The following is a 55,656-nucleotide window of genomic DNA, read 5'->3' as shown; positions in this document are numbered from 1 at the left end:
CATGAGCGGGCTTTGGCTGTTCTCGGCCGTCGCCGTGCTGGCTCACCTGGCAGTGTACATCTGGCGCCCGTGGCTCTGAGAAGAGGACCTGAGAAATGGCTAAATTCTACAAGATCTGGATGATCTTCGACCCCCGTCGCGTGCTCGTTGCGCAGGGCGTCTTCCTGTTCCTGCTGGCTGTGATGATTCACCTCGTCCTGCTGAGCACGGACTACTTCAACTGGCTGACCATCGCCGCCGAGAAAGCCGCAGGCGCGTAAGCGTCCCCGTGGCTTCCGGATGTGAGCAGTCGGAAGTGACACCAAATGCTGCGGGCGGGAGCCCCGATCTCCCGCCCGCGGCAATCTCGAAGAACAAGGACGGCTGAGGCCCGGACGGACACGGCCGCCATTTGCGGAGACAGACGATGGCACTGCTCAGTTTTGAGAGAAAGTATCGCGTCCGTGGAGGGACGCTCATCGGTGGCGATCTGTTCGACTTTTGGGTGGGGCCTTTCTTTGTGGGCTTCTTCGGAGTGACGACGATCTTCTTCGCCACCCTCGGAACCGCCATGATCTTCTGGGGCGCCGCGCTTCAGGGGACATTCAACCCGCTGAAGATCCACATCGCGCCGCCGGATCTCAGCTATGGGCTCAGCATCGCGCCGCTCGCCGAGGGCGGGCTTTGGCAATTCATCACGCTCTGCGCTATCGGTGCGTTCGTGAGCTGGGCTCTGCGCGAAGTGGAGATCTGCCGCAAGCTTGGCATCGGGTATCATATTCCGATCGCCTTCAGCGTGGCGATCTTCGCCTATGTGACGCTGCAAGTGTTCCGCCCGATGCTGATGGGCGCCTGGGGGCACGCGTTCCCCTATGGCATCTTCACCCATCTCGACTGGGTGTCGAACACCGGCTACCACTATCTGCACTTCCACTATAACCCGTTCCACATGCTGGGCGTGTCGCTGTTCTTCGCCACCTGTCTGGCGCTCGCGCTGCATGGCGGTCTGATCCTGTCGGCCTGCAATCCGGAAAAGGGTGAAGAGGCGAAGACGCCGGATCACGAAGACAGCTTCTTCCGCGACCTTATCGGGTATTCGATCGGGACGCTCGGGATTCACCGCGCCGGCTGGCTTCTGGCCATCAATGCGGTCTTCTTCTCGGCGGTCTGCATCATCATCTCCGGTCCGCTCTGGACCGAGGGCTGGCCCGAATGGTGGACCTGGTGGAGCAACCTGCCGATCTGGCCTGAAGCCATTCCGGCTGTCCAGGGGAGCATGTAACCATGGCTGAATATCAGAACATCTTCACCCAGGTGCAGGTCCAGGGGCCCGGCGACTGGGGCATGGACAACGAGAACAACATGATGGAAGAGCGGGCCGCAGGCATCGGCCACTTCTCCATCCTCGGTTGGCTCGGCAACGCCCAGCTCGGCCCGATCTATCTGGGCTATACCGGCGTGATCTCGCTGATCGCGGGCGCCTTCGCGTTCCTCATCATCGGGCTCAACATGCTGGCCCAGGTCGACTGGTCGCTGGTGCAGCTGCTGCGGCAGGGCTTCTGGCTCGCGCTCGAACCGCCCTCGCCGGAATACGGCCTGCGCATTCCGCCGCTGAAGGATGGCGGCTGGTACATGATCGCCAGCTTCTTCCTGCTGATCTCGGTCTGGGCCTGGTGGGCACGTACCTACATGCTCGCCGTCGAGCACAAGATGGGCAAGCACATTGCCTGGGCGTTCCTGTCGGCGATCTGGCTGTTCATGGTGCTGGGCTTCTTCCGCCCGATCCTGATGGGCTCCTGGTCGGAAATGGTGCCCTACGGCATCTTCCCGCACCTCGACTGGACCACCGCCTTCTCGATCCGGTACGGCAACCTTTACTACAACCCGTTCCACGCGCTCTCGATCGCGTTCCTCTATGGCTCTGCCCTGCTGTTCGCGATGCATGGCGGCACCATCCTCGCCGTGACCCGCTTCGGCGGCGACCGCGAGCTGGAGCAGATCTACGACCGCGGGACCGCGTCCGAGCGTGCCGCCCTGTTCTGGCGCTGGACCATGGGCTTCAATGCCACCATGGAAGGCATTCACCGCTGGGCCTGGTGGTTCGCGGTTCTGACCCCGCTGACCGGCGGGATCGGCATCCTGCTCACGGGCACTGTCGTCGACAACTGGTATATCTGGGCCCAGGAGCACAACTTCGTCACGGAGTACACTCAGCCCTACGGCGTTGACGCCTATGTCGGGCAAGGAGGCTGATCATGATGCTTAAGTTCCCGAAATGGTTCTTCAAATGGAGTGAGGAGAACCCGACCGACCTGATGGGTCCGGCGATCCTCGTGGGGACTGTGGGCGGTGCAGTGGCGGTGGCTGCGATCATCGTGGCCTTCGGCAACCCCAATGCCACCATCGACCAGCAGACCGGCCCCCGCGGCATCGGGATGGCGGTGTCCAAATTCGTCAAGGACAACCCCCAATTCGATGTCTACGAGGCCGAGTATCAGGTCTTCGACCGGGTCGAGGCGCCGGAAGGCACCCCGACCGCGGCCGAGGCCTATGGCGACAGCGTCATCGCCTTCGGCGACATGGACCAGGCCAATTTCGACCAGCTCACCAAGGCGATGAGTGCCTGGGTCGGCACGGATGTGGTGCTTTATGACAATGGCGAGGTCGACGAGACCACGCTGGCGATCACCGAGAACTGCATCGAGGCGACCCAGTATCTCAACGACTCCTGGGACACGCACAACCTCGCCACCGAAGGCAAGGGCGTGAACTGCTACACCTGCCACCGGGGTCAGCCGACCCCTCCCGGCTCGTGGATGAAATCCGGCTACGTCAACAGTGCCATGGAAGGCTGGTCCGGCGTTCAGAACCGCCTGATCGTGGGCCGCAAATATACCGACAGCCAGTACACGTCGCTGCCGGTGGATGCGCTGGAAAAACTGCTGCTTGACGGCGAGACCATCAAGGTCACCGATACCGAAAGCCGCGTCGACCAGCAGAAGGGCGACCCGACCTGGCAGAATGCCGAACGCACCTTCAGCCTGATGAACCATCAGGCCAATGCGCTCAATGTCGGCTGCGTCTACTGCCACAACACCCGGGCCTTCTACGATCCGACCCAGGTGACGCCGCAATGGTCGGTCACGACGCTCGCGCAGCAGATGTCGATCGACATCAACCAGACCTTCTACGAGCCGCGCTCGGAGATCCTGGGGCATGAATCGGCCAAGGTTGACTGCATGACCTGCCACATGGGCGTCATCAGCCCGCTGAACGGCCATGACATGGTCGCCGAATGGCCGGAACTGGCCGCTCCGGCGGACTGATCCGAGACTTCGAAGGGGCGGCCGCAAGAGCCGCCCTTTCCCCTCATCGGGTCCCTGGCGGGGCCCGGTATTCGGGGCCTCCACACCCCGGTTCCCTTCCTGTCAGACACAGGACACTGGCGCCGTGTGGGGAACAGACCACACGGCGCTTTTTTCATAACGGAAACGCGCAGGAGACGACCCATGACAGTCAAGCCTCCGACCTCGACCCCGATCCTGGACCGTGTCGCCGGTCCTGCCGATCTCAAGGGCATGAGCCAGGCCGATCTGACGCTGCTGGCGCGCGACCTCCGCGAAGAGGTGATCTCGGTCGTCGCCCGGACCGGCGGGCATCTGGGCTCGTCGCTCGGTGTGGTCGAGCTGACCGTCGCGCTGCATGCCGTCTTCAACACGCCCTTCGACAAGCTGGTCTGGGATGTCAGCCACCAGTGCTATCCGCACAAGATCCTGACCGGGCGCCGCGACCGGATGCATACGCTGCGTCAGGGCGGCGGGCTTGCCGGGTTCTGCAAACGCTCGGAAAGCGACTATGATGCCTTCGGCGCCGGCCACAGCTCGACCTCGATCTCGGCGGCGCTCGGCTTCGCTGTCGGTCGCGACATGGGCCAGCCGACGGGCGATGCCATCGCGGTGATCGGCGACGGCTCGATCAGCGCCGGCATGGCCTATGAGGCGCTGAACAATGCCGGGCATGAAAAGCGCCGCCTCTTCGTGATCCTGAACGACAACGAGATGTCCATCGCCCCGCCCGTGGGCGCGATGTCGAAATATCTCTCGGGGCTCTATCACGAGACGCCGCTGGGCAAGCTCAAGGACATGGCCGAGGATTTCGAGGCCGCGCTGCCCGGCCCGATCCGCGAGGGCGCGCGCCGCGCGCGTCAGCTCGTCACCGGCTTCCCGGGCGGCGGGACGCTCTTCGAGGAACTGGGCTTCGACTATATCGGTCCGATCGACGGCCATGACATGAGCCAGCTGCTGACGGTGCTGCGCGCCGCCCGCGCGCGGGCCTCGGGACCGGTCCTGATCCATGTCTGCACCGTCAAGGGCAAGGGCTACCGGCCCGCCGAGACCTCGGCCGATCGCGGCCATGGCGTGTCGAAATTCGATGTCGCCTCGGGCACGCAGAAGAAAAGCGCCCCCAATGCGCCCTCCTATACCTCGGTCTTCGGCCGGACCCTGACCGACGAGGCCGCGCGCGACGCGAAGATCGTCGGCATCACCGCCGCGATGCCCTCGGGCACCGGGCTCGACATCCTGCAGGACCGTTTCCCGAAACGGGTCTTCGATGTCGGCATCGCCGAACAGCACGCGGTGACCTTCGCGGGCGGTATGGCGGCCTCGGGGCTGAAGCCCTTCGTCGCCATCTACTCGACCTTCCTGCAGCGCGGCTATGACCAGATCGTCCATGACGTGGTGCTGCAGAAACTGCCGGTCCGCTTCTGCATCGACCGCGCGGGGCTGGTGGGCGCCGACGGTTCGACCCATGCCGGCGCCTTCGACGTGGCCTTCCTGTCGAACCTGCCGGGCATGGTGGTGATGGGGGCGGGCGACGAGGCCGAGCTTCGCCACATGGTCGCCACCGCCGCCGCCTATGACGAGGGCCCGATCTCGTTCCGCTATCCGCGCGGCGAAGGCATGGGCGTCGAGATGCCCGAGCGCGGACAGGTGCTGGAAATCGGCAAGGGCCGTGTCATGCGCGAGGGCAGCAAGGTCGCGCTTCTGTCCTTCGGGGCGCCTCTGGTCGACTGCTTCGCGGCCGCCGATGCGCTCGAGGCGCGGGGCGTCTCGGTCACCGTCGCCGATGCCCGCTTCGCCAAGCCACTCGATACCGATCTGATCGCGCGGCTGGTCAGGGAGCATGAGGCGCTGGTCACCGTCGAGCATGGCGCCGAGGGCGGTTTCGGTGCGCTGGTCCTGCACTGGCTGGCCCGGACCGGGCGGCTCGATGGCGGGATCTCGGTGCGCACCATGACCCTGCCCGATGCTTTCATCGAACAGGCGAGCCCGGCCGAGATGTATGCCGAGGCAAAGCTGACCGCGCAGGACATCGCCGCGACCGCGCTGCAGGCCCTGGGGGTCGCCCCCGGACAATTCGGTCAGGTCAGCGCCTGAGCCCGGAGCCGGGACCAAAGCTCTCCGCGACGGGGCCTCGTCCGGGAAACCGGGCGGGGCCCTGCCGCCTGCGCAAGGGTTCAGCTGCCGCGGGCCAGTTCCAGTGCCTCGGTCAGGGTCTCGCGGTCGCCGACATGGTTGGCGAGGATCAGGATCAGCCGCGCGTTCAGCGCCTGGCTTTGGGTTTCCGACAGCCCGCGATGGGCGGCCAGCAATTCGGCATAGAACCCGTCGGGATCGGGCAGGTTCGGATCGGTGGTCAGCTTCATTCCCGTCCCTCCCACATCGCCCGCAGCGCGGCCGTGATCTCGCGGGGCCCGGCCGTCACCCAGCGCGCGGCCACCACCCGGTCGGGCCGGATCAGGTAGATCGCCCGCTCGGCATCGCCCAGATAGCGCGCCCGGAGCGTGGGGTCGGCCCGGAGCACCAGAGCCGGAACTGGCAGGCCCTCGGGTGCGGCGCAGTTGATCGCCAGCACCATCGCTCCGGTCCCGGGCTCGTCCAGCAGCCAGCCGGTGCCGATCCGCGCCTCGGGGGCGGCCGCACCGGGCCGGGCCCCGACGGGCAGCAGCGGGTCGTCGGGCGCGCCGGTCCGATAGATGCAGGGCAGGGCCAGCCGCCCGGCATTGACCCATTCGCGGGCGAAGGCGGTCTCGCGCGCCAGCGCCAGCACCTGGTCCCGGAACAGGCGTTCGATCCCGGGAGCGGGCGAGATGAAATCGGCCGCCCGGATGGAATCGCGCAGGTTTTCGTCGGCGGCCTGTACCCGCTCGCGGTTGTAGCTCTCCAGAAGCCGCTCATCGGCGCGGCCCTCCAGCACGGCGGCCAGCTTCCAGCCCAGATTCTCGACATCCCGAAGCCCGCCATTGGCGCCCCGGGCCGAGAAGGGCGGCACCAGATGCGCGGCATCGCCGAGGAAGATCACCCGGCCATGCACGAACTCGGCCAGCCTGCGGCTCTGGAAGGTGTAGACCGACACCCATTCGAGGTCGAAATCGGGGCCGACCACGGCCTGGATCCGCGGGATCACCCGTTCCGGCCGGACCTCTTCGGCGGCATTTGCATCGCGGCCGAGCTGCAGGTCGATGCGGTAGATATTGTCGGCCTGCGGCATCAGCATCGCCGACTGGCCGGAATGGAAGGAGGGGTCGAACCAGAACCAGCGCTCGGCCGGGAAATCGGCCTCCATCTCGATATCGGCGACCAGAAAGCGCTCTTCGTGCGAGGCGCTGCCCTCGAAATCCAGATCCAGCAGCGCGCGGGTCAGCGAGCGGGCGCCGTCGCAGGCCAGCAGATAACCGACGCTCAGCCGGTAGGAGCCGTCCGGCGTTCTGACCGTCAGCTCGACCCCGTCCCCGGTCTGATCGACGCCGGTCAGCCGGTTGCGGAAGCGCAGATCGATCAAGGGCTCGGCCAGGGCGCGCTCGATCAGGATGTCCTCGACATGGTATTGCTGCAGATTGGCGAAGGGCGGGAAGCGTTCGGCGCCGGTTTCGGCCATGTCGAAGCTGAAGATCTCTTCGTCACCATGGCTGATTCGCCCGATGCTCCAGGGCACGGCCCGCGCCATGATCTTCTCGAAGATGCCGAGCCGCGCGAAGAATTGCAGGCTGCGCTGCGACCAGACAATGGCGCGCGAGCCGACCGCGAGCGAGGATTTGTCCTCGAGCACCACCGAGGCGATGCCGAGCCGCGCAAGATCCAGCGCCATCGCCAGCCCGACCGGTCCCGCGCCCACCACGACGACACGGTGATGCGGCTCCGGCCCGCTCAGGCCGGGCGGAGCGGAATAGGGAAGCGGCTTGCTGTCATAGGCCATCACGCATCCTCCAGAGGCGGCGCGTTGCCGGGCAGGCCCGGGGCGGCGCGTCGGCGGATCCGGAGGCACGAAAGCGCGATGATTCCGATGCGACCCGCAGGTCGCCGCGGACGGCCCCTCTCCTCATCGCAGTCTCCCACACCGGTTCTTGTTCTTATCCGCTGTTCGGGGGGTAACCTCTGCTACTCTACAGGGCTCTGCAACCGGTTTTTTCAGACTGGATTTACAGCCCCGCCACGGTCAGGCTGACGCTTGTGGAGCGCCGGGAAGCCGGGCGGGTGGCCGGGGAGGCGGCCCGTCGGCGGATCATGTGGGAGGAGCTTGAAGATGAGCGGAATAGTGATCCTTGGAGCGGCACGGACCGCGATCGGCACATTCGGGGGCAGCCTTGCGGGCGTGCCGCCGATCGCGCTTGGCGCGACGGTGGCGAAGGCCGCGCTGGCGCGGGCCAGGCTTCCGGCCGACCGGGTCGGGCACGTGGTCTTCGGCCATGTCATCAATACCGAGCCGCGCGACATGTATCTTGGCCGGGTCGCGGCGCTGGAGGCCGGCGTGCCCGACACGGTGCCCGCGATGAATGTCAACCGGCTCTGCGGGTCGGGGGCGCAGGCCATCGTCTCGGTGATGCAGGCGCTGATGCTGAACGAGGCCGATTTCGGGCTGGCGGGCGGGGCCGAATGCATGAGCCGCTCGCCGCATATCCTGACGGATGCGCGCTGGGGCCGGAAGATGGGCGACAGCGCGGCCGGTGACATGATGCTGGGCGCGCTGAGCTGTCCGTTCGGGTCGGGCCATATGGGCGTGACCGCCGAGAATGTGGCCGAGGCCCATGGCGTGTCGCGGGCAGATCAGGACGCCTTCGCTATGCAGAGCCAGGAGCGCGCCGCCTGGGCCATCGCCGAGGGGCGGTTCGATGATCAGATCGTGCCCATCGAGGTGCAGCAGCGGCGCGAGACCGTGGCCTTCCGGGTCGACGAGCATCCCAAGGCCACGAGCCTCGACGGTCTGGCGGGGCTCCGTCCCGCCTTCCGCAAGGACGGCACGGTCACGGCGGGAAATGCCAGCGGCATCAATGATGGCGCGGCTGCCGTGGTTCTGGCCCGCGAGGAGGCGGCCGGGGCGGCCGATCTGGTGCCGCTGGCCCGGATCGTCGGCTATGCCCATGCCGGGGTGGCGCCCGAGGTGATGGGGATCGGGCCGGTGCCCGCGGTCGAGGCGCTTTGCGCGCGGACCGGGCTGAAGGTCGGGGATTTCGACGTGATCGAAAGCAACGAGGCTTTTGCCGCGCAGGCGCTGGCGGTCAGCCGGATGCTGGGGCTCGACCCGGCGAAGGTGAACCCCAATGGCGGAGCCATCGCGCTGGGCCATCCGGTCGGGGCGACCGGCGCGATCCTGACGGTGAAGGCGCTGTACGAGCTGGACCGGAGCGGTGGGCGCCTGGCGCTGGTGACCATGTGCATCGGTGGCGGTCAGGGGATCGCGCTGGCGCTGGAACGGATCTGATCCGGCGGAGGCCCCTTTCGGGGCCAGTCTCTCACTGGGGCGCGCCCCTGCCGGGCGCGCCGTTTCGGGTATTTTCGCCAAGAAGAAGACCGGGATTGTCAGTCGGTCAGGTGCAGGCGCGCGCGGACGGCGTGCCCGGCGGCGTCGATGGCCGAGAGGATGACGAAGCCCGGGCCGGGCGCAGGCAGGGCGGCGGTTCGGTGTCTGAGGCCGGTGGCGAGGGGGCGGCCATCGGCCAGCAGGGTGAAGGGAGGCGTGCCGCCCTCGATCTTGACCGTCAGGGGCGCGCCGTCGAGCGCGAGATCGGCGCCGTCGGGCGGGAAGGCTAGGCGCAGCATGTCGGCGCCGGGCGTCTCGCCCGGCCGGGCGAAGTGGCGGAGCGGTGCGGGCAGGGCGCTGTTTGCAGCGATCAGCGTGCCGGGCGGGGGCGGCGGCAGCGCCTTAGGCGGCCCGAGCCGGGCGAAGGCGTCGAACAGGAGCGGTGCCGCCCGGTCGGCGCCGAAGGCGCCCGGCACCGGGGTGCCGTCGGGGCGGCCGATCCAGACCGCCACCACATGGCGCCCGTCGAAGCCCACCGCCCAGGCATCGCGGTGGCCGTAGGAGGTGCCGGTCTTGAAGGCGATCCGGCCCTGGGGGGCGCTGGCGGGGGCGGGCACCCCGCGCAGGATGTCGCCGACCTGCCAGGCGGCTTCGGGGGTCAGGACCGGCGGGCCATCTGTTGCGGGCACAGCCCCCATGCGCCAGTGCAGAGGCACCGGGCGCCCGCCCTCGGCCAGCGCGGCATAGAGCCGGGCGAGATCTTCGAGCGTGAGGCCGAGCCCGCCCAGCGCGATGGCGAGCCCGTGTGCGCCGTCGGGCAGGGCGGGCCTTGCGCCGGCGCGTTTCAGCCGGGCCAGCAACCGGGCCGGGCCGAGTGCCTCGGTCAGGGCCACGGCGGGAATGTTGAGCGAGGCCTGAAGTGCCGCACGGACCGGCACGGTGCCGCGGTAGCGGCCGTCGAAATTCGACGGGCGGTAGCTGCCGAAGGCGGTCGGGCGGTCCTCGATCAGGGTTTCGGGATGGGCCAGCCCCTCGGCAAAGGCCAGGCCGTAAACCAGCGGTTTCAGGGTCGATCCGGGCGAGCGCGGCGCCAGCGCCATGTCGACGAAGCCGTCGCGGGCGGTGTCGGTGTAATCGGGGCTGCCGATCTCGGCCAGGATCTCGCCGCTGCGGTGATCGGCGACGATCAGGGCCGCCGAGAGCCGGGCACCCATCGGGCGGACGGTGTCGCGGACAAGCGTTTCCAGCCGCGCCTGCAGGCCCGCATCGAGGGTCAGGCGATGGAGGCGCGCCCCCGGCTCGGCGGCGCGGGCGCGGTCGGCCAGATGGGGCGCAAGCTCTGGGAAGGGGCGGCGGGTTACAGGAACCGGGCTTCGGGCGGCGCGGGCGGCGGTCTCGGCGTTCAGAACGCCCGCTTCTGCCATCCGCGAAAGCACCCGGTCGCGGGCGCTCCGGGCGGCGTCGGCCGCGCGGTCGGGGCGGCGGGTCTCGGGCGATTGCGGCAGCGCGACCAGAAGCGCCGCCTCGGCGGGGCTCAGGCGTGCGGGCGGCTTGCCGAACCAGGCGAGGCTGCCCGCTGCGATGCCTTCGAGATTGCCGCCGAAGGGGGCGTGGGCGAGGTAAAGCGCGAGGATGCCGTCCTTGCCGATCCGTCGCTCCAGCGCCAGCGCCACCCGCATCTGCCGGAACTTGCCCGCCCAGCGCCCGGTGCCGCTGTCTTCCAGAAGCCGCGCGGTCTGCATCGACAGGGTCGAGCCGCCCGAGACGATCCGGCCATGGGTCAGCGCCTGGCCCGCCGCACGCGCGAGTGCCAGCGCGTCGATGCCGGGATGGGAGCGGAACCGGCGGTCCTCATAGGCGACGAGCATCCTGACATAGAGCGGGTCGACTTGGTCGGGACTGGCCGCGAGCCGCCAGCGCCCATCCTCGACCGTATAGGCGCGCAGAAGCCTGCCTTTCCGGTCTAGCACCTCGACCGAGGTCTCGGCGGTCAGCGGCGGCAGTACGGTCGCGTCGATCCAGGCGTCGGTTGCATCGCGTGCGGCGGCGCCGAGAAACAGCACCGCCGCCAGCGCGGGCAGGAGTGCCCTCATGGCGTGACGCTGGCACGACCCGCATCACTCCAGGCGCGGCGGTCGGGGCGATACATGTCCTCGACGCTGGCCGCAGGGGCGCGATAGCTGCCGGGCGCGGTCGCGCGCAGGATATAGGCCAGCCGGACCGCGTCGGTCGACCCCCAGTCGAGCGCGGCAAGGAAGCGGTCCTGCCGTGCCTCGCTGTGGCGCACCTCGGCGGTGGTGCCAAGCCAGTCGAGTGCCCGGATGTCGCCCGCCCGAAGCAGGTTCGGATTGTCGATCTCGAAGCCCGCCGGGATCGGGTCGGCGATCATCAGCCTCGCCCGGTCGGAGGAGAAGGGCGTGACCTCCAGCACCGTCACGATCCGGGTGCCCTGCGCCACGGCATCGAGCGTGACCGGATCGCCCTCCAGCGTATAGTGCTGCCGCGAGATGGCATAGCCGTTGCCGCCCGCGGGCTCGGGCACCTCGGGCACGCCGAAGCTGGTGACGGTCAGCGTCTCGGGGCGGCCGCTTTCATTGCCCAGCACCACCGGGCCGTCGCCCTGCCTCAGCGGCCGAACCAGAGGCCCCGTCAGGGGCGCGCCGTTCAGGGTGAAGCCCTCGGCGCCGGGACGGTCGATCAGTTCATGGGTGGCCAGCAGCATCCAGCTCGCTTCCTGGGTCGAGAGCGGCCGGTCGGTCGCTGCCAGATAGCCGGTCAGCGCATCGCGGTCGACGGCGCTACTGCCCGCCGCGAGGGCCAGCGTCAGAAGCCCCGCCGCGTCGCGCAGATCGGTGCCGTAATCGGCGCGCCAGACCGGGGGCTCGTCCCGGCCGATCCGCCCGGCCATCATCCGGGCGGCGCGGGCGAACATCAGATCGGCCCGCGTCGGGTCGCCATAGGCGGCCAGCGCCGCGCCAAGCTGTCCGGCGGCCAGCGGCGTCGCGAAGGCCTCGGCCCTGGTGTCGGCATAGTAGCGCAGGTCCGCCATCGCGGCCTTGCCCTCGCGCGCCAGCACCATCAGCGCATAGGCGATATCCTCGCCGCCATCGTCGAAATCGGGCGCGTAATTGACCCGGTTCTGCAGGTTGTCGAGCGCCATTCCGAAGGCCCGGTCGGGCACCGTCACGCCCTGCGCGCGGGCGCGCGACAGGAAATCGGTGACATAGGCGTCGAGCCAGAAATCGCCCGCACCCGGGGCCCAGAGCCCGAACCCGCCCGAGGGCGACTGGTTCGCCAGCACCTCGGTCACGGCCTTGTCCAGCCGGTCGGCCAGAGGCTCGCCGCTGCCAAGTCCCAGCACCTCGGCCAGCTGGTCGAGGTAAAGCAGCGGCAGCGCCTTTGACGTCACCTGCTCGGTGCAGCCATAGGGATAGCGGTCGAGGCCGGCCAGCAGCCCCGCCGCATCGAGCCGCGCGATCGGGCCAAGCGCCAGAGTCGCGCGCCCGGTGCCGGGCAGCATGCCGGCGAAAAGCGCGTCATCGGCGGTGAAGCTCTGCCCGTCGGCAAGGGTGAAGCGCGATTTCCGCACGCTCTCGGGATCGGTGACCTCGACCGGCAGGGTCAGGGTCCGGTTCAGCACCTTGCCATCGGGCGTGCTCAGCGCGACCTTTACATGCTGTACCCCCGGCGTGCCCGCCGTGATCGGGATCGAGAGCGCGGTCTTGCCGCCCTCGGCCAGTTCGACCGCCTCGGGGATCGCGGCCGGATCGAGGGTGACTCCCTCTCCGGTGACACTCAGCGGCATGCGGCCGGCCGGGCCCTCGGCATGGACCAGCTCCAGCAGCAGGCGGCTTTCGTCGCCGGGCGCGAGGAAGCGCGGCAGGCTGGCCGTCACCACCACCGGATCGCGGATCAGGATATCGGCCTCGGCCTGGCCGACCCCGGTCGGCGACCAGGCGACCGCCATCAGCCGGAGCGTGCCGTTGAAGGCGGGGATGTCGAGGCGGGCATGGGCGACACCGTCTTCGTCCACCGTCACCGGCCCCGAGAACAGCGCGACCAGTTCCTCGGTCGGGGGCGGCGCCTGACGGCGCATCCCGGCCGTGCCGTCGCCGCCCGAGCGCACCGTGCCCATGGCGCCGTTCAGCCCGTCGATGAGCCGCCCATAGACGTCGCGCAGCCCCATCCCGAGCTTTCTCTGCCCGAAATAATGGCCGTCCGGGTCGGGGCTGGCAAAGGCCGTGACGTTCAGGATGCCCAGATCGACGGCCGCGATGGTGGCATGGGCGGTTTCGCCCGGGGCGATGCCGTCGACCTTCAGCGCGATGTCGAGCGGCTGGCGCGGTTCGGCCTTGGCCGGGACCTCGAAGGCGGCCGCCAGCCGGTGCGGGCCGGGGTCGACTGCGGCATGGGCCAGCCCCAGCGCCCGGGTCGGGTTATGGCCCGCAGGCAGGTCCATCGGCCGGATCAGGGTCGTGGCGACATAGGCCCCCGACCCCCAGTCGTCGGTCACGGGCAGGCGGACGACGTTCTCGCCCTCGGTCAGCTCGACCGGCACCATGTCGATCAGCCGGTTCGACATCACCGTCACCAGCCCCTTGCCCGGCTGGCGCGGCACGATCCTCAGCGTCGCGGTCTCGCCGGGGCGATAGGCGGGCTTGTCCAGGGACAGCTCCAGCATGTCGGGCGTGGTGCTGGCATCGGCGGGCGCGTACCAGCCGGCATCGAAGGCCACCGCGGCCTCGGCCCAGGCGCCCTCGCGGCGCTCGGCCACCAGCTCGTAGCGCCCCCAGCGCACCGGCACCGCGACCGAGGCACGGCCGTCCTCGGGCCGGGTCTCGCCTTCGGAGATGCGCTCGCGGGTGGTGATCGGCTCCCACCGCCAGTCGCCATCGACGCGGTACCACTGATAGCGGGTCTCGACCCGGTTCAGCGCCCAGTGGAGCGGCGTGTTCTCGGGACGGCCGTCGGCGCCGAGCGCGATCAGATCGAACCCGGCCTCGGCGCCCTCGGGCAGGTCGCCCTCGAAGCGCGGCCTGATCCCGACCATCGGGCCGGATGGCGCGACGGGGCGGGTGAGGCTGCGCTCGACCGGGCGGCCCGAGCCTTCGGACAGGCGCAGGGTGATCCGGGCCTCGACCGGTTTGCCCTCGGTCCTGAGGGTCGGCAGGGACAGCCCGATCCGGGCCTGGCCCGCCGCATCGGTACGGCCGGTGTCATCGATCGCGGCCATCGCTGGCGCGACCGAGGCGTCGTAGCGGCCGAAGACGAAGCCCGGATAGGCGGGCAGAGCGGAGACGGCGGCCAGTTGCACCTCGCCCTCGATGGGCAGATCGGCGCCGGGTGCCCCGAACAGATAGCGCGCCTCGACCGACAGCATCGGCGGGGCGGCCGGGTCGATGGGCGCCTCGGGCAGGCCGAGCTCGAAATCGATCCGTTCGGGCAGGAAATCCTCGACCAAGATCTTGGACGAGGCCAGCGCGGGCGCCTCGGGATCGGCATAGAGATCGAGTTTCCAGGTGCCGCGCGGTGCGGTCCCGGCGATGTCCAGATCGAAGATATGGCCCCCCGCGATACCGCCCTGCGACAGCTGGCGGGCATGTTCCAGCCCGTCGGGGCGCGTCAGGATCGCGGTCAGCGGCAGATCGGCGATGGCCTCGGCGCGGTCGTCGCGGGCCAGTGCGGTCGCATGAACGGTCTCGCCGGTGCGGTAAGCGCCGCGATCGGTGGTCAGGAAGACATCGATGGGCGGCGCGGGCTCGCGGCCCTCGACGCCCCGGTCCGAGAGGTCGAATTCGGGATCGGTCAGCGACAGGAAGGCGATATCGGCGTCACCGTCCCCGGCGGTCAGCATGGCGGGTGCGGCGCCCGCGCGTCCGCGCGTGAGCCCCGGTTCGAATCGCGCATAGCCTTTGGCGTCGGTGGTGGCCTTGCCCAGCACCTCGTTGGCGCGGGACAGCAGCGAGACCTCGACCCCGGCCTTCGGCTCGGCACTGCCGAGGCTGCGCACGAAGACATGCAGCCCGTCGGTGCCGCTCATGCTGGCAAGACCCAGATCGGACAGAACGAACCACTGGGTCGCGGCGGGCATCTCATAGGGATCCTCGCCCGGGATCGCGGCGCTCAGCGCGTAGACCCCGGCGGGCTGGCCCGCCAGCGCGGCATCGAGCGGCAGCCGGGTGGTCACGTCGCGGTTCAGATCGCTTCCGACCTCGGCGCGGCCCGACCAGACCTTTTCGGCCAGATCGGTCGAGACGGTGTCTTCCTGCCAGGGCGAGATCGCCTGGCCGAAATAGCCGTCCTGAACGGCGCGCAGCAGGTTGCGATCCGACATCCGGTAAAGCGTCAGATCGAGACTGCCGGAATTGACGGTGACGACGGGCAGAGCGGCGCCGCCCGTCTTCGGCAGGACATAGGCGCGGCCCGGGAACCGGACCGAAGGGCTGCGGTCGCGGACATACTGGGTCAGCGTCACGGGCTTTGCCAGCGTCTCGCCGCTTGCGGCGTGCAGACCGGCGCGGAAGGTCAGCCGGTAGCGTTCGCCATGCTTCACCCCCTCGACGCAAAGCCGGCGGTCCTCGGCGGTGACGGCCAGTCCCGGGTCGGGCAGTTGCACGAAGGGGGCGTAGTCGATCCGGGCCTTGACCAGATCCTCGGAGAACTCGGCGCAGATCCGGGGCCGGGCGGCATCGCTTTCGACCACGGTATCGGTGATCCGGAAGCCGTATTTGCCGATGGCCTCGTCGAGGCGGGCCTGCCGCTCGTCCCGCGGCGCGAGCGCCTCGGCCAGCCGCAGCGCCGGGATCATGTCGCGGCCGCGCCCCAGATCCTCGAGCGCGCCGGCCATCACGTCCAGAGCCCGCGCGCGGAGCGCCGGGACGCTGCCGCGCAGATAGGCGTTGACCGATGCCGAAAGGGCGTCCTGGCGGACCCGGCGCCGGGCGGAGCGGTCGTCGGGCGAGAGCGCGGCCGTGGCGGCGGCATAATCCGTCCAGGCGGCGGCATCGTCGCGCAGCGCGACCGCGGCGCCCAGCAGCCGGCGCGCCTCGCCCGGGCGGTTCGCGGCACGGGCAGAAGCTGCCGCGCGGCGCAGCTCGTCCAGCGTGGCGTCGTCGACGGGATGGTCCTGCGGCAGTTTTTCGGCCTGACGGCGGGCCTCGGCCAGATCGCCGCTCTGCAAGAAGCTCAACTCGGCGGCACGGGCCGGGGCGGCAGCGAGGGTCGCCGGGTCGGTCGCCACGATCCGCGCCGAGACCGCGCCCGCATAGGGGGTGGGCTGACCGGTCCGGGCCTTGGGAAAGCAGGCATCCGAGCGGGCATTGAAGGTGAAGGCCGCGCAGCGCGCATCGCTCAGGCAGGCCCGAAGGCAGGCGGGCAGATCGGTGTCGAGCAGTGTCCTGAGATCGCTGCCCGGAAAATCCATGTCGCGCCAGAGCACCGCGCGCCGGTCAGGCAGCGGATTGTCGGAGGACCGGGCCGAGGATTGCGCCGCGGCGCCGGTCGCGAGGCTCGCAAATGCGCTGAGGGCAAGCGCCAGAAGGGCAGCAGAACGGGCCATCGCGGCCTCCCGATCAGTCTGAAATCGTCCGGATGCTGACACGTCGCGCGCGTAATTTGCAAGGATTCCCATCCGCGTTAATCGGCTGTTCATGCCGGCGCGGCCAATACCTGAGAAACGGGACCAGGAGGTCCGGCATGGATCTTCACGACAAGCTGGCCAGGGAGCGGCGCGCCCGTCTGGCGGCAGAGCGTCTGCTGGAACAGAAAAGCCGCGAGCTGTTCGACGCGAACCGCAGGCTCGCGCTGCGCGCCGATGCGCTGACCGAAGAGGTCGCCCAGACCCGCCAGGCCGCCGACGAGTTGCGCGGGCGCACGCATGAGGTGATGAATGAGCTGGCCGAGGTCTCGAAGGATTTCACCGTCGCCAGGCAACGGCTCTGGGATTCGCTCGAAACCGTCAAGGACGGCTTTTCGCTGTTCGGGCCCGACGATCGGCTGGTGATCGGCAACAGTGCCTTCTTCGGTCTGTTCGAGGGGCTCGAGGCGGTCAGTCCCGGTATCCGCTATGACGAGATCATCCGGCTGGCGGTCGCGGAGGGGCTTTTCGACATCGGCGATGAACGGCCGCAGGACTATGTCGAAAGCCTGTTGTCGCGCTGGCATCTCGATCCGGTGCCGCCGCGCGTGGTCCGGCTCTGGACCGGCGAATATCTCAAGCTGACCGACCGCCGCACGCCCTCGGGCGACATGGTCTGCCTTGCGATCAACATCACCGACATGATGCGGATGTGGGCCGCGGTCGAGGCGATCCCCGATGCCTTCGTGCTCTATGATGCCGAGGATCGTCTGGTGATGTGCAACGACCGCTACCGCGAGTTCTATGCCGAAAGCGCCCCGGCAATGGTGCCGGGCGCGCGGTTCGAGGACATCCTGCGCCACGGGCTGGCGCATGGTCAGTACACCGATGCGGTGGGCCGCGAGGAAGAGTGGCTGGCCGAACGCCTGGCCAAGCACCGGGAGGCCAAGGCGCCGGTCGAGCAGCGCCTTGCCGACGGGCGCTGGCTGCGCATCCTGGAACAGCGCACGCCCGATGGCGGTATCGTCGGGCTCCGGGTCGACATCTCGGAACAGAAGCGTCAGCAGGAGGCGCTCGAACATGCCCGTGTCGCCGCCGAGGCCGCGAACCGCGCCAAGTCGGCCTTCCTGGCCAATATGAGCCACGAGCTGCGCACGCCGATGAACGGGGTCGTCGGCATGGCCGAGCTTCTGTGCGAGACCGAGATGTCGGAGGACCAGCGGCTTTACGCCCATACCATCCGCGAATCGGGCGAGGCGCTGCTGGGGCTTCTCAACGATGTGCTCGACTATTCGAAGATCGAGGCCGACAAGCTCACGCTGCATCCCGCCCCCTTCGATCTGGAGCGGATCATCCATGAGGTGGCCACGCTGTTGCAGGCGCCGGCGAGGGACAAGCGGCTCGACATGCTGATCGATTACGACATCTTCCTGCCGACCCGCTTCGTCGGCGACGGGGCGCGGGTGCGTCAGGTCCTGACCAATCTCGTCGGCAATGCGGTCAAGTTCACCGAAGCGGGCCATGTGCTGGTGCGGGTCGTCGGTTTCGAGGATGCGCCGGGCAGCTACCAGGTCCATCTGATCGTCGAGGATACCGGGATCGGCATCGCGCCCGAGCTGCAGGAGCATATCTTCGGCGAGTTCAACCAGGTCGACGACCAGGAGAATCGCCAGTTCGAGGGGACGGGGCTGGGGCTGGCCATCACCCAGCGGCTGATCGGGATGATGGGGGGCGAGATCTGGCTGGTGTCGGGCAAGGGCACGGGCGCCTGTTTCGGCATCCGTCTGACGCTGCCGGTCTGCGAGGGGGCCGACGAGCTTCCGGCCGCGCCCGCGACCTGCGCCCGGCGGGTGCTGGTCGTCGACGATCAGGAAGTCAACCGGACCATTCTCGAACGTCAGCTTGGCCAGCTCGGGCTGGAGGTCGTCAGCCATGTCTGCGGCGAGCTGGCGCTGCAGGAGACAGGGCGCTTCGATCTCGTGCTCACTGATCACCGCATGCCCGGCATGGACGGCATGTCCCTGGCCCGGGCCCTGCGCGATCGCGGCTATGGCGGCCCGATCCTGATGCTGTCCTCGAACCCGACCCGGATGCGGGCGAGCGACGATCCGGTCGCCTGCGGGGTCGATCTCGTGCTGCAAAAGCCGCTTCTGCGCCGGGCGCTCTACGAGGCGGTGGCACAACTCGCGCCGCCTGCGGCCGGGAAACCGGTCCGCCTGCCGATCCCGCCGGCCCCGCTCGCGGCGCCGGTTGCCCATGGCGCGACCCCGATGCGGGTTCTGGCGGCAGAGGATAACCGCACCAACCGGCTGGTCCTTGAAAAGATGCTGGACGGGCTCGCGCTCGACATCCGCTTCGTGAAGGACGGCCACGAAGCTGTGGCGGCCTTCGCCGAAGCCCGGCCGGACCTGATCCTGATGGATATCTCGATGCCCGGCTGCGACGGCAAGGAGGCGACCCGCCGGATCCGCGCGCTCGAGGCCGGATCGGACGCCGCCCCGGTGCCGGTGGTGGCGCTGACCGCGCATGCGCTGATCGGCGATGTCGATGCCATCCTCGAGGCCGGGCTGAACGGTTGCCTGACCAAGCCGCTGCGCAAGTCCGAGATCGTCGAGACGCTCGAGGCCTACCGCCCCGAGGGTTGCCTGCCGATCCGGGGGCAGGCCGCGGGTTGAGCGTGCCCGGCGTTCAGTCCGCGTCGCCGTCGCGCAGGAAGACCAGGGTGCTGTCGTCCGAGACCTCGGGTCGGAACCGGTAGCCGCCCGTGTCGAACTCCTTCAGCGCCTCGGGGTCGGTCAGGCCGCGTTCGACGATGAAACGCGCCATCGCGCCACGTGCCTTCTTGGCGTAGAAGCTCACGATCTTCGGGCCCGAGGGCCGTTCCTCGAAGAAGACCGGGGTCACGACCTTCGGTTTCAGCGCGGCCCGGTCGGCGGCGGTGAAATATTCCTTGCTGGCGCAGTTGACCAGAACATCCGTGCCTGCCGCCTCTGCCGCCCGGTTCAGCGCCTCGGCGACGCGGTCGCCCCAGAAATCGTAAAGGCAGGCGCCCTTCTCGGTCGCCAGCCGGCTGCCCATTTCCAGCCGGTGTGGCTGGATCGTATCGAGCGGGCGCAAGAGCCCGTAAAGCCCCGACAGGATGCGCAGATGGCTTTGGGCAAAGCGCAGCGCATCGGCATCGAGAGAGGCGGCATCGAGCCCGGCATAGGTGTCGCCGTCGAAAAGATGGACGGCCGGTTTCACCGCCTCGGGGGCGGGGTCGGCCTGAAACCCCGCGAAGCGGGCGGCATTGAGGCTGGCGAGACTGTCGCTGATATGCATCAGCCGTTTCAGTTCATCGGGCGAAAGCTGCGCCGCGACCCCGGCCAGATGGGTGGCCTCGGCCTGAAATTCGGGCCGTGTCGTCCCGGCCAGCTCGGGGCCGGGTTTTTCGTCAAGCCGTTTGGCGGGCGAAATCACCACAAGCATCGGATACCTCCTGCAGGTTCGGGCGAGTGATAGCAGCCCTGCGGCCGGGGTAAAGGCCCGGGCAGGCGCCTCAGCCCTCGGCCAGCACGTCGAGGAAGGCCGCGCCGAAGCGGTCGGCCCGGCGCTCGCCCAGAAGCCGGGTCAGCGTGCCCATGTCCGAGGGCCGGATCTCGGCCAGCTTGGCGACCTGCGAGGCGGTGCAGCTCAGCGGCTTTTCGCAGCCATCCTCGCCCCGTGCCAGCCGCGACTGGGTTTCCATCAGCCGGTCGTAAAGATCGCCGGCCCCGCCCCCCGCCAGCTTGCGCCGAGCGGGATGGGGCAGCTCGGCCTCGGTGCCGGTGATGACCGCCAGGAACTCGGCGCCATGGCGTTCGAGCTTGGTGGCGCCGACGCCCGAGATCCGCGCCATGGCGTCAAGGGTCTCGGGCCGGGTCTCGGCCATCTCGATCAGGGTGCGGTCGGTGAAGATGATATAGGCGGGCACGCCCGCGGCCTCGGCCAGTGCCCGGCGCTTGGCCTTCAGCGCCGACAGGAGCGGCGCATCCTCTTCGCTGACCAGCATCTTGACGGCGGGCCGCGCGGCGGCGGCCGCGGCGATGGTGTCGCGGCGCAGCTCGATCGTCGCCTCGCCCTTCAGGATCGGGCGCGCGGCCTCCATCATCCGAAGCGCGCCGTGGCGCTCGGGATCGGGGCGGACCAGATCGCGGCCCATCATCTGACGGAACACCGCCTGCCAGCCGCGCTTGTCGAATTCGCGCCCGACGCCGAAGGTCGGCAGCTTGTCATGGCCGCGCTCGCGGATCTTGGCGGTGTCTGCCCCGGTGAGAATGTCGACCAGATGGCCGGTGCCGAAATACTCGCCCGTGCGCAGCATCGCGGACAGTGCCTTGCGCACCGCCTCGGTGGCGTCGAACCGCTCGGGCGGGTTGTCGCAGAGATCGCAATACCCGCAGGGCGCGGCCTCTTCGCCGAAATAGCCCAAAAGCGTCTGGCGCCGGCAGTCCATCGCCTCGGCCAGCCCCAGAAGCGCGTTCAGCCTTGCATGATCGGCGGCCCGGCGTTCGGGCGGGGCAGCGCTTTCGTCGATCTGGCTGCGGCGCAGGCGAATATCCTCGGGGCCGTAAAGGGTCAGCGTCTCGGCCGGCGCCCCGTCGCGGCCCGCGCGGCCGATCTCCTGGTAATAGGCCTCGATGGATTTCGGCAGGTCGGCATGGGCGACCCAGCGGATATCGGGCTTGTCGATGCCCATGCCGAAGGCGACGGTCGCGACCACGATCAGCCCGTCCTCGGTCTGGAACCGGGCCTCGACCGCGCGGCGGTCCTGGGCCTCCATCCCGCCGTGATAGGCACAGGCGCTGTGGCCGGCCTGTTCGAGGGCCCTGGCGAGGCTTTCGGTCTTGGCGCGGGTGCCGCAATAGACGATGCCCGACTGGCCCTTGCGGGCGGCGGCATAGGCCAGGATCTGGCGGCGGGGCTGGTCCTTCGGACTGAAGGCGAGCCGGATATTCGGGCGGTCGAACCCCCTCAGGAAGGTCTCGGGCGCCTCGCCGTCGAACAGCCGGGTGACGATCTCGGCCCGGGTCTCGGCATCGGCGGTGGCGGTAAAGGCCGCCAGCGGCACGTTCAGCGCCCGGCGCAGCTCGCCGATGCGCAGGTAGTCGGGGCGGAAATCATGGCCCCACTGGCTGACGCAATGGGCCTCGTCGACCGCGATCAGCCCGACGCCGATCCGGCGCAGCATGGCCGCGGTGCCGCCCGAGGCCAGCCGTTCGGGCGCCATGTAGAGAAGCTTCAGCCGCCCGGCCTCGAGCGCCTCGAACACCGCGCGGGTTTCCTCGTCGGTATTGCCCGAGGTCAGCGCGCCTGCGGGCACGCCCGCCTCGGTCAGCCCGCGCACCTGGTCGCGCATCAGCGCGATCAGCGGAGAGATCACCACGGTCACGCCGTCGCGCAGCAAGGCGGGCAGCTGGAAGCACAGCGACTTGCCGCCGCCGGTGGGCATGATGGCAAGGGTGTTGCGGCCCGAGGCCACGGCCTCGACGATGTCCTGCTGACCGGGACGGAACGCGTCGAAGCCGAAGATCGACTGCAAAAGGGCGTGGGTACGGTCCATGGGCTCCATGGCCTTCCTGAAGGGCGGCTCGGCGGCACGGACCATCCCACAGCGGCTGCGCGGGAACAACCCCCGGTCCCAACGCCCTGGCCCCGCCGCCGGAGCGCGGGACGCCGTCAGCCCGGGGGAGCCGTCAGCAGGTCAGGCGAAGACCATCATGTTGTTGGCGATGATGATCCGGAGCGCATAGATTGCGATCAGCACGATCAGCGGCGCGAGATCGAGCCCGCCGGTATCGGGCAGGATGCGGCGCACCGGCGAATAGAGCGGCTCGAGCAGCCGGTTCAGGCCCGACCAGATCTGGCGCACCAGCGGCTGGTAGACGTTGAGAACGTTGAAGCTGATCAGCCAGGACATGATGATCTGGATGATGATGATGAACCAGACGATGTCGAGGATCAGCAGGAGGATCTGGAACAGAGACAGCATGGGCAGGCCTTTCCTGGGGCGGTTGCCCCAGAGGTAGGCGGACAGGCGCCGGCGCGCAACGGGCTTTCCGTCACGCTTTCCGCAGCGAGTCCCTTGACCGCGGGTCCGTCCCGGGCGAGGCAGGGTGGCCCCAAGCGCGACGGAACCCGCCGATGTATCCCTTCTTCCGCCTGTTCAAGGAACTCTACCTGCACCGCAAGGCCGAGCCGCTGCCGCTGACCGGCATCCATGTCTCGCGCCATGTCTGCTGGCCCTGGGATCTCGACATGTGGATGGAGCTGAACAACGGGCGCACGCTGACCCTGCTGGATCTGGGGCGGCTGCCGCTGGCGCAGCGGGTCGGGCTGATCGGCGTGCTCAGGCGCGAGCGCTGGGCGCTGACCATGGCCGGCGTCTCGGTGCGCTACCGCCGCCGGGTGAAGATGTTCGACAGCTTCGAGATCCGGAGCCGCTGCGTCGGCTGGGATGACAAATTCCTTTATATCGAGCAGGGCATGTGGCGGCACGGCAATTGTGCCAATCATGCGCTCTACCGCGCGGCGGTGACCGACCGGAACGGCATCGTGCCGACGGCGCGGCTGATGGCGGCGATGGGGCAGGAGACGGCCTCGCCGCCGCTGCCCGGCTGGGTGCAGGCCTGGATCGCGGCCGAGGCCGAGCGACCCTGGCCGCCGATGACCGACTGAGCCGGGCGGGCCGCCAGAGTCTGGTGCAGGCCGGCGAAGACCGATTGCGGCGACGGCGGAAAGCCTGTCAGATGAGCGGGTTGCGGTATGGCGCGGACGGAGAGGCGATGACAGGGGTGACAGAGGCTGCGGCCCGGCGGCGGATCTGGGGCTGGTGGTTCTATGACTGGGCCAGCCAGCCCTATGCGACGCTTCTGCTGACCTTCATCTTCGCGCCCTATGTCAAGGACCTGCTGGGCGACGGCTCTGCCGCGCAGGCGGCCTGGGGCTATGGCGTGGGCGCGGCGGGGCTGGTGGTCGCGCTGCTGGCGCCGGTGCTGGGCGCCGTCGCCGATCGCAGCGGCTACCGGATGCGCTGGATCGCCCTGTTCTCGGCGCTTTACGTGATCGGCGCGGCCGGGCTCTGGTGTGCCGATCCGACCGGCTTCAGCCTGCCTCTGGTCCTTTGCTTCTTCGGGCTCGGGCTCGTTGGCATGGAATTCTCGGCGATCTTCGTCAATGCGATGATGCCCGAGCTCGGGCCGCGCGCCGAGCTGGGGCGGATCTCGGGCTCGGGCTGGGCCTTCGGCTATGTCGGCGGGCTGATCGCGTTGGTGATCACGCTGGCCCTCCTGGCCGAGAACGAGACCGGGCGCACGCTGATCGGCCTGCCGCCGGTCTTCGGGCTCGACCCCGCCACCCGCGAGGGCACCCGCGCGGTCGGGCCCTTCGTGGCCCTGTGGTACGCGGTCTCGATGATCCCCTTCTTCCTCTGGCTGAAGCTGCCGCGCCGTCCCGGAACCGGAACCCGAACCGCGACCGTGACCCGGGCGCTGGCCGAGGCCCTGCCCGAGCTTGGCCGGACCCTGAGGCGGCTGCCGCGCACGCCCAGCCTGTCGGCCTATCTTCTGTCCTCGATGTTCTACCGCGATGCGCTGAACGGCATGTATGTGTTCGGCGGCATCTATGCTGCGGGGGTGCTGGGCTGGTCGGTGGTCGATGTCGGCGTCTTCGGCATCCTCGCGGTGATCGCTGCGGCCCTTTTCGCCTGGCTCGGCGGTCGCGCCGACCGTCGCTTCGGGCCCAAGCCGGTGATCGTGGTCTGCCTGGTCACGCTGATCGCCGCGGCGGTTCTGGCGATCTCGATCTCGCGCGAGGCGGTGCTGTGGCTGCCGGTCGCCCCGGGCTCGGCTTTGCCCGACATCGCCTATTACGCGGTCGGCGCGGTGATCGGCGCGGCCGGCGGCGCGATGCAGAGCGCGAGCCGCACGATGATGGTGCGCCAGGCCAACCCGGCGCGGATGACAGAAAGCTTCGGGCTTTACGCGCTGTCGGGCAAGGCCACCGCCTTCATCGCGCCGATGTCGATCGGGATCGTGACCGATCTGAGCGGCTCGCAGCCTGCGGGCATTGTGCCTCTGGTTGTGCTTTTCCTGCTGGGGCTCGGTCTGCTAGGCTTCGTCCGGGCAGAGGGAGAACGGACGGAAAGATGGCACGCATCCTGATCGGAACCGGCCTGGCGGTCCTGCTGGCCCTGTCCATGGCGGCCCCGGCGCTTGCGGCGCCGACGGCGGCCTCGCTGTTCGGGGCCGAAAAGCGGGCCTCGCGGCAGGCGCCCCAGCCCATCGGCAGCTATGCCAGGGGTTGCGCCGCCGGGCTGGTGCAGCTGCCCGAGACCGGCCCGACCTGGCAGGCGATGCGGCTGTCGCGGAACCGCAACTGGGGCCAGCCCGAGATGATCGCCTTCATCCAGAGGTTGGGCGCCAGCGCCGCCGCCATCGGCTGGAAGGGCATCTATGTCGGCGATATCAGCCAGCCGCGGGGCGGGCCGATGACCAGCGGCCATGCCTCGCATCAGATCGGGCTCGATGCCGATATCTGGATGCTGCCGCCCGGGCGGCTGACCCTCAGCCGGGCCGATCGCGAGTCGATCTCGTCGATTTCGGTGCGTTCGGCCGATCAGCGCCGGGTGAACGGCAATTATACCGCGGCCCATGCCGCCCTGCTGCGCGCCGCGGCGATGGACCCTGCGGTCGACCGGATCTTCGTCACCGCCCCGGTCAAGATCGAGATGTGCCGGCATGCGACCCGGGCCGATCGCGACTGGCTGCAGAAGATCCGCCCCTATTACGGCCATCATTATCACTTCCATGTGCGTCTGAAATGCCCGGGCGGCGCGCGCAATTGCGTGACGCAGCGGCCGACGGTGGCCGAGCTGTCGAAGGGCGGCGACGGCTGCGACGAGACGCTGACCTGGTGGGTGACCGATTATCTCGACCCGCCGAAAAAGGCTGCCCGTCCGAAGCCGCCGGCCAAGCCCGCGCCGAAGAAACGCGGCGCCCGCGACTACACCATGGATGACCTGCCGCGCGAATGCCGCAGGGTGCTGGCGGCCGACTGAGCGCTCAATCGGGACTTGTCAGGCCGGGGGCGGGGCAGTAGGAAGCCGCGTCCCGCGGGTGCACCCCCGTGCGGGCCAAGTCTCCGCGACCTTGCCAAAACGGAACCCGCAGCATGACCCGTCTTCTTCCCGGCATCCTTGCCATGGCCGCCATTGTCGTGGCCTCGAATATCCTCGTCCAGATCCTGTTCGGCCAGTGGCTGACCCTGGGCGCCTTCACCTATCCGCTGGCCTTTCTCGTGACCGATGTGATGAACCGCGTCTACGGTGTGGCCGCCGCCCGCCGCGTGGTTCTGGCGGGCTTCGTGATGGGTGTGATCTGTTCCTTCATCGGCACCCAGATCCAGGGCGAGTTCGGCCCGCTTGTCACCCTGCGCATCGCGCTGGCCTCGGGGCTGGCCTTCCTCAGCGCGCAACTGCTGGACGTTGCTGTCTTCGACCGGCTGCGCGCCGGACGCTGGTGGCGGGCGCCGCTGGCCTCGACCCTGATCGGATCGAGCGTCGATACCGCGATCTTCTTCACCGTCGCCTTTTCCGGCGCGCTGAGCTTTCTCGAGCCCGCAAACGACGTCTCTTGGGCCGGCGAGACGCTGCCGCTGCTGGGCGTCGGGCCGCAGGTGCCGCTTTGGGTGTCGCTCGCGATGGCGGACTGGAGTGTGAAACTTGCCCTCGCCTTGATCGCCCTTGTGCCGTTTCGCCTAATCGTAAGGCGCCTCACCGCACAGCTTGCGTAAATTAACTTTACATATACCAAATCTGTGGCAGGCTGAGCTCAACGGCAACAGCAGAAAGGAGGTGGTCCAGTGTCTAGAGTGATATTGGAGAAGGGTCTTGGAACAGTCAGGGGGGCCGTGGTCTGAGGGCAACCCCAAGGACTGTAAACCTTTGATTGGGCCCATGCTCTAACCGGGCCATCTCCGTAGCTCTCGGGGCCGTTCGCAAGAACGGCCCTTTCCATTCCGACCCGTCCATCACGGAACCTCTTCCGCCCTGGCCTGCCCGCCTTCCACCGGGTCTTCTTCCCGCGCCTTAACCATGCTGCGCCGTTCCGCTGTCGCGGGCCCTTGCACCCGGCGTCCGCCGCGATAGTCTCCGCCCCATGCTGCGCATCACCGATACGCTCGTCCTCGAGGACTGGGAGCTTACCGAGGTCTTCTCGCGCTCGTCCGGGCCCGGCGGGCAGAATGTGAACAAGGTCTCGACCGCGGTCGACCTGCGCTTCGAGGCCGAGCGGTCGCCGAACCTGCCCGGCCCGGTCAAGACGCGGCTGAAGCGGCTGGCGGGGCGGCGCTGGACCCAGGAGGGCGCGGTGCTGATCCGGGTCGAGGAGACCCGCAGCCAGGCCCGCAACCGCGAGATCGCGCGCGAGCGGCTGGCCGAACTGATCCGGAAGGCGCTGGAAAAACCCAAGCGGCGGGTGCCGACCCGGCCGACGCTGGGCTCTCAGCGCAGGCGGCTCGCCGCCAAGAAGGAACGCGGCGCGGTCAAGGCGCTGCGCGGGTCGGTCGACGAGACCGACTAGGCCTCGACGAAATCGGGCTGGGCGTAGCCCTGCAGATACAGCAGCGCGGTCAGATCGCCGTGATTGACCCGCAGCTCGCATTGGGCCGCGACCGAGGGCTTGGCATGCAGCGCAACACCCGCCCCGGCCAGCCCCAGCATGCCCAGATCGTTCGCGCCGTCGCCGACCGCCAGCGCGTCCTCAAGCCCGATGCCCAGCCGCTCCGTCACCTCGCGCAGCGCCTCGACCTTGGCCTCACGGCCCAGGATCGGCTCGGCCACGGTGCCGGTCAGGCGCCCGTCCTCGATCAGAAGCGTGTTGGCGCGGTAGTCGTCAAAGCCGAGCGCGGCCCCGACTTTCGCCGCGAAATTGGTGAAGCCGCCCGAGACCAGCAGCGCATGGGCACCATTGGCCTTCATCGTCGCAACGAGCGTGCGGCCGCCCGGCATGAAGCTGATCCGCTCGGCCAGGACCTTGTCGATCACGCCGGCATCAAGCCCCCTGAGCAGCCCGACCCGCTCGCGCAGCGCGCCGTGGAAATCGAGCTCGCCATTCATGGCCCGCGCGGTGATCTCGGCCACGCGCGGGCCGACCCCCGCCTCGGCGGCCAGCTCGTCGATGCATTCCTGTCGGATCATGGTCGAATCCATGTCGGCGATCAGCAGCTGCTTGCGGCGGTTCCGGGCGGGCTGCGCGGCAAGGTCGATCCCGAGCTTCTGCAGATCGGCCCAGACCTCGCGGAAATTGTCGGGCAGGGCGGCCAGCGGAAACTCGGCGGCGATGCCGGGCGCCAGCCACACCGCCTCGCCGCCGCCCCAGGCGTTCCGAAGCGATTCGACGGTGCCGCGCTCCAGCGCGGGCTGCGCGGGGTTGGTGAGCAGGGTGACGACAAACATGGGGCAGGTCCGATCGGCTACAGAGATGGCCGCAAGAGGCCGGTCATGCGTCGCAATAGCCGAGCTTTCGCTATTGCGCCAGAGCGGGCGCCGACGCATCCGCCGCGGCCCGAGGCCCCTTGCGGCCAACCGAGATGATCACGCCGTGGCCTTCGGTTGCTGCAGAGGCTTGTGCTGCTCCGGCCCGAACCGGCCCGGTATCGGAAAAGCCGGTCGGGCGCAGTCGGGTTCCCTCGGGCCGACAATTGCATGGATCGACCTGGATGCGCGGGGCCGTCTCGGCTCCTTCGCGCCACTGCCGCCCGGTCCTGCTTCTCACCTCTGACCCGATCCGAGATATTCGCGGGGCGCGTGTTGCCATGACCGGGGGCCTGCGCCGGGCCATGGCGCCCCCTTGCCGCCACCCGGGCAAGCGGGCTGAGGAGCGGGCCTGGGCTTCCCAGCGCGGGTTTGGGCCGCCGGTCTCCGGGGTGCTGCGCACTGGCAGGGCCGGGCCGAACGGTTTCCGAATTCCCGATCCCGGCAGCCATGTCCTTCGGTTCCGGGAAGGTTTGGCTGTTTGCCTCTGCGTCGTATTTCTGTATGCGGAGGGCGTTCCGCCCCGGGCCCGGCCGCCTGCCGGGTGCTGGCCGTTCAGCGCCAATCTTCCGGACCCCCCAACACCCCGGACCGCCGCGCCCCTTGCCGGAGCGTCGACGGCCCGCCACAGGAGTGACCATGAACGCACTCTACGCCTATCGCGATCAGTGGATCGGAAACATCCGCGGCGATATCCTCGCCGGGCTGGTCGTTGCGCTGGCCCTGATCCCCGAGGCCATCGCGTTCTCGATCATCGCCGGTGTCGACCCGAAGATCGGGCTTTACGCCTCCTTCTCGATCGCGGTGATCGTGGCCATCACCGGCGGACGGCCCGGCATGATCTCGGCCGCGACAGCGGCAACGGCCGTTCTGATGGTGACCCTCGTCAAGGAGCACGGGTTGCAATACCTGCTGGCGGCCACCGTGCTGGCGGGGCTGATCCAGATCGGGGCGGGGCTGGCGAAGCTGGGCCATCTGATGCGCTTCGTCTCGCGTTCGGTCATCACGGGCTTTGTCAATGCGCTGGCGATCCTGATCTTCATCGCACAGGTGCCCGAGCTGATCGGCGTGAGCTGGGTGACCTATGTGATGGTCGCGGCGGGGCTTGCGATCATCTATCTCTTTCCGCTCCTGACGACCTCGGTGCCCTCGCCCCTGATCACGATCATCGTTCTGACGGCGGTGACGATGGCGCTCGGGATCGATGTGCGTACCGTGTCGGATATGGGAGATCTGCCCGATACGCTGCCGGTCTTCCTGATTCCCGACATCCCGCTGACGCTTGAGACGCTGCAGATCATCCTGCCCTATTCGATCGGGGTGGCCGCGGTGGGCCTGCTGGAAAGCCTGATGACGCAGACCATCGTGGACGATCTGACCGACACGCCCAGCGACCGGAACCAGGAATGCATCGGGCAGGGCATCGCCAATACCTGCACCGGTTTCATTGGCGGCATGGCGGGCTGCGCGATGATCGGCCAGTCGATGATCAACGTGAAATCGGGTGGGCGCGGGCGGCTGTCGACCTTCACCGCGGGGGCGATGCTTCTGTTCCTGATCGTCGTTCTGGGCGATCTGGTGGGGCAGATCCCGATGCCGGCGCTGGTGGCGATCATGATCATGGTCTCGATCGGGACATTCTCGTGGTCGTCGATCCGGAACCTGCGCGATCATCCGCGCTCGTCCTCCATCGTGATGCTGGCGACGGTGTTCTTCGTGGTCTACACCCACAACCTCGCGATCGGCGTTCTGGTCGGCGTGCTGCTGTCGGGCATCTTCTTCTCGGCCAAGATCGCGCAGCTGTTCAAGGTCCGCTCCGAGATCTCGCCCGACGGGCGCGAACGTACCTATGTGATCGAGGGCCAGCTGTTCTTCGCCTCGACCGAGCGCTTCATGCGCGCCTTCGACTTCAAGGAGGCGCTGGAGCGCGTCACCATCGATGTCAGCCGCGCGCATATCTGGGACGTCTCGTCCGTTGCGGCGCTGGACATGGCCGTGCTCAAGTTCCGCCGCGAGGGCGCCGAGGTCGAGATCGAGGGCATGAACGCCGCTTCGGAGACCATCGTCGACAGGCTTGCCGTCCATGACAAGCCCGGCGCGATGGACGATCTGTTGGGCCACTGAAGGGGAGATGTGACGATGACAGCCATGCTGATGGCCCTGGTCGATGGCTCGGCCTATTCCGAAAGCGTCTGCCGCCACGCGGCCTGGATCGCGAAACGCACCGGGGCGCAGGTCAAGCTCTACCATGTGCTCGATCCGCGCCGGGCGCAGGGGCGGCGCGATTTGTCCGGCTCGATCCGGCTGGGCGCGCGGACCCGGCTGATGGAACAGCTCAGCGATCTGGACGAACAGCACGCCAAGCTTTCGCAGGCCCAGGGGCGGGCGATCCTCGAGGATGCCAGGGCCCTGATCGAGGGCGAAGGCGTCGCCGATGTCATCACCCGGCTGCGCCAGGACGACATCGTCAACACCGTCGAGCAGAAAGAGGCGGCGGCCGAGATGATCGTGATCGGCAAGCGGGGCGAGGCCGCAGGGCTGGAGAGCCCGCATCTCGGCTCGAATTTCGAGCGGATCGTGCGCGCCAGTCAGAAGCCCGTCTTCGTCTCGAACCGCAGCTTCGCGCCGATAGACCGGGTACTGATCGCCTATGATGGCGGCGTCTCCTCGATGAAGGCGGTCGATTATGTCGCCCGTGACCCGATGTTTGCCGGGCTCAAGGTGATCGTGGCCACCGCCGGTCAGGAAACGGCCGATCTGCGCCGTGCGCTGGAGAATGCGCGTGCCACGCTGAATGCGGGCGGTCACGAAGCGGAGGCGAAGATCCTGAAAGGCGCGCCGGACAAGGCCCTGGCCGATCTGGTCGAAACGGATGGCATCGACCTTCTGGTCATGGGCGCCTACGGGCATTCCCGCATACGGACCCTTGTCATCGGCTCGACCACCACCGAGATGATCCGGTCCTGCAAGGTTCCGGTCGTCCTCATGCGCTAGGTCGCGAGGGGCGGGCAGGCGGTCCGGACATGCTCTGTTCCGGTCCGCATCGTGACGTTTTCCCGCCCCTTCTGTTCTCTCGGCAGGGCCTCTCTTCGTTGCGATGGCCCGCGATGCCGCGCCCGGTGCCGATATGACCCGGGGGGCGGCAATGGGCGTGCGCCGCCGACAGGTACGGCTGGCGGCTTTTGCCGCCTTGAGCCGCAAGGTCATCCGGGCCGGGCGCCTGTCGGGGCCGGGGCTCGGGGCGGGCTTTCCGGCGGGCCGCTGCCGGATGTCGAATGCCATGCGAAAGCGACTCGACCCCATGGATTTCCGGGTCTTGGTCGCGAGGCAATGGCAAGCAATCCTGACCCCACTGCCACGCATTTCTGACCCAAACCGAACCTTCGACGCGCCCCGCGAGCGTGCCTGCTATGCGGGACGAAGCTGCCGTTCTCGCTGCAAATAGTCATGTCCGCTTCCGGCCGAGGCTTTGTGGAAGCCCCAAGATGCGGTATGTTTTCTGCATTACAGGAGTGCATGTATGTCGGGTTTCATTGAAGGTGTTGATCGCGACCAGGTGACGCTGTTTCCGGACCGTCTTGAGGACTGGATCGATGAGGATCATCTGGTTCGGGTGGTGGATCTGTTTGTTGAACAGCTTGATCTGGCGGGCCTTGGCTTCGTGCGCGCGGCGCATGCGCGGACAGGGCGGCCCGGCTACCATCCCGCCGTTCTGCTGAAGCTATTCATCTATGGCTATCTCAACCGGATCCCATCCAGCCGCAGGCTGGAGCGCGAGGCCGGGCGCAATGTCGAGGTGATGTGGCTGCTTGGGCGCCTGGTGCCGGATCACAAGACCATTGCGGATTTCCGGCGTGAGAACGGATCGCCCATCCGCAAGACCTGCGCGCAATTCGTGGAGCTGTGCCGGCGGATCGGCACGTTGAAAGGCGATTGCGTGGCCATCGACGGAAGCAAATTCAAGGCGGTAAACAACCGCAACAAGAACTTCACCAAGGGCAAGATCGCCAGCCGTCTTGCGCATCTGGAGGCCGATGTCGAACGCTATATCACCGAGATGGTGCGCATCGACCGGCAGGAAACAGGCGAAGCGCGGTTGGAGAAGGTCACGCATCTGGCGCATCGATACGGGCGGCTCAAGCGGGAAATCGAGAAACTGATGGCCATGGACAAGGCTCTGGCCGATGCGCCGGACGGCCAGATCTCCCTGACTGATCCCGATGCCCGCGCTATGGCCACGAGCGCGCGCAACAGCGGGCTGGTGGGCTGCAATGCGTTAACTTAACCTTCTTGGCTAACGAATGACATTACGGTTTCGATGGGACGTCGCCCCATGTTTCGGTAACCCAGATGCGGGCGCTCGGTGTTGTAGTGGACACTCAAGATGAAACGGGCCCGGTCTTGTTCCGGGCCCGTGTCCTGCCTGCCGTCCCCATGCCGGGGTGTCGGGGGGACGTGTTACTGCGCCGCGATGGCGTCGTTCATGATCCGGGTGGCTTCCTCGACCCAGTCGGCACCGCCGATGCCATCGGCGAAACCGGGCCAGAGCGCTTTCGCCGCTTCCTGCCATTTCTCCTCGTCCTCGGGCGCACCGGTAAGGGTCATACCCAGCTCGACGAGCTTCTTCTTGGCGGCTTCGGTTTCCTCGGCCGAGACCTGACGCTCATATTGCGCGGCCTCTTCGCCGGCCCGGTCGAGCGCCTGTTGCAGATCCGCGGGCAGCCCCTGATAGAACCGCTCGGAGACGATGATCGGCCCCGACCAGATCAGATAGTGGATCTCGGTGATGTATTTCTGGACCTCGTAGAATTTCGACGAGATCGCCGTGGTATAGGGGTTCTCCTGGCCGTCGATCACGCCCTGCTGCAGCGCCGGGAACACTTCGGCCCAGGCCATCGGGATCGGGTCGAGCCCCCAGGACTTGAAGGTGTCGATGGCGATGTTGTTCTTCGAGACCCGGATCTTGAGCCCCTGCAGATCGTCCAGCGTCTTCACCTCGCGCCGGTCATTGGTCAGCACGCGGAAGCCCTTTTCGAAATAGCCCAGAACGCGCACCCCGGCCTCTTTCGGCAGGCGTTCGTTCAGCGGGCCCTTCAGCGCATCCATGGCGGCATGCGCCTCCTCGTTCGAGGTGAAGGCATAGGGCAGCATCATCACGCCGACCGAGGGCGCCAGCGGCACGAGGTTGCCGGTATAGAGGATCTCGGATTCGATCGAGCCCATGCGCAGCGCCTGGGCCACTTCCTGTTCCGAGCCAAGCTGGTTCGACGGGAAGATCTGCACCTTGATCCGGCCGTCGGAATATTGCTCGACCAGCTCCTGGAACTTGAGTGCGCCCTTGTGGGTCGGGTTGTTCTCGTTGTCGCCATGGCTGAGGCGCATGGTGTAGTCGGCGGCGGCTGCGGGCAGCGCGACGCACAGGGCCAGCGCGGCGGTGGCAAGGGTTCTGATGAACGGTTTCAAGATGGTCTCCTCCGGTTGAAACTCAGTTTATGAAGCCCAGCAAGCCGGGCAGCCACAGTGTCAGCTGGGGCACGAAGGCCACCAGCGCCATCACGGCGATCTCGGCGAACAGGAACGGGATAGAGGCCTTCGAGACCTTCTCGACCGTGGTTTCCCCGATCTCGGAGGCGACGAAGAGATTCACCCCGAGCGGTGGCGTCGAATAGCCGATCTCGCAGGCGATCACGAAGATGATGCCGAACTGGATCGGGTCGATCCCGACATTGGCCACCACCGGCAGAAGCAGCGGGGTCAGGATGATGATCTGGGTCAGCGTCTCCATCCACATGCCGATGAAGACCAGCAGCACCAGGACGAGGACGATCAGCATGATCGGGTCGGAGACCGTATCGATCAGGAAGCCCGAGACCAGCTGCGGCACCTGGAACATCGACAGCATCCGGCCGATGATCCGCCCGGTGACCAGCACCAGCATCACGGTGCCGGTGATCCGCACGGCATAGACCACCGCGTCGACGAAGACCGGTATCCGGATTTCGCGATAGACGAAGATGCCGACGAAGAGCGCATAAAGCACCGCCACGACCGAGGCCTCGGTGACGGTGAAGGCGCCGGTATAGATGCCGCCGAGGATCAGGACCGGTGCGGCCAGCGCCCATTTCGCCTCGAGCGCCGCGCGGCCGATATTGCGCAGGCTGCGCGCCTCGACATCGCCCGAGCTGTAGCCGCGCCGGACCGAGATGAACCGGCTGGTGAGCCACAGCACCACCGCCAGCAGCAGCCCCGGCACCACGCCCGCGACGAAGAGCGCGCTGATGGAGGTCTCGGAGGTGATGCCGTAGATGATCATCGGGATCGAGGGCGGGATGACCACGCCGATGCCGCCTGCCGAAGAGGTGATCGCGGCGCCGAAGCCCCTGTCATAGCCGTCGCGGATCATCGCCGGGATCATGATGGAGCCGATCGCCGCGGTGGTTGCGGGGCCCGAGCCCGAGATCGCGGCGAAGAAGGTGCAGGCGACGATGGTCACGGTGGCCAGCCCGCCCGGCGACGGCCCGACAATGGCCCGCGAGAAGCCGATCAGCCGCTGGGTCAGCCCGCCTTTCTCCATCAGGGTGCCGGCCAGGATGAACATCGGCACGGCGATGATGGTGAACTCGTCGACCGCCGAATAGGCCGTCTGCACGAGATAGGACATCGGCATGTTGGCACTGGTCATCGCCAGCACCGCGGCAAGTCCCATCGAGATGCCGACCGGCACGCCGATCAGCAGCAGAAGGACGAAGGACAACGCCATCAGAAGGGTCGGATCCATGGCCTCAGTCCCCGATTCGGGCGTCGGCCGGGCCTTCGCCGGTCTGCCAGCGGCGGACCATCACCTGAAGGATGCGGATCGACATGAAGGCAAATCCGAGCGGCACGATCATCTGCACCCAGACCAGGTTGATGCCGGTGGTCTGCGAGATGTAGGGAAATTCGAACATCGAGACGGTGAACTGGTAGCCGTACCAGATGACGACGGCGTTGAAGCCGAGCCAGAGCAGATCTGCCAGCGTCAGCATGACAAGCCGCAGCTTCGTCGGCAGCAGCCCGAGATGCAGCGAGACGCGGATATGCCGGTCGCCCTCGGCCGCGATGACAAAGCCGAAATAGACCGCCCAGACGAAGGCGAAGCGGCTGACTTCCTCCAGCCAGCTGAAGGACCGCCCCATGCCGAAGCGGGCGATGACCTGAAAGCCCAGAAGGGCCACCACGGCCGTCATCAGGATCGCCCCCAGCCATTCTTCCGGCGTGCGGCCTCCGAGGAATTTACGCATGCGCCCTCTCCCTTGCGAAATCGTCGATCTGCGCCCGGCGCTGCCGGGGATCGCCCTGCGCGAAGGCACGCAGCCACCGCGTCATGTCGGCGACAAAGCCTTCATCCTGCCCCAGCCGGGCGGGCCAGAGCGGCAGCGCCAGCACCTCGCGCGCGAAACCGGCCGCATCGCCGGCCGCCGCGCGGCGGCGCGCCATCTCGTCGCCCATCGGGTCCCGGGTCGGGATGCCGGTGCTGTCGGGCCTCGTGTCGCCCGCCTGCAGCGCCCATCCCGCCAGCACCATGGCCTGGATCTCGGCCGGGGCCCCGCGCTCCAGCCGTTCGGCGGCCGGGGCCGCGATGCGCTGCGGCAGCTTGAAGCTTGCATCGCTCGCGATCTGGTTCAGCGGGTGGTGGATGGTCGGGTTCTGCAGCCGCGCGAGGCTGGTGCGGCCATAGGCCGTGAGGTCCTCGCCTTCGGGGCAGGCTAGCGTCTCGGCCTGCGCCTGCAGGAAAAGACCGGCCCAGTCCGACAGCACCGGATCGGTCGCCGCGTCATGGCTGCTTTCGTGTCCGCAAAGGCGTCCGAGCTCGGCATAGGCCGATTGCAGGCCGTTCAGAAGCCGGTGCTTCATGTGCTCATACGGCGCCAGATCGTCCACGATCTGGACCCCGGCCCGTTCCAGCGCGGGGCGCGGCCCGGCGAAGCGGTTCTCGATCACCCATTGGCGGAAGGGCTCGGCGACCACGCCCAGAGCATCCGGCCCGCCGCAGGCCGTCTCGAGCCGGGCGCGGCTGGAGGCCGACATCGCGGGCACGATCCGGTCGACCATCGAGGTCGGGAAGGCGACGTTCCGGTCCAGCCAGTCTGGCAGGCCGGGGAAGGCGCGCGCCGCATAGTCGCGCAGGACCGCGCCCAGAAGCGTGCCGTTATCGGCGACATTGTCGCAACTGGCGAGCGTGATCGGCCCGCCTCCGGCCCGGCGGCGGCGCTCGAGCATCCAGGCGAGATAGCCGATCGCGGTGACCGGCGCCTCGGGAGCGGCAAGGTCGTCCGCCACCGCCGCCGGATCGAGCCCGAAGCTGCCCGAGCGGTGGCAATAGCCCTTCTCGGTAATGGTCAGCGTGGCGAAATCGATCCCGGACCAGTCGACATCCGGCGCGGTGCGGGCGTCATGCAGGCCGAGCAGGGTGCCGATCTCGCGGCAGGCGCGGGTCTGGCCGTCATCGGTCAGCACCGCATAGATCCCGTTCTGCGCCGCATGGCGCGCGGCAAGATCGGGCGGGGTCAGGTTGATGCCGACAACGCCCCAGTCGCCGCCCGCGCGGGCCAGATCGTCGTAATAGCTTTGCTGATGGGCCCGGTGGAACGCTCCCACCCCGAGATGCGCCGCCCGCGGGCGCAGCGCCCCGGGCCTGTAGGTCAGGGCCGACATCATGGGAAATGCACCATCACCTTCAGAGCCGCGGTCTTGTCGAGCGCCCGGGCGAAGGCCTTTTCGGGGCGGTCGAGCGGCATGTCGGCCGAAATCATCGGGCGCAGGTCGACCTCGCCCCCGACGATCTGGCGCACCGCTTCGGCGAATTCGTCGATGAAGCGATAGGTGCCGACCAGCCGGATTTCGCGGGTCAGCAGCTTTGCCAGATCGACCGGTGCCTTCGGCGGCAGGAAGCCCACCTGCACCACGGTGCCCCGGGGCTTCGCGGCCGCGATGGCGGTGCCAAGCGCCGCGGCCGCGCCCGAGGCCTCGAAGACCGCGTCGCAGCGGGGGCTGTCGGTCAGGGCGGCCATCGCGGCCGGATCGCCCGCGTCGAAGACCTCGTCGACCCCCAGGTCGCGGGCCCGCGCCAGCGCGGCCGGGGCGATGTCGCTCATCAATATGCGGGCGGCCCCGGCGGCCCGGGCTGCGGTCGCGCACATCTGGCCGATGACGCCCGCGCCGGTGACAAGCACCGTCGCGCCGGTCAGATCGCCCGCCATCGCCGCGGCATGCAGCGCCACCGCATAGGGTTCGGCCATGGCGACATGGCGCAGATCGGCCTCCTGCGGCAGGCGGATGCATTGCCGGGCCTCGACCACCAGCTCGCTGGCAAAGCCGCCATCGCAATGCGGAAACCGTGCGGCGCTACCCATGAAGGCCATGTCGGTGCAGAGATTGGTGAGACCGCGGCGGCACTGATCGCAGCTCAGGCAGGGCCGGGCCGGTGTCACCGCCACCTTGTCGCCGGACGCGAAGCCCTCGACGCCCTCGCCCGGCAGATCGACCACGGCCGAGAATTCATGGCCCAGCACCATCGGGCCGCGCAGGATCGAATCGCCGACCCGCCCATGCTGGAAATAATGGATGTCGGACCCGCAGATGCCGCCGAAGGCGAAGCGCAGGCGGATCTGTCCGCGGGCAGGATCCGGGCGCGGCGCCTCTTCGATGAGCACCCGCTCGGCACTATGGATGACACAAGCTTTCACGTTCCCCTCCTCCCTGAGGCGCAAGAAGTTTGCACTTGATGCGGAAAAATTTAGAACATACCATTCACGCAGCAGTCAAGATGGAATATTAATTCTAAAAATGCTGTCGAGCGGGGGGAGGAGACCGTGTCGCAAATAGATGGACGGGGAGCGCAGGCCATGAGCACCGACAGCGAGAATCCGGCGCCTGCGGCCGATTTCGACAGTTTGCGCGAAGCCATTGCGGACGCCCATGGCGATCTGAGCAAACGCCTGAAACTCATAGCGGATTTTGTCCTTCGCGATCCCTCTTCGGTGGCGTTTCGCACCGCTGCCACGCTGGCCGAGGATATCGGCGTCGCGCCCTCGGCCATCGTCCGCTTCGCCCAGCATTTCGGCTATTCGGGCTTTTCCGAGATGCAGGCCGTGTTCCGGGCGCAGCTGCAGGCCAGTTCCACACCCTATCAGGACCGCATCCGCGATCTGGCCAAAAGCGGCGCCGCACGCGACACCGCCGAGATGACCGACCGCTTCGTCGAGGCGGGCATCGCCTCTCTGCGCGCGCTGCGCCAGGGCGCCCCTGTCGAGCGGGTCGAGGCCGCCGCCCGGATGCTGGCCGAGGCGCGGATCGTCCATGTGATGGCGCACAAGCGCACCTTCACCGCCGCGACCTATCTTGCCTACAACCTCTCGCGGCTGGAGGTGCCGACCAACCTGCTCGACGGCAGCGGCGGCACGCTCGATCAGCAGATGGTGATGATCTCGCCCGAGGACACATTCGTCGCCTTTTCGTTCAGCCCCAGCGCCGAAGAGACCGTGGGGGCCTTCGAACGGGCCCGGGCCGCCGGCGCGCGCACCATCGCCATCACCGATCTGACCCGCGCCCCTTTCATTCACGCCGATTGCTGGTTCCAGCTTTCGGAGGCCAGCGTCGACGGGTTCCGCTCGCTCAACGCGACCATCTCACTGGCGCTGATCCTGGCCATCCGGGCCGGGACGCTCTGCGCCGAACTGCGATCCGACAACGAAGACTGAGGAAGTCCCATGTCCAGTCAGCCCTCTCCGATCTACGACATCATCACCATTGGCCGGACCTGTGCGGATCTTTATGCCGACCAGGTCGGCTGCAGCATGGAAGACGCCCGGAGCTTCTCGAAATATGTGGGCGGCTGCCCGACCAATATCGCGATCGGCGGGGCCCGGCTGGGGCTGAAGACCGCGCTTCTGAGCCGGGTCGGCAATGACCAGATGGGTCGCTTCGTGCGCGAGACGCTCGAGGCCGAGGGGGTCGAGACGCGCGGCCTTGCGACCGACCCCGAGCGGCTGACGGCGCTGGCCTTTCTGGGCCTTGAGGACGACCGCAACTTCCCGCTGCTCTTCGTGCGCACCGATTGCGCCGATGCGGCGCTGACCGAGGCCGATATCGACCCCGATTTCATCCGCTCGGCCGCTGCCATCGTCGTCACCGGAACGCATTTCTCGAAGCCCCATCTCGAGGCCGCCTCGTTCAAGGCGATGCGGATCGCGCGCGAGGCCGGGCGCAAGGTGGTCTTCGACATCGATTACCGCCCCAATCTCTGGGGGCTGCTGGGCGCGGGCGACGGCGATATCCGCTTTGTCGCCGATGCGGCGGTGACGGCACGGGTCCAGACCATCCTGCCCGGCTGCGATGTGGTCGTGGGCACCGATGACGAGGTGCGCATCGCCGGAGGTTCGACCGATACCCGCGAGGCGCTGGTCAATATCCGCAAGCTCACGGCGGCGATGATCGTGCTCAAGACCGGGCCGAAGGGCTGCCTCGTCTTCCCCGATGCCATTCCCGAGGATCTCGAGGAGGGCATCTCCTCGCAGGGCTTCCCGGTCGAGGTCTTCAACGTGCTGGGGGCCGGAGACGGCTTCATGGCGGGCTTCCTGCGCGGCTATGTGCGCGGTCTGGCCCTTGAGGAATGTTGCCGCATCGCCAATGCCTGCGGTGCCTTCGCGGTGTCGCGGCATGGCTGCGCGCCCGCCTATCCCAGCTGGGAGGAGCTGCAGTTCTTCCTCGAGCGCGGCGTCGTCAACCCGCGGCTGCGCGAGGATGCCGATCTGGAACATGTCCACTGGGCGACCACGCGGCGCGGCCACTGGGACAATGTCTGCGCCTTCGCCATCGACCATCGCGTCCAGCTCGAGGACATGGCCGCGCAATGCGGCGCCGATCCGGCGCGGATCGCCCGGCTCAAGGATCTCGCGCTCGATGCGATTCTGGCCGCGCGTCGCCCGGACATCATGCTCGGCACCCTGCTCGACAGCACCCATGGTCGGCAGGCCCTGTTCCGGGCCGAAAAGGAAGCCGTCTGGATCGGCCGCCCGGTCGAGCTGCCCGGCTCGCGCCCGCTGAAATTCGAGGGCGCGCCCTCGCTTGGCGCCGAGGTCGCCTCCTGGCCCCGCGATCACGTCATCAAATGCCTCGTCTTCTACAATCCCGACGACCCCGAGGCCCTGCGCCGGACCCAGCTCGACCAGCTGCACCGGCTGGCCTCGGCCGCGCGGCTCAGCCGCCACGAATATCTGATCGAGGTGATCGGCACGGCCGAAGGCAAGCGCGGCGAGACCGCCACCGCCGAGGCGATGCAGCAGATCTATGACGAGGGCATCCGCCCCGACTGGTGGAAGCTGCCCGACCAGAGCGCGGCCGGATGGGCCGGGGTCAGCGCGGTGATCGAGCGCAATGACCGCTGGTGCCGGGGCGTGCTGCTCCTGGGCCTGGATGCCCCGGCCGATGTCCTGACCCAGAGCATCGCCCGTGCCGCAGCCTGCAGCCATGTGCGCGGTTTCGCGGTCGGCCGCACCATCTTCGGCGCCGCGGCCCGGGCGTGGCTGGCGGGCGAGATCGACGATGACGTCGCGAAGGCGCGGATGCAAAGCCGTTTCGAGGAGCTCATCGACTGCTGGCAGGCTGCGCGTCAGGCGAAGGCCGCCTGAGCCCCAGGCCCTGGACCCTGAGCCCTGGGCAAAGGCGGCAACCGGGCCCCGCGGATCGGACAGGGACAGCGAGCCATGCGCTGCTTTTGGTCATCGGGATGAATGATGCCCTTTCTCCGCCCGGAGCGCCGTTCCGGTTGGGGGGGGCGCGCGGGACTGCGAAAGGGAATCCATTTTCGGATCGCGGCCTTCGCCTCTGATCCTGCCTGCCCGGCCTGCAGCCAGATGCCTCCCAATGTCGGGGCGGCGGGTTGAAAAATGCTCCGGGGGACAATCCCTTGCCTCCATCGCGATGCCGAGGCTGGATCGGCGCAACCCGCCGGTCCGCGCTTTGACGGAGACCTTCCCTCCCACCGCGCAGGAAATGCAAGCGGAAGGCGCAATATAACCGCGGGCTCCACCGCAAGGATACCCGGATCGGCACCCGTTTCGCCGCCCTCAGGGATCGGCTTTCCCGGCAACGCGGCGCGACCGTTGCGGCGGTCCAGTCCCATTTGCAGCCTGCCTTGCCGCGACCGTCATCCTCTGACCGTCAAGATGAGCTCTGGCCCTGGAGGTCACGCCCGGGGTCTCTTGCAACGCCTGCTGTCGTGGAGGGCCCCGCGCGATCGCTGGCTGACGCGTGCCGAGGCAGCACGGCTGCTGCGGGCGGCGAGGAACCATCCGAAATCCCGGCACCTCGCACCCTTCATCCTCGTGGCGCTCTATACCGGCACCAGGAAAGAGGCGATCTCGCGCCCCACACCGCCGGAGGCTGGATCGATACCGAGCGGGGCGTTCTCTACCGCAAGGCCGAGGACATGCGGGAGACGAAGAAGAGGCGCCCGCCCGTTCGGATGCCTCGGAAGCTGCTCGCCCATGCGTGGCGGTGGAAACGAAACAGGGAGTGGGTCGTCGAGTATGAGGGGCCTCGCGTCGGGTCGATCAAGACCGCCTGGCGTCGGGCCATCCGCGAGGCCGATCTGCCCGGAGTGACGCCCCACACTCTCAAGCACACCGCGGTCACATGGGCGATGCACAAGGGCGTCCCGCTCGCGGATGCTGCGGGCTTCTTCGGGACCACCGTCGCAACGCTCGAATCGGTATACCTGCACCACCACCCGAGCTTCCAGGAAGCCACAGCAAAGGCTCTGGATGGCTGGAAATGAGGGGGTTTCTTTGCAGCGGGAATTTTCGTGAAACTCTAAGCCGCTGATTTTATTGGTCGGAGTGAGAGGATTCGAACCTCCGGCCCCTGCCTCCCGAAGACAGCACCAAGCACGATGTTCGTGCTGTTCCCCCTATTTGATCCGCTTTTTACCCTGTTCCGCGCGGTTTCGTTGCCGGAGTTTCTTTGCGCAATCTTTGCGGCTCGCACTGCAGGGTGACGCATGATGGCTGATGCTTTCCCCACAGCCGCTGCCACTTGGTCTGCACCGATGACGGCCTTGAGGTCCTGGTCCCGATGTGCTCCGGATCCACAATAGGCAACCCTGGCGCCTGCGCCTGTGGAGCGCCAGAAAACCGAATCCAAGCGGCCAGACCTAGGAGGCTAAGCGGCAGATCTGGCGCGGCTCGGGACGCCGGAAATCTCTCCCTTATGGCTTCTGCGGACGAGCTCGACACCTGATCTTGCCAAGGCTCAGTCTGGTCCCCTCATCAGCCTCGCCACTCTGCCAATCGGCATGATGCTGCCGGTGGGGCTGAGCCCTTCAGCGCAAGCAGCTGCGTGGGGTTGCCAGCAGAGGACCTACCTCACTACCTTGGCGGGAATTCGAGAGGGTATTTCATGAGTGGCTTCTTTCGTCGGGACGCCCGCATGGGCCGGAGTCCCACGGTGCTGGGGCAGGACGTTCTGGTGCTGCGCCGGTTTGAAGGCACCGACCATCTGAACGCGCTGTTCGACTGTTCCGCCGATTGTCTGGCCGCCCCGACCGCTGTCGATTTCGACCGGCTGATTGGCCCCCATGCCACCATTACCCCCACCACCCGCGAGGGAGAGCGGCCCTTCGATGGCGTCGTCACCGAGGCCCGCTGGCTGGGCTCGGGCGATAATGGCCATCGCTACCGGCTGCGTCCTAGGGCTTTCCTTGCGAGCCTCCGCCGTAACCAGCTGATCTTCAGCAACAAGACCGTGGTCGAGATCCTCACCGAGCTGCTGTCGGCCTCTGCCCATGCGGGCGCGCCGCGGACGAACGCGGCCAGGACCACAGCTTCGAGGCCGAGGGAGATATCGCGACGCTCGGGGCGGGCAGCCGGGCGGTGCTGGAGGGAGATCCGGTGCCGGGAACCGGCGGCGAGGACCCGTGCCTCAGCGCGCGGCATTCCGACCCGGCCGCCAATTCCCGCTTAAAGACGAAGTATAATCATGGCCGGTGTAACGATAAGTCAGATTTTATCATCCAAAGACTCTCCCGCATGGCTTGTTCTGGATGGGGTGAATTGTCCCGATCTCCCGCAGTTTCTTGAGGGAACCGAGCACTGTTGCTTTTATCGCGAAACGGGTCAGAAGCAGCCCCTCCATGCCCCGTGGATGATCCAGATGGATGACAGAATCTCCGAGATGGCGTCTTTCCTGCCAAACGATACGCATTGGGGATTCATCTTCACATCTCACTGGCCAATGCGAGATTTGCGCGCACATTTTCGACGCTACACGATGCTGAAGACTCCGCAGAATGAGGCTCCGGTTTATTTCCGTTTCTATGATCCTCGCGTGTTGTTCGATCTTGGTCATGCGCTTGAGGCAGATAAACTCCGGATGTTCATGCGCCCGTTCGGCAGGCTTGCAATTCCGTTGTCACCTCTTCTCGGTGAAAGATGCGGGCTCTCGCCCTTGGCCCATCATGATTCTTTCCGATCAAAATTTTTGACGCTCCCTACCCCGCCAGAAGAGCCGCCCGGAAAGGGTTCTCAGAGCTTTCAGATCGGAATGGTTGAGTATCGGCGCTTTGAGAATCTGCAAGCCAGAAGAGCCGAACGAAAACTGGCGCGTGAGTTGCATTTCACTGCCAGACACAGGTCAGACGCCGAAATTCTTGACATCGCAGCGGAGGCTGCTTCGCGCGCCGAAAGATATGGCCTGACGTCCGTGCGTCAAATTAGGCTGTTCGCGAAATGCATGCTGAAATTCGGCCCCACCTTCGACGAAACTCATCCGGGAGCGCGAGAGGTTTTGACGCGAAGGCGAGTCTCGGTTCGTGAAACATTTATCGCTTTGCAAAACTGGTACACGACTGCAGGCGACAAACCATTTCCCGCAGACGCCTCCCAGGACTTGGACATTTGGAATCGATTGTAAGGAGTGCGCGTTTCATGAAATATTATGTTCCGACAATAGATGATATTGAAGCGCTGGTCGGTGCGCATCCTGGCAAATTCTCTTCCCCCCTGCAAACCATGCGGTCGATTGCCAATGCCCGTGCCCAGGGGGAAACGGTCAGCCAAATTACGGCGCAAAATCAGTATCAGGATTATCTGTCCAACGGCGGCGAGCCGATGAGTTCGGATGGCGCCATTCCGCCAGCTGAAGCGGTGCACGATCAGCCCCAAGGCAAAGCGGGATGCGATTGTGCGGCGGCTATGCCTTGCTGCGTGAACTCGATAACGCTTGGCTGCTCGCATAGCGACGCGCGCCTCACCCTACCTCAGGAGGAAAAGGCGAATGGGCAAACGAATTGCAAGCTCGTGCTTGTTGCAGACCAAGGTGGCTCCTCTGGATACGATCTATTGAAGGTGACACTCGACAGGACGCCCCATGGCGACTGCATCATGCCAAAGCAGATGCCGAAATCGCTGATCAAAATGGAAGGTGGTGAGACCGAAGAGAAGACCGCAGAAGACTATGAAATCAAGCTTGCCTACCCCGGAGATACAGATCTGGGCCAGACGGACATTGAAAGATTTGTCAACGCCACGAAGTACACGCTACTGGGGGATCTGGAGAAGATTGGAACAAACTATTCACTGAAGCTCGACACCTGCAGTGGCGAGACAACGTTCAACAGCGTGCTTCAAGTTTATCCCAGACTCGAGTGGACGGCTGCAAGTTTTGGATACGAGATCAAAGGCACCTACTACACGGACTTTACCTTTGTTCCTAGCGTTGCCCTGACAGGAAAACTCGACGGTACCTTCGGGGCAACGACCTTTTCCATCGAGGGTGAGGGAGAGAGCAAAACCGATCCGGAAAACCATTCCCGATCCCTCGTTCCGTTTCTCGACAAAACGCTCTCCAAACTTCAAGGCTTGACTGGTGAGGGGGCGAGAACCAGCGAAAATTCCACACATTCTTCGATCTCCGTGTTCCACAAGGTCGATCTTGGCACCAGCAAATTCAAACTGGTCGAGCATCCCTCCGACCCGACTGCGGTTGGAATCGACGCGAATGTCACAATGGGCTTTGCTCCTCTGATCGGTATTGAAGCCAAGCTCGATATTATTGATGCACTTTTGACTGCAGCCAACGGTGTGGCTCCCGGATTTGCTGAAGCTCTTCGCAAAGCGCGAGAGGTGACGGCAAAAGGTATCGGAGAAAGGGATAGCAACGCTCACCTTTCTGCACATGCGGCTGTCACCTTAACTATCACTGGCACTCTGGGAGATGCCAACGTGGTTATATCCCGCAAAGTCAATGAAACGAGATGGTCGGGCAAGGGAGAGGTGTCTGGATCTCTCGAGATTTCGATCGCTGCTATCGTGAAGGCGGAAGGAAAAGCCTACATTGTGGAGAGTACCTTTTCCGCATCAGGACGCGCAAGATCAAAGATCACAGCGGCACTACAAACAATAAATTCACCACAAAGCGATAAGAAGTTGAATGCAAAAGTTGGATGGAATGGAATTAAGGTTAACGTTGCTGCAGAGGTGAAGGTTCGTGGCTTCGGAATCGTCAATATGAGCACACAGGGGAAAAAGGAAGTCCCAATACGAAAAGAAGAGGTGTTCTACGATGCGGATTTTTAAACTGGTTTTGACGATAAGCTTGATGATGTCAGGGAGCACAATGATGGCAAATGAACTCGCCCCTTCGGAGACAGCTCTTGGGATTGATCTGAATCTGAGCGCCGCCATGCTCGATTTCAGGGTGAATGATGTCCCGATCTTGGATCCGCAGACTCCTCTGAGCACCGACGCTCAGATCACAACGCAGCTGACATTGAATGAGGCCTTCACCAAAGGTCAAAATACCATATCTTTCTCTTTGAAATTCAAGCCGAACTCGGAGTGGACGCCAAGTCTTCATCTTCGGCTGCATTCCTGGCCAGCCGGAACCTTGCCCGAGCTGTTTCAGGGATCGGATTTTGTGTTCGATGTAACCGTAGCTGCTTCGCAGAATGATCCGGACAAGGTCGAGATTACCCAAATGACAGGCACGGGGCAGCCCACGGCCACAATCTCCAATATACACCAGACGGCTGGCGACGGCACAACCGATAGCTGGAACACGTGGACGGTGACAGCAAACGTGATGATCAACTTCCCGCAGGACGCATGGCAGTCCGCGCAGATTCTTGAGCTCACGCCCGAACTTCGAAGAGAACTTTCTGGCGAATATATGAAGGTGCACTCCGCCCTTTCACAAGGAGAGCGCGCCGCCAGAATGGCTCTGGCCCCCTATATCCATCGTCTTGCTGGGGGCGTTGGTGCCAGCGACGACGAATATTATGCCTCCGGGTATGAGGCGTTGCTTTCCGGGGAAGCCGGGTTCACGCTCCGTCCGTTCGATGCCGATGAAAGCACCGTGCAACTCTATGGTCACGGCCGCCTTGCTGCTCTGTTGCCTCTTCCAATCCGGTATTGGAATTCCGAAGCCGAGCAAGAAGCAAGCCTGTTCCTCTATTTCTGGAAGGACCAGACGGGGCAGTGGCAAATCATTCATTGAAGGCTTTGTGCTCGTTTTGATCAGGGACGCAATGTGATTGATCGCTCACGCAACTTTCCTGTTCCGCCATTTGGCGTTGCACAGACTGAGGTCATAAGGCTCAGTGTTTTCTTCTGACCGCTTCGCCGATCCGCCGCCCGATCTCGCCTGGCGAGGGGGCGATCCATCCGATCAGGGCGAGGAGGACGATCCAGGGCGGGATCTCGTTGACGATGACGGTGTCGACGCGCTCGGCGCGGAGGCGGTTTTCGGACTGCTCCTGGCGGATCTCGCGGGCGCGCGGCCGCACGATGGACGGCGCGTTCTCGACCTTCTGCCCTTGCACGTTTTCGGCCCCGGCCTGGACATTGGCGGCGACGTTGGGACCGAGCGGGACCGGCAGCCCGCCGCATCCGGCCAGCAGCAGCGCCGCGAGGAGCGGCCTCATGCGCCGTCCCAGCGAAACGGGGCATCGGCCGGAACGCCGTCGAGCCCCTCATGGCAGAGCTGCCGGGCCTTGTTGCGGCGGATCAGAAGGCCGCGAATGCCCTTGCCCCCGGCAAAGCGCCAGCGCGGAAGCTCGTCGCAGGCGCCGCGCAGGTCGCCCGCATTGAGCTTGCGGATCAGGGTCGAGCGCCCGGCCGCGCCGAGGCCCACGTTATAGGCCCAGTCGAGGATCGCGACATAGCTCCGGTCGGGGATGCGGGCCTCGACGGGAGCCGCGATCAGCCGGTCGAGCCCGGCCTCGAACCCGGCGAGCCGCCCGCCGAACATCGCCCGGCACTCGGCGGGCGTGTAGCTGTCGCCGAGCGCCACATCGCGGGTCTCGCCGAAGCAGACGGTCGGCACGCCGACGATGTCGAGATAGGTCTCCGTCTTCAGGCCCTCATTGCCGCCGATGAAGCTCAGCGCGAGGGCGGTGGCGGCGGCGCCGCGCTTGAGGATCCTGCGCATGGGCTCACTCCATCCTCTGGGCGATCAGGCGGGCGGCGAAGGCGGCCGCGGTGACCAGCGCCGAGAGCCCGGCGAAGAACCCGCGCGGGATCCCCAGCGCATCGGGCGAGGCCAGCGAGAGCCCGGCCTCGAGCCCTGACAGCAGGCCCGCGAGCAGGATGAGACGGATCGACCAGGCACGCCGGATCAGCGCGCGCCAATGGGGCACGAGGTGCATGGGGAAACTCCTGTGGCTGGGGGCTCAGCGCGGGACGCGCTGCAGGACGGTCTTGATGTCGGCACGAAGCTCGCGCAGCAGCGCGTTGGTCTCCGCGCGGTCGCGCTGGCGGGCGGTGAGATCTTCGGCGCGCTGCCGCTGCCAGCGGGCCTCGAGGGCGCGGATCTCCTCGGCGAGCCGGGCGGTCTCGCGCTCGAGCGCAGCGGTATTGGTGCGGGCGCGCGCCTCGAGCCGGACCGACCAGACGGCCAGCCCGAGCAGCGAGAGCATCACCCCCCACCAGTCCCGGATCTGCGTGGTCAGCTCCTGCATGGCGGGCTCCTTCCTGGGCGGCTCAGAAGTCGGCCGCGGGCGCCCGGCGGCTCCGGGCTGTGCAGGGGCTGAGGGCGATGCCGATCATGGTCATGGCCAATCTCCGGGCATGAAAAAACCCGCCGAAGCGGGGGGATCGAGACGTGGGGCCGGTAGGCGTTCTTTCGGCTTTTGTCATGCCGTCTTGTACCCGCAAACTTTCTGCATGATGAGTCTGGTGGAAGAGGGTGACGGTCACGCCGCCGGTGACGCCCAGAGGCTTTTCGCCGTCGCGGATCGAGCCCACGTTGATCTTGCTCGACCGGACCGAGACCGAGCGCAACATCGGAAACGGGTTGGTCGCGACATGCTCGCCCGTCCGTTCGTAAAGCGGCACCAGCGCCTGCGTCGGCTTGACGAAACGCCAGGCGATCGAGCCGTCGCCGCGGTAATGTTCGCGGTCGAGGCAGGTGCCCCAGCAATTGTAGCAGCGCGGGCCATCGGCCAGCGTCGCCCTGCAAGGCGCGACCCCGAACCGCTCGGCGCAACGCGGCTGTCAGAGCTCGACGATCTGGACCGGTTCACGCAGCGGCATCGGCATGCCCCGTCGCCGTGAAACCGACGCTGGCGAAGTTCCGCACGCCCTGGCGGGCGGGCAGGATCGGATCGTCGACCCAGGCATAGGCGCAGTCGGTCGGATAGCCCTCGGGTCTTGCCGCGATGAAAAACGGCTCGGTTCGCGCGGCCCTGGCGAACGGGTCGAAGGCCTGCCGATACCAGTCCTCGGGCAGGTTCTGCCACTCAAAGGACCCGGAAAGCCCGGCGCGCTGGATGAACCGCCCCATCAGCTGGCCACCCTCGCTGACATGGCTGGTGAGCGTCGCGGTGCGGCTGAGGTCGATCATGCCGAGATCGGTATAGCCCATGCGCGGCATGGGCAGCGCCCGGCCGGTCCCGATGACCCCGATCCGTGCGGGCTCGGATACCGAGACCCGGATGCCATCCGTCTCGACAGGGTCGAAGAGATGCAGGATCGCGCTGTCGTCAGAAGGCAGCAGCCATTCATCGGAGACCGCCCGCCAGTTGGAAGAGGCGGGCGAGGAGGCGGACCTGACATAAGGGGATGGCCCCAGACGCCATTCGGCCTGCGCCCCGAAGAGGCCGATGGCCTCTCCCGTGCCAGGGTAGGACAATTCGCTATTCGGCCCCCGGATCAGGAGTCTGATGCCCGCGAACCCGGTGGCCTGCGCCTCGGCGCTCATGCTCACCCGGAACCAGCCAGTGTCCCCGACGGCAACCGAGCTTGTCGCCGCAGCCCCGGCAGCCGACGCAATCGCCCCGTCGCCACCAACATTGACGATGGCCTGATCGGGATACGCCGCTCCTTCCATCGACATGCGAAGCCTCCGGCCATTGGCGTTCGGCTTCACGTAGATCGAGAAGGTATACATCCTCCCCTCGACGGCCTGAAAGTCGATGCCGGTCAGGTGCGCGCCATCCGTCTCGTCTTCCACAAGCCAACGCGCGTCCATCGAGCCGTCCGGGGCGAGGGTCGGAACCAGCTCTGCCCTGAGGAGTACCGGCCAGAGCTGGATTTCCTGGGAATGCAGAAGCAGGTTCCCATGGGCATTCGGAGACTTGTACTCGATCCGCGCATGAGAGCCGGCCGTTCCGAGGTTGTGCGCCGCGATCCCGATGGAGTCGATCAGCCTGCTCACCCCGTACTCGATACGCCATGACGCGGGGACGGTCTCAGGCTTCCACCAGCTATTGGTCTCGACGGTGTCGGCCAGCTCGGCTTCGAAGCCCTCCGCCTCGCTGGTCGCGGAAACTGTACCGGTCAGCCGGTCCCAAAGGATGCGGGCATGGGTCATCGGATAGGGCGACGCCGCCGCGTGCCCGGGCGTGTAGCTCACTGCCACTCTGGTACTCTCCATGAAAAAGGCCCCCTCGCTATGAGGGGGCCGTGTGGTCATTCTGTCGTTCTCTCAGGCCGCAGCAGAGGCCATGAAGTCCCTGAGATTGCGGAACATCACGCGATCCGCGCCGAAGTATTCGCCGCCAACAAGCTCGTCCTCGATAGCGAAGTCGAGTTGGGCGGCGGCGCCAGCCATGGAAACCGGCCGCGCTGCCATGATCCGCGTGCGGAAATGGTCTTCTTTTGCCTCGGCCGCTTCGAATTCATGTTCCAGCCTGGCATCTTCCGCCGCGTGGATGGCCTTCCGGGCGCGCCGCCATTCTTCCAGCAGGCCAACAAGCGGATCAGCCGGGGCGGCACCCGCTGCCAGAGCCGGGACAGAGGCCAGAGGCGCGGCGGTGAGAAAGGTGCGACGATCCATCACTGCACCTCCTTCGCGACGCCGGGGATCAGCTTTGCGAGGCGCGAGAGGCCCTTCGGCGTCACCCGGACCTGTTCCGTGATCTTCTCGGACCCGTCCGCGCGCAGGACCGTCGTCGTCTTGTGTTCCAGCAGTCCCATATTGCATTTCGACTGGTAGCCCAACCAACTGGCCGCGCCCGGCCGCTTGTAGAGCCAGCCGTTCTCCGAAAGCCACGCGAACAGGTCTTTCGGGCGCACCCCGAGGGCCTTCGCTGCCTCCGTCACGTTCAGCGATCCATCCGCCTTGGTCAGCCGCTCGTGCGCCTCGACATCCCAGCGCATCGCATCGGCCTGCGCTTCCGCAGCCACCGCGCGCTGTTCCGCCTCGATCCGCTTGCTGGCGTGTTCGGTGAGGAGGTGGACCAGGACCACCGGGTCGGACAGGTCCGGCAAGGCGTGGCGCTGCTCCTCCAGCTGCTCAAGCCGCTTGACCACCCGATAGCGCAGATCGGCCCGGTAGCCGTTGATCAGCGTGACGGTCAGGTCCTTCGGCAGGCGGTATTCCTTGAGGCTCCGCCCGGTGCGGTCGGTGTAGTTGGACAGGAAATCACTCGCCCCAAATCTGGGGTCAGCAATATCTTGTAGCATCTTCTCGATGTCACGCAAAACGTGGTCGTGGCGCTTCTCCGACAGCTCCGCGATCTCACGCGACGACATGGTGACCTCTGCGCCAGCCGTCAGGGCCGCGAGGGGCTGGTTGATTTCCGGGTGGGCGTGGTTCATATTCATGGGGAAACTCCCTTCGTAGTGGTTGGGGTTCATTGAGACCGTCGGGGTGGCCGCCCCGGCGGTCTTTCCGTTCTCAAGCCTCTGCATGGTCCTTCTCCATCGCTTCCTTCAGCAGGCGGACGATCAGGTTGTTCATCGAACGCCCTTCCATCCGCGCCTTCATCTTCACCCACATCTTCAGGTCGTCAGGCATCCGAAGACCGAAGGGGGGCCGTTGGCGTTCATTCTTCATGCGCTCACCTCTTCTAATAGAAGTTAACTTCTAATAGAAGGCATTGCCTGTCAAGCGGCAACTCTACAAATAGCAGTCATGACCGACTCGACGCCCAAACAAGAGCCACCCTATGGCCTGCGGATGCCGCCGGACCTCAAGGCGCGTGTGAAGGCCTCGGCCGAGGCGAACAACCGTTCGATGAACGCGGAAATCGTGTCGACTCTGGAGGAGAAGTACCCAGCTCCGATAGATCCAAGATTCAAACGGCTTATAGAGTTGGTCAACGCCGTGAATGAAGCCTTCGCCAATGAGACAGACAGAGAGAACCCATCTGCCAGGACCATCGAAGCGGTGCAGAAGTTTGTGGACGCAACCGAGATATTCGACTTGGACGATATTGATGTCCAAGTGACAGAAGGCGGCGAGGCGCAATTGAGGTTCCGCTTGAAGAAGGATCAGTAGGCACGTCGCAAAGTGATCGTCAGTGCTCCGTGAGGGGCGCCGGGTTACGGGAGAGCTTTCCTCCATTTCTGCAGTGCTTCACCTGTTGCGCACGGACTGCGGCGCCGCGATCCGCCCTGACCGGACATAAAGATCCCATTTCGGGAACAAATCTCTTGACCTCCCCGGCCGCTTCCCGTACGTTCCCAATACGGGAATTAATGCGTGAGCCATGCAAATCATCGCGAAATCGACGCTGCGGACTTTCTGGCAAAAGGAGCCGCGCGCCGAAGTGCCGTTGAAGGCGTGGCATGCCGTTGTGTCGCGGGCGGACTGGACCGGTCCTGCCGATGTGAAGGCCGCGTTCGGGACCACGGTCGATTTCGTGGGCGACAACCGCGTGATCTTCGATATCGGCGGCAACAAGTACCGCCTGATCGTCCACGTCGCCTACCCGTTTCGCCGGGTGCTGATCAAATTCGTCGGCACCCACAAGGACTATGACAAGATCAATCCGGAGACGATCTGATGGACGTTCGACCGATCCGCACCGAAGCCGACCACGAATGGGCACTCTCCGAGATTGCCCGCTATTTCGAAGATCAGCCCGAGCCCGGCACGCCCGAGGCCGACCGCTTCGATGTTCTCGCCGATCTGATCGAAGCCTACGAGGACCGCAACTTCCCCATCGAGCCGCTGGAGCCCATCGACCTGCTCAAGGCCCATATGGAAACGACCGGGCGCACCCAGGCCGACCTTGCGAACCTGTTCGGCTCGCGCCCCCGGGCATCCGAGGTGCTGAACCGCAAGCGGTCCCTGACCGTCGACATGATCCACAAGCTGAGCAGCGAGTGGTACATTCCGGCGGACTGCCTGGTGCGGCCATATCACCTCATGGCGGCCGAGTGACGCAAACGCAGCGAAGGGCCTGAAATCATGACCACCCCGGAAGCCCTTGCGTTCCTCATGATGCCCGCCGCCGGACTGATCATCGGCGCGATCATGCTCTATGTGGTCCGCCACTCGAAATAGCGCCAAGCTCGCCTCTAACAGTTCTGCGGCGCTTCGCCCGTTGCGGTGCCGTCACTGCGCTGACAGGCTGCCGGTGTTGACACAATCGGAGCCATTCATGCGCCTTGTTATCCTCGCCCTGCCTGTCACTCTCGCCGCCTGCGTTGCATCGCAACCCATGGTCAGCGATTACAACGGCCACATGGTCAAGGTCGTGAGCCACCCCTATGCGCTCGGGGACAAATACAAACAGAGCCCGATCTACACCGTCGCAAAGGAAACCTGCGGCAAGGAAGCGGTCTATCAGGGCGTGCGTCAGATCAACGAGTATCAGGGCGAACACGTCTTCCTGTGCCGCTAGCCGTCAGCGCGCGGCGCCCTGCCAGTCGAGATTGAGGCGATAGCCGTCGCCGAAGGCCTCGTTCAGTGCCTTGACCAGCGCCTCGCCGCTCTGGCGGCCGATCACGTCGCCCTGCACATTGATGGTGGCGGTGCGCTGGGGCGCCGGGGCCGCCGCCTGGGCTGCGGCCCCGGCCGAGGCGGCCCCGCTGGCGCCAGAGGCCGATTTCGACCCGCTCTTGATCGCCGAGACGAAGCTCATGCCCGTCGCAATCACTTTCGCGGCGGCGGCGATGTTCTCCGGGAAGGGCAGCTTCAAGGCCTCGGCCGCGCCGACATAGGTGCTGATCAGCGCCTGCGCGGCGCCGAAGATCCGGGAGATCTTCACCATCTTGTCGCCGCCGGTGGCGAAGGCAGACGCCATGTCGCCAAGGAAGGCCTCGGTCATCTGCAGCCCGTTGCCATAACGATAGGCGTCGATCTGGGCCATCCGGTCCTGGTGCTGCTGCCGGGTCTGCTCGATCAACGCATCATATTCCTGTTGATCAATAAGCTCCTGCTGGCGTGCTTGCAGAAGCGTCTCCCGTTGGCGGTCATAGCTCGCGATCTGCATTTCCTCTTGCGTCATCAGCGATTGCCGCAGGGCGTCAAGTTCAGTCTGCGTCCTGTTCGCGCCGCCGCCGCCCGATTTGGGGGGCGTGCCCCACTCGACGCCGCCGATGCCGGTCGGGGCTGCACGCGGTCTGCTTGTTCGGCTCACGCCGGGCTGGATCGGGTTGTTGGCCGAGTCGAGGTTCTGCTTGGCTTCCGCCTCAAGCCGCTTCTTTGCGACCTCGGCAAGCGCCTGCGCCAGGGCTTTGGCTTCCGCGATGGCGCCAGAAAGCCAGCCCGCCTGAGGGGCAGAGGCGGCCAGCTGTCGCATCGCGCCCTCCGCGCGGACCAACTGCTTGAACACCTCGTCGGTCTCAAGCTTCGTGCCCTCCATCAGCGACAGGATGCGGGCCATGGAATTGGCCTGGTCCTCGAAGGTCTTGGCTGCCGCCAGCTGGTCGAACGCGATGACCAACTGCTGGGCCTTGCCGAGCGTCAGGCCGAACTTCTCGTCCAGCGTCTCGATCGGCGAGAACTGGTACTCGGCGCGTCTCACCAGATCCGAGATCCGGGAGAGCTGGTCCGCGAAGCCCTTTGCCGCCGCATCGGCATCGCGCACGGCATCGGCGATCGCCACCTGTTTCTGACGCTCGATCAGCGTCAGGATCTCGGCATTGACCTCGCCATACTTCGCCTTCAGGTCGACCAGTCCTTTCGCGGAATAGATGCGCGTCACCGCGTCGAGCGCGGCGACCGAGCTTTCAAGGTCGTCCAGCACCTCGGAGAACTTGCGGCCATCCTTCGTGGCGCTGGTGAGCGCGATCGACAGAAGTGGCAGCCCGACCGCCGCCAGCGTGCCGACGACAGCTCCGACCGGCCCGAACATCGAGGCGATCTGCGAGCCCTGGGCAGCGAAGACCGTGGAGGCCTTCGCCCCCATCTGCAGCTGCACCGCGATGTCCTGCACCTGATACCCCATGTTCTGGATGCGGTACCTGGTCTGGCTGGACATGTTCCCCAGCGCCCCAAGGGCACCTCCGGTCGCCGCAGCCTGTTTCTCGCCTTTCAGATAGGCCTTCTCGGCCAGGCCGAGGGTCCGGTTATATTCGGTCTGGGAAATGACCCCGTGCTTCAGCGCCTTGTCCAGCTGGGCAAGCGCGCTCTCGTAGCGCTTGCTGCCGGCATAGAGCGGGTCGAGTGACTTGCGCAGGCGATCGATGCTCCTTTCCTGCTGTCGATAGGCACGCTCGATCGCCCGGGCGGACTTCTCGGCATCATTCTTGAACTTGCCCACCAGCCCGACCGCCTCGGCGATACTGGCCTTGAGCGAACCGGCCTCGCCGCTGATGATCGCCTCGACTGCCGCAACTTTCGTCATGTCCGCCCGCCTCGCTTCACCCGCTCGATCTCCTCGGCGGTCCATTTCACGCGAGGGCCGCCCGCAGCGGCACGGCTCTCGCGGATCTTCGCATCGGCCTCGGCCCACCACTCGGCCGGGCTCATGGCCCAGAATTCAGAGGGCTGAACGCCCCAGTCGCGGGCCGCCTGATAGGCCTGCCTCTCGAAGGCGGCCCAGGTCACTCCCCCGCGGGGGCATCCTCTCCGGGCGCGCTTTCCTCGGTCTGCGGGATGCAGAGCAGGTTGATGTAATCGCGCGCGACCGCCGCCGCCGCGAAGAACCCGGCGTCGAAGACAATCTCCTCGATCGCGGCCTGATCGCGCCTGTCGTCCGCCGCCCGGGCGCCGATCAGCAGGATCGGGGCGATATTGGCGACGGTGAAGCGGAACTTCGGCTCGCGCTCGACGCCCTGGCTTTCCAGCATCGCCGTCACCGCAATCTCGCGCGCGATCAGCAGCGGGTCCGCGATCTTCTGCCCGATCTCGGCCGCCGCCCTGAAGGTCGCAGCCAGTTCGATCTCTTCCCCGGCCAGCCGGGCCGTCATGCTGCGCTTCATCGTCATGCCCCCGCCGGCGTGTAGACGGGAATGCCGCTCGACATCATGGTCGCGCTGAACTCGAACGCGCCATCGGTATTGCCGGTGATTTCCAGCTGGCTGAGGAACATGGTGATCTC

At 66.6% G+C, this 55,656-nt stretch carries 52 protein-coding genes and 1 pseudogene (2 of these 53 cut by a window edge); 27 read left to right on the top strand and 26 right to left on the bottom strand.

Annotated elements, in window-relative coordinates; translation table 11 throughout:
* The 6 genes from pufB to dxs all read left to right on the top strand — a co-directional run.
* On the top strand, positions 1–79 hold the 3' portion of the coding sequence (gene pufB, locus B5V46_RS17465; protein WP_042458389.1) for a light-harvesting antenna LH1, beta subunit. Its footprint begins 68 nt before the window's first position; the window shows 79 of its 147 coding nt (coding positions 69–147); the start codon falls outside the window, past its left edge; its stop codon occupies positions 77–79.
* 16 nt (positions 80–95) lie between these two features.
* Complete coding sequence (gene pufA, locus B5V46_RS17460; RefSeq protein WP_042458393.1) at positions 96–260, top strand: light-harvesting antenna LH1, alpha subunit; 165 nt, start codon at positions 96–98, stop codon at positions 258–260.
* A 146-nt stretch (positions 261–406) separates the two neighbouring features.
* Positions 407–1,261 (top strand): photosynthetic reaction center subunit L, encoded by an 855-nt coding sequence (pufL, locus tag B5V46_RS17455; RefSeq protein ID WP_075783879.1) that lies wholly within the window; start codon positions 407–409, stop codon positions 1,259–1,261.
* A 2-nt stretch (positions 1,262–1,263) separates the two neighbouring features.
* Positions 1,264–2,232, top strand: coding sequence for a photosynthetic reaction center subunit M (gene pufM, locus B5V46_RS17450; RefSeq protein ID WP_080617771.1), 969 nt, complete (start codon positions 1,264–1,266; stop codon positions 2,230–2,232).
* A gap of 2 nt (positions 2,233–2,234) precedes the next feature.
* Positions 2,235–3,305, top strand: a complete 1,071-nt coding sequence (pufC, locus tag B5V46_RS17445) for a photosynthetic reaction center cytochrome PufC (RefSeq protein WP_080617770.1) — start codon at positions 2,235–2,237, stop codon at positions 3,303–3,305.
* Between the two features lie 183 nt (positions 3,306–3,488).
* A complete protein-coding gene (dxs, locus tag B5V46_RS17440) occupies positions 3,489–5,417 on the top strand; it encodes a 1-deoxy-D-xylulose-5-phosphate synthase (protein ID WP_080617769.1) in 1,929 nt (642 codons plus the stop codon).
* A gap of 80 nt (positions 5,418–5,497) precedes the next feature.
* On the opposite strand, the gene B5V46_RS17435 is transcribed toward dxs, so the two are convergent.
* Positions 5,498–5,686 carry a DUF2783 domain-containing protein gene (locus tag B5V46_RS17435; RefSeq protein WP_080617768.1) on the bottom strand — a complete coding sequence of 63 codons (189 nt, stop codon included), beginning with the start codon at positions 5,684–5,686 and terminating at the stop codon, positions 5,498–5,500.
* Positions 5,683–7,236: an FAD-dependent monooxygenase gene (locus B5V46_RS17430; protein WP_080617767.1), complete on the bottom strand. Its 1,554-nt coding sequence runs from the start codon at positions 7,234–7,236 to the stop codon at positions 5,683–5,685. Before B5V46_RS17430 ends, B5V46_RS17435 begins: the two co-directional genes overlap by 4 nt.
* Before the next feature lie 327 nt (positions 7,237–7,563).
* Between B5V46_RS17430 and bktB the strand changes: the two genes are divergently transcribed.
* Positions 7,564–8,739, top strand: coding sequence for a beta-ketothiolase BktB (gene bktB / locus B5V46_RS17425; protein WP_080617766.1), 1,176 nt, complete (start codon positions 7,564–7,566; stop codon positions 8,737–8,739).
* 98 nt (positions 8,740–8,837) lie between these two features.
* Here bktB and pbpC read toward each other — a convergent pair whose 3' ends face one another.
* Both pbpC and B5V46_RS17415 read right to left on the bottom strand, forming a co-directional pair.
* Positions 8,838–10,871 carry a penicillin-binding protein 1C gene (gene pbpC, locus B5V46_RS17420; protein ID WP_080617765.1) on the bottom strand — a complete coding sequence of 678 codons (2,034 nt, stop codon included), beginning with the start codon at positions 10,869–10,871 and terminating at the stop codon, positions 8,838–8,840.
* Positions 10,868–16,336, bottom strand: coding sequence for an alpha-2-macroglobulin family protein (locus B5V46_RS17415; protein WP_080617764.1), 5,469 nt, complete (start codon positions 16,334–16,336; stop codon positions 10,868–10,870). Before B5V46_RS17415 ends, pbpC begins: the two co-directional genes overlap by 4 nt.
* A gap of 137 nt (positions 16,337–16,473) precedes the next feature.
* Between B5V46_RS17415 and B5V46_RS17410 the strand changes: the two genes are divergently transcribed.
* On the top strand, positions 16,474–19,029 hold the full coding sequence (locus B5V46_RS17410) for a response regulator (RefSeq protein WP_080617763.1): 2,556 nt from the start codon (positions 16,474–16,476) through the stop codon (positions 19,027–19,029).
* A 13-nt stretch (positions 19,030–19,042) separates the two neighbouring features.
* Here the strand turns inward: B5V46_RS17410 and yaaA are convergent, their stop codons facing one another.
* From yaaA to B5V46_RS17395, 3 genes are all read right to left on the bottom strand, one after another.
* Positions 19,043–19,822, bottom strand: coding sequence for a peroxide stress protein YaaA (gene yaaA, locus B5V46_RS17405; protein WP_080617762.1), 780 nt, complete (start codon positions 19,820–19,822; stop codon positions 19,043–19,045).
* Positions 19,823–19,892: 70 nt separating this feature from the next.
* Positions 19,893–21,935, bottom strand: a complete 2,043-nt coding sequence (gene recQ, locus B5V46_RS17400) for a DNA helicase RecQ (RefSeq protein WP_080618099.1) — start codon at positions 21,933–21,935, stop codon at positions 19,893–19,895.
* 141 nt (positions 21,936–22,076) lie between these two features.
* Entirely contained in the window at positions 22,077–22,364 is a 288-nt protein-coding gene (locus B5V46_RS17395) for a YggT family protein (RefSeq protein ID WP_080617761.1), read from the bottom strand.
* A gap of 152 nt (positions 22,365–22,516) precedes the next feature.
* Here B5V46_RS17395 and B5V46_RS17390 point away from each other — a divergent pair, with 152 nt between their 5' ends.
* The 5 genes from B5V46_RS17390 (at position 22,517) to arfB (ending at position 26,952) form a co-directional block, all read left to right on the top strand.
* Positions 22,517–23,050, top strand: a complete 534-nt coding sequence (locus B5V46_RS17390) for an acyl-CoA thioesterase (RefSeq protein WP_080617760.1) — start codon at positions 22,517–22,519, stop codon at positions 23,048–23,050.
* A gap of 107 nt (positions 23,051–23,157) precedes the next feature.
* Complete coding sequence (locus B5V46_RS17385; RefSeq protein ID WP_080617759.1) at positions 23,158–24,534, top strand: MFS transporter; 1,377 nt, start codon at positions 23,158–23,160, stop codon at positions 24,532–24,534.
* Entirely contained in the window at positions 24,519–25,430 is a 912-nt protein-coding gene (gene mepA / locus B5V46_RS17380) for a penicillin-insensitive murein endopeptidase (protein ID WP_080617758.1), read from the top strand. The genes B5V46_RS17385 and mepA overlap by 16 nt, the downstream gene beginning before the upstream one ends.
* A 113-nt stretch (positions 25,431–25,543) precedes the next feature.
* Complete coding sequence (locus B5V46_RS17375; protein ID WP_080617757.1) at positions 25,544–26,164, top strand: queuosine precursor transporter; 621 nt, start codon at positions 25,544–25,546, stop codon at positions 26,162–26,164.
* A gap of 365 nt (positions 26,165–26,529) precedes the next feature.
* Entirely contained in the window at positions 26,530–26,952 is a 423-nt protein-coding gene (gene arfB / locus B5V46_RS17370) for an alternative ribosome rescue aminoacyl-tRNA hydrolase ArfB (protein WP_080617756.1), read from the top strand.
* On the opposite strand, the gene serB is transcribed toward arfB, so the two are convergent.
* Complete coding sequence (serB, locus tag B5V46_RS17365; protein WP_080617755.1) at positions 26,949–27,827, bottom strand: phosphoserine phosphatase SerB; 879 nt, start codon at positions 27,825–27,827, stop codon at positions 26,949–26,951. The two genes, arfB and serB, sit on opposite strands and share 4 nt — an antisense overlap.
* A gap of 717 nt (positions 27,828–28,544) precedes the next feature.
* Between serB and B5V46_RS17360 the strand changes: the two genes are divergently transcribed.
* The 3 genes and pseudogenes from B5V46_RS17360 to B5V46_RS17350 all read left to right on the top strand — a co-directional run.
* Positions 28,545–30,029, top strand: coding sequence for a SulP family inorganic anion transporter (locus B5V46_RS17360; RefSeq protein ID WP_080617754.1), 1,485 nt, complete (start codon positions 28,545–28,547; stop codon positions 30,027–30,029).
* Positions 30,030–30,044: 15 nt separating this feature from the next.
* Positions 30,045–30,899 carry a universal stress protein gene (locus B5V46_RS17355; RefSeq protein ID WP_196774288.1) on the top strand — a complete coding sequence of 285 codons (855 nt, stop codon included), beginning with the start codon at positions 30,045–30,047 and terminating at the stop codon, positions 30,897–30,899.
* A 526-nt stretch (positions 30,900–31,425) separates the two neighbouring features.
* Positions 31,426–32,187, top strand: a pseudogene (locus B5V46_RS17350) (transposase); the annotation flags it as partial.
* A 176-nt stretch (positions 32,188–32,363) separates the two neighbouring features.
* On the opposite strand, the gene B5V46_RS17345 reads toward B5V46_RS17350, so the two are convergent.
* The 5 genes from B5V46_RS17345 to B5V46_RS17325 are packed head-to-tail and all read right to left on the bottom strand — an operon-like array spanning position 32,364 to position 37,630.
* Positions 32,364–33,368 carry a TRAP transporter substrate-binding protein gene (locus B5V46_RS17345; RefSeq protein ID WP_231119170.1) on the bottom strand — a complete coding sequence of 335 codons (1,005 nt, stop codon included), beginning with the start codon at positions 33,366–33,368 and terminating at the stop codon, positions 32,364–32,366.
* Positions 33,369–33,390: 22 nt separating this feature from the next.
* Positions 33,391–34,683, bottom strand: a complete 1,293-nt coding sequence (locus B5V46_RS17340) for a TRAP transporter large permease (RefSeq protein ID WP_080617751.1) — start codon at positions 34,681–34,683, stop codon at positions 33,391–33,393.
* A gap of 4 nt (positions 34,684–34,687) precedes the next feature.
* Positions 34,688–35,185: a TRAP transporter small permease gene (locus B5V46_RS17335; protein ID WP_231119169.1), complete on the bottom strand. Its 498-nt coding sequence runs from the start codon at positions 35,183–35,185 to the stop codon at positions 34,688–34,690.
* Positions 35,178–36,602 carry a mannitol dehydrogenase family protein gene (locus B5V46_RS17330; RefSeq protein ID WP_080617750.1) on the bottom strand — a complete coding sequence of 475 codons (1,425 nt, stop codon included), beginning with the start codon at positions 36,600–36,602 and terminating at the stop codon, positions 35,178–35,180. Before B5V46_RS17330 ends, B5V46_RS17335 begins: the two co-directional genes overlap by 8 nt.
* Complete coding sequence (locus B5V46_RS17325; protein ID WP_080617749.1) at positions 36,599–37,630, bottom strand: L-idonate 5-dehydrogenase; 1,032 nt, start codon at positions 37,628–37,630, stop codon at positions 36,599–36,601. The genes B5V46_RS17330 and B5V46_RS17325 overlap by 4 nt, the downstream gene beginning before the upstream one ends.
* A 159-nt stretch (positions 37,631–37,789) precedes the next feature.
* Here B5V46_RS17325 and B5V46_RS17320 point away from each other — a divergent pair, with 159 nt between their 5' ends.
* The 7 genes from B5V46_RS17320 to B5V46_RS17295 all read left to right on the top strand — a co-directional run bounded on the left by B5V46_RS17320 (position 37,790) and on the right by B5V46_RS17295 (position 46,436).
* A complete protein-coding gene (locus tag B5V46_RS17320) occupies positions 37,790–38,644 on the top strand; it encodes a MurR/RpiR family transcriptional regulator (protein WP_080617748.1) in 855 nt (284 codons plus the stop codon).
* Positions 38,645–38,653: 9 nt separating this feature from the next.
* Complete coding sequence (gene iolC, locus B5V46_RS17315) at positions 38,654–40,573, top strand: 5-dehydro-2-deoxygluconokinase (RefSeq protein WP_080617747.1); 1,920 nt, start codon at positions 38,654–38,656, stop codon at positions 40,571–40,573.
* Between the two features lie 800 nt (positions 40,574–41,373).
* Positions 41,374–41,721: a tyrosine-type recombinase/integrase gene (locus tag B5V46_RS17310; protein WP_080617746.1), complete on the top strand. Its 348-nt coding sequence runs from the start codon at positions 41,374–41,376 to the stop codon at positions 41,719–41,721.
* 650 nt (positions 41,722–42,371) lie between these two features.
* Complete coding sequence (locus B5V46_RS17305) at positions 42,372–42,905, top strand: contractile injection system protein, VgrG/Pvc8 family (RefSeq protein ID WP_196774287.1); 534 nt, start codon at positions 42,372–42,374, stop codon at positions 42,903–42,905.
* A 15-nt stretch (positions 42,906–42,920) separates the two neighbouring features.
* The gene (locus tag B5V46_RS17300; RefSeq protein WP_080617744.1) at positions 42,921–43,853 is read left to right on the top strand and encodes a DUF4123 domain-containing protein; all 933 of its coding nucleotides are present in this window, start codon (positions 42,921–42,923) and stop codon (positions 43,851–43,853) included.
* A gap of 14 nt (positions 43,854–43,867) precedes the next feature.
* Positions 43,868–45,517 carry a hypothetical protein gene (locus B5V46_RS20020; RefSeq protein ID WP_155774116.1) on the top strand — a complete coding sequence of 550 codons (1,650 nt, stop codon included), beginning with the start codon at positions 43,868–43,870 and terminating at the stop codon, positions 45,515–45,517.
* A complete protein-coding gene (locus B5V46_RS17295; protein WP_080617743.1) occupies positions 45,504–46,436 on the top strand; it encodes a hypothetical protein in 933 nt (310 codons plus the stop codon). Before B5V46_RS20020 ends, B5V46_RS17295 begins: the two co-directional genes overlap by 14 nt.
* Positions 46,437–46,536: 100 nt before the next feature.
* Here B5V46_RS17295 and B5V46_RS17290 read toward each other — a convergent pair whose 3' ends face one another.
* The 9 genes from B5V46_RS17290 to B5V46_RS17250 all read right to left on the bottom strand — a co-directional run bounded on the left by B5V46_RS17290 (position 46,537) and on the right by B5V46_RS17250 (position 51,218).
* Complete coding sequence (locus tag B5V46_RS17290; RefSeq protein ID WP_080617742.1) at positions 46,537–46,863, bottom strand: bacteriophage spanin2 family protein; 327 nt, start codon at positions 46,861–46,863, stop codon at positions 46,537–46,539.
* Positions 46,860–47,369 carry a lysozyme gene (locus B5V46_RS17285; RefSeq protein WP_080617741.1) on the bottom strand — a complete coding sequence of 170 codons (510 nt, stop codon included), beginning with the start codon at positions 47,367–47,369 and terminating at the stop codon, positions 46,860–46,862. The genes B5V46_RS17290 and B5V46_RS17285 overlap by 4 nt, the downstream gene beginning before the upstream one ends.
* Before the next feature lie 4 nt (positions 47,370–47,373).
* On the bottom strand, positions 47,374–47,586 hold the full coding sequence (locus B5V46_RS17280; protein WP_080617740.1) for a hypothetical protein: 213 nt from the start codon (positions 47,584–47,586) through the stop codon (positions 47,374–47,376).
* Positions 47,587–47,610: 24 nt separating this feature from the next.
* Complete coding sequence (locus tag B5V46_RS17275) at positions 47,611–47,898, bottom strand: hypothetical protein (protein WP_080617739.1); 288 nt, start codon at positions 47,896–47,898, stop codon at positions 47,611–47,613.
* Between the two features lie 22 nt (positions 47,899–47,920).
* Positions 47,921–48,274, bottom strand: a complete 354-nt coding sequence (locus B5V46_RS17270) for a hypothetical protein (RefSeq protein ID WP_155774114.1) — start codon at positions 48,272–48,274, stop codon at positions 47,921–47,923.
* Between the two features lie 184 nt (positions 48,275–48,458).
* Positions 48,459–49,814 carry a hypothetical protein gene (locus tag B5V46_RS17265; RefSeq protein WP_155774113.1) on the bottom strand — a complete coding sequence of 452 codons (1,356 nt, stop codon included), beginning with the start codon at positions 49,812–49,814 and terminating at the stop codon, positions 48,459–48,461.
* 51 nt (positions 49,815–49,865) lie between these two features.
* Complete coding sequence (locus B5V46_RS17260; RefSeq protein WP_080614703.1) at positions 49,866–50,216, bottom strand: hypothetical protein; 351 nt, start codon at positions 50,214–50,216, stop codon at positions 49,866–49,868.
* Positions 50,216–51,073 carry a phage regulatory protein/antirepressor Ant gene (locus B5V46_RS17255; protein ID WP_080617736.1) on the bottom strand — a complete coding sequence of 286 codons (858 nt, stop codon included), beginning with the start codon at positions 51,071–51,073 and terminating at the stop codon, positions 50,216–50,218. Before B5V46_RS17255 ends, B5V46_RS17260 begins: the two co-directional genes overlap by 1 nt.
* Positions 51,060–51,218, bottom strand: a complete 159-nt coding sequence (locus B5V46_RS17250; protein ID WP_080617735.1) for an Arc family DNA-binding protein — start codon at positions 51,216–51,218, stop codon at positions 51,060–51,062. Before B5V46_RS17250 ends, B5V46_RS17255 begins: the two co-directional genes overlap by 14 nt.
* A gap of 78 nt (positions 51,219–51,296) precedes the next feature.
* Here B5V46_RS17250 and B5V46_RS17245 point away from each other — a divergent pair, with 78 nt between their 5' ends.
* The 4 genes from B5V46_RS17245 (at position 51,297) to B5V46_RS17230 (ending at position 53,013) form a co-directional block, all read left to right on the top strand.
* A complete protein-coding gene (locus tag B5V46_RS17245) occupies positions 51,297–51,662 on the top strand; it encodes an Arc family DNA-binding protein (protein WP_080617734.1) in 366 nt (121 codons plus the stop codon).
* 211 nt (positions 51,663–51,873) lie between these two features.
* A complete protein-coding gene (locus B5V46_RS17240; protein ID WP_080617733.1) occupies positions 51,874–52,170 on the top strand; it encodes a type II toxin-antitoxin system HigB family toxin in 297 nt (98 codons plus the stop codon).
* Positions 52,170–52,550 carry a type II toxin-antitoxin system HigA family antitoxin gene (locus B5V46_RS17235; protein WP_080617732.1) on the top strand — a complete coding sequence of 127 codons (381 nt, stop codon included), beginning with the start codon at positions 52,170–52,172 and terminating at the stop codon, positions 52,548–52,550. The genes B5V46_RS17240 and B5V46_RS17235 overlap by 1 nt, the downstream gene beginning before the upstream one ends.
* 280 nt (positions 52,551–52,830) lie before the next feature.
* Positions 52,831–53,013, top strand: coding sequence for a hypothetical protein (locus tag B5V46_RS17230; RefSeq protein ID WP_080617731.1), 183 nt, complete (start codon positions 52,831–52,833; stop codon positions 53,011–53,013).
* Between the two features lie 3 nt (positions 53,014–53,016).
* Here the strand turns inward: B5V46_RS17230 and B5V46_RS17225 are convergent, their stop codons facing one another.
* The 4 genes in view from B5V46_RS17225 to B5V46_RS17210 are tightly spaced (each overlapping or abutting the next) and all read right to left on the bottom strand, a layout consistent with a single transcriptional unit that may run on beyond the window.
* The gene (locus tag B5V46_RS17225; RefSeq protein WP_196774285.1) at positions 53,017–54,960 is read right to left on the bottom strand and encodes a phage tail length tape measure family protein; all 1,944 of its coding nucleotides are present in this window, start codon (positions 54,958–54,960) and stop codon (positions 53,017–53,019) included.
* On the bottom strand, positions 54,957–55,163 hold the full coding sequence (locus B5V46_RS17220; RefSeq protein WP_080614698.1) for a hypothetical protein: 207 nt from the start codon (positions 55,161–55,163) through the stop codon (positions 54,957–54,959). Before B5V46_RS17220 ends, B5V46_RS17225 begins: the two co-directional genes overlap by 4 nt.
* The gene (locus B5V46_RS17215; protein ID WP_080614697.1) at positions 55,160–55,543 is read right to left on the bottom strand and encodes a hypothetical protein; all 384 of its coding nucleotides are present in this window, start codon (positions 55,541–55,543) and stop codon (positions 55,160–55,162) included. Before B5V46_RS17215 ends, B5V46_RS17220 begins: the two co-directional genes overlap by 4 nt.
* Positions 55,540–55,656: the final stretch of a phage tail tube protein gene (locus tag B5V46_RS17210; protein ID WP_080614696.1), read on the bottom strand. The gene runs 285 nt beyond the window's last position; 117 of the gene's 402 nt are visible here — the last part of the coding sequence; the start codon falls outside the window, past its right edge; its stop codon occupies positions 55,540–55,542. The genes B5V46_RS17215 and B5V46_RS17210 overlap by 4 nt, the downstream gene beginning before the upstream one ends.

This window comes from Rhodovulum sp. MB263 (assembly GCF_002073975.1).
Lineage (GTDB): Bacteria > Pseudomonadota > Alphaproteobacteria > Rhodobacterales > Rhodobacteraceae > Rhodovulum.
Note: the sequence above shows the minus strand (reverse complement) of the source record. Positions and strands in the feature narration are given on the sequence as shown.

Bases quoted from the DNA above. Each gene is read 5' to 3' on its own strand.
- B5V46_RS17275 (WP_080617739.1), bottom strand. From the start codon at position 47,898: ATGCAGGAGCTGACCACGCAGATCCGGGACTGGTGGGGGGTGATGCTC.
- B5V46_RS17285 (WP_080617741.1), bottom strand. From the start codon at position 47,369: ATGCGCAGGATCCTCAAGCGCGGCGCCGCCGCCACCGCCCTCGCGCTG.
- B5V46_RS17360 (WP_080617754.1), top strand. From the start codon at position 28,545: ATGAACGCACTCTACGCCTATCGCGATCAGTGGATCGGAAACATCCGC.
- B5V46_RS17375 (WP_080617757.1), top strand. From the start codon at position 25,544: ATGACCCGTCTTCTTCCCGGCATCCTTGCCATGGCCGCCATTGTCGTG.
- B5V46_RS17260 (WP_080614703.1), bottom strand. From the start codon at position 50,216: ATGGATCGTCGCACCTTTCTCACCGCCGCGCCTCTGGCCTCTGTCCCG.
- B5V46_RS17300 (WP_080617744.1), top strand. From the start codon at position 42,921: ATGGCCGGTGTAACGATAAGTCAGATTTTATCATCCAAAGACTCTCCC.
- B5V46_RS17295 (WP_080617743.1), top strand. From the start codon at position 45,504: ATGCGGATTTTTAAACTGGTTTTGACGATAAGCTTGATGATGTCAGGG.
- dxs (WP_080617769.1), top strand. From the start codon at position 3,489: ATGACAGTCAAGCCTCCGACCTCGACCCCGATCCTGGACCGTGTCGCC.
- B5V46_RS17340 (WP_080617751.1), bottom strand. From the start codon at position 34,683: ATGGATCCGACCCTTCTGATGGCGTTGTCCTTCGTCCTTCTGCTGCTG.
- B5V46_RS17410 (WP_080617763.1), top strand. From the start codon at position 16,474: ATGGATCTTCACGACAAGCTGGCCAGGGAGCGGCGCGCCCGTCTGGCG.
- pufA (WP_042458393.1), top strand. From the start codon at position 96: ATGGCTAAATTCTACAAGATCTGGATGATCTTCGACCCCCGTCGCGTG.
- recQ (WP_080618099.1), bottom strand. From the start codon at position 21,935: ATGGACCGTACCCACGCCCTTTTGCAGTCGATCTTCGGCTTCGACGCG.
- B5V46_RS20020 (WP_155774116.1), top strand. From the start codon at position 43,868: ATGAAATATTATGTTCCGACAATAGATGATATTGAAGCGCTGGTCGGT.
- B5V46_RS17290 (WP_080617742.1), bottom strand. From the start codon at position 46,863: ATGAGGCCGCTCCTCGCGGCGCTGCTGCTGGCCGGATGCGGCGGGCTG.
- B5V46_RS17235 (WP_080617732.1), top strand. From the start codon at position 52,170: ATGGACGTTCGACCGATCCGCACCGAAGCCGACCACGAATGGGCACTC.
- B5V46_RS17430 (WP_080617767.1), bottom strand. From the start codon at position 7,236: ATGGCCTATGACAGCAAGCCGCTTCCCTATTCCGCTCCGCCCGGCCTG.
- pufL (WP_075783879.1), top strand. From the start codon at position 407: ATGGCACTGCTCAGTTTTGAGAGAAAGTATCGCGTCCGTGGAGGGACG.
- B5V46_RS17390 (WP_080617760.1), top strand. From the start codon at position 22,517: ATGTATCCCTTCTTCCGCCTGTTCAAGGAACTCTACCTGCACCGCAAG.
- B5V46_RS17435 (WP_080617768.1), bottom strand. From the start codon at position 5,686: ATGAAGCTGACCACCGATCCGAACCTGCCCGATCCCGACGGGTTCTAT.
- B5V46_RS17330 (WP_080617750.1), bottom strand. From the start codon at position 36,602: ATGATGTCGGCCCTGACCTACAGGCCCGGGGCGCTGCGCCCGCGGGCG.
- B5V46_RS17245 (WP_080617734.1), top strand. From the start codon at position 51,297: ATGACCGACTCGACGCCCAAACAAGAGCCACCCTATGGCCTGCGGATG.
- B5V46_RS17240 (WP_080617733.1), top strand. From the start codon at position 51,874: ATGCAAATCATCGCGAAATCGACGCTGCGGACTTTCTGGCAAAAGGAG.
- B5V46_RS17265 (WP_155774113.1), bottom strand. From the start codon at position 49,814: ATGGAGAGTACCAGAGTGGCAGTGAGCTACACGCCCGGGCACGCGGCG.
- B5V46_RS17415 (WP_080617764.1), bottom strand. From the start codon at position 16,336: ATGGCCCGTTCTGCTGCCCTTCTGGCGCTTGCCCTCAGCGCATTTGCG.
- B5V46_RS17320 (WP_080617748.1), top strand. From the start codon at position 37,790: ATGAGCACCGACAGCGAGAATCCGGCGCCTGCGGCCGATTTCGACAGT.
- yaaA (WP_080617762.1), bottom strand. From the start codon at position 19,822: ATGCTTGTGGTGATTTCGCCCGCCAAACGGCTTGACGAAAAACCCGGC.
- B5V46_RS17280 (WP_080617740.1), bottom strand. From the start codon at position 47,586: ATGCACCTCGTGCCCCATTGGCGCGCGCTGATCCGGCGTGCCTGGTCG.
- B5V46_RS17310 (WP_080617746.1), top strand. From the start codon at position 41,374: ATGCGGGAGACGAAGAAGAGGCGCCCGCCCGTTCGGATGCCTCGGAAG.
- B5V46_RS17230 (WP_080617731.1), top strand. From the start codon at position 52,831: ATGGTCAGCGATTACAACGGCCACATGGTCAAGGTCGTGAGCCACCCC.
- iolC (WP_080617747.1), top strand. From the start codon at position 38,654: ATGTCCAGTCAGCCCTCTCCGATCTACGACATCATCACCATTGGCCGG.
- bktB (WP_080617766.1), top strand. From the start codon at position 7,564: ATGAGCGGAATAGTGATCCTTGGAGCGGCACGGACCGCGATCGGCACA.
- pufC (WP_080617770.1), top strand. From the start codon at position 2,235: ATGATGCTTAAGTTCCCGAAATGGTTCTTCAAATGGAGTGAGGAGAAC.
- B5V46_RS17255 (WP_080617736.1), bottom strand. From the start codon at position 51,073: ATGCAGAGGCTTGAGAACGGAAAGACCGCCGGGGCGGCCACCCCGACG.
- B5V46_RS17335 (WP_231119169.1), bottom strand. From the start codon at position 35,185: ATGCGTAAATTCCTCGGAGGCCGCACGCCGGAAGAATGGCTGGGGGCG.
- B5V46_RS17250 (WP_080617735.1), bottom strand. From the start codon at position 51,218: ATGAAGAATGAACGCCAACGGCCCCCCTTCGGTCTTCGGATGCCTGAC.
- B5V46_RS17225 (WP_196774285.1), bottom strand. From the start codon at position 54,960: ATGACGAAAGTTGCGGCAGTCGAGGCGATCATCAGCGGCGAGGCCGGT.
- serB (WP_080617755.1), bottom strand. From the start codon at position 27,827: ATGTTTGTCGTCACCCTGCTCACCAACCCCGCGCAGCCCGCGCTGGAG.
- pufM (WP_080617771.1), top strand. From the start codon at position 1,264: ATGGCTGAATATCAGAACATCTTCACCCAGGTGCAGGTCCAGGGGCCC.
- arfB (WP_080617756.1), top strand. From the start codon at position 26,530: ATGCTGCGCATCACCGATACGCTCGTCCTCGAGGACTGGGAGCTTACC.
- B5V46_RS17215 (WP_080614697.1), bottom strand. From the start codon at position 55,543: ATGACGATGAAGCGCAGCATGACGGCCCGGCTGGCCGGGGAAGAGATC.
- B5V46_RS17385 (WP_080617759.1), top strand. From the start codon at position 23,158: ATGACAGGGGTGACAGAGGCTGCGGCCCGGCGGCGGATCTGGGGCTGG.
- pbpC (WP_080617765.1), bottom strand. From the start codon at position 10,871: ATGAGGGCACTCCTGCCCGCGCTGGCGGCGGTGCTGTTTCTCGGCGCC.
- B5V46_RS17355 (WP_196774288.1), top strand. From the start codon at position 30,045: ATGACAGCCATGCTGATGGCCCTGGTCGATGGCTCGGCCTATTCCGAA.
- mepA (WP_080617758.1), top strand. From the start codon at position 24,519: ATGGCACGCATCCTGATCGGAACCGGCCTGGCGGTCCTGCTGGCCCTG.
- B5V46_RS17395 (WP_080617761.1), bottom strand. From the start codon at position 22,364: ATGCTGTCTCTGTTCCAGATCCTCCTGCTGATCCTCGACATCGTCTGG.
- B5V46_RS17305 (WP_196774287.1), top strand. From the start codon at position 42,372: ATGGGCCGGAGTCCCACGGTGCTGGGGCAGGACGTTCTGGTGCTGCGC.